Source organism: Bradyrhizobium sp. SUTN9-2 (genome assembly GCF_003122645.1).
GTDB lineage: Bacteria > Pseudomonadota > Alphaproteobacteria > Rhizobiales > Xanthobacteraceae > Bradyrhizobium > Bradyrhizobium yuanmingense.
The window spans coordinates 1637370-1695040 of sequence record NZ_LAXE01000001.1; the positions used below are offsets into that span (position 1 = coordinate 1637370).

Annotated in this window: 49 protein-coding genes and 2 pseudogenes (2 of these 51 cut by a window edge); 32 read left to right on the plus strand and 19 right to left on the minus strand. The window is 64.3% G+C overall.

Translation table 11 applies throughout. From position 1 onward, the window contains the following. Window positions 1–16 carry the 3' end of a homoserine kinase gene (locus XF30_RS07705; protein WP_035997505.1) on the plus strand. It extends 968 nt beyond the left edge of the window, so the window shows 16 of its 984 coding nt (coding positions 969–984); the start codon falls outside the window, past its left edge; the stop codon is at window positions 14–16. Beyond that, window positions 13–477: a ribonuclease HI gene (gene rnhA, locus XF30_RS07710; RefSeq protein ID WP_035997507.1), complete on the plus strand. Its 465-nt coding sequence runs from the start codon at window positions 13–15 to the stop codon at window positions 475–477. The genes XF30_RS07705 and rnhA overlap by 4 nt, the downstream gene beginning before the upstream one ends. A gap of 161 nt (window positions 478–638) precedes the next feature. On the opposite strand, the gene XF30_RS07715 is transcribed toward rnhA, so the two are convergent. The 6 genes from XF30_RS07715 to XF30_RS07740 all read right to left on the minus strand — a co-directional run bounded on the left by XF30_RS07715 (window position 639) and on the right by XF30_RS07740 (window position 8302). Further along, entirely contained in the window at window positions 639–1124 is a 486-nt protein-coding gene (locus XF30_RS07715) for a peroxiredoxin (RefSeq protein WP_028180275.1), read from the minus strand. Window positions 1125–1232: 108 nt separating this feature from the next. After that, entirely contained in the window at window positions 1233–1787 is a 555-nt protein-coding gene (locus tag XF30_RS07720; RefSeq protein WP_036021216.1) for a DUF924 family protein, read from the minus strand. A gap of 15 nt (window positions 1788–1802) precedes the next feature. Next, window positions 1803–3488, minus strand: coding sequence for a long-chain fatty acid--CoA ligase (locus XF30_RS07725; RefSeq protein ID WP_109142349.1), 1686 nt, complete (start codon window positions 3486–3488; stop codon window positions 1803–1805). 190 nt (window positions 3489–3678) lie between these two features. After that, window positions 3679–5184 (minus strand): D-alanyl-D-alanine carboxypeptidase family protein, encoded by a 1506-nt coding sequence (locus tag XF30_RS07730; RefSeq protein ID WP_109142350.1) that lies wholly within the window; start codon window positions 5182–5184, stop codon window positions 3679–3681. Between the two features lie 189 nt (window positions 5185–5373). Continuing rightward, the gene (locus XF30_RS07735) at window positions 5374–7170 is read right to left on the minus strand and encodes a glucan ABC transporter ATP-binding protein/ permease (protein WP_109145616.1); all 1797 of its coding nucleotides are present in this window, start codon (window positions 7168–7170) and stop codon (window positions 5374–5376) included. Window positions 7171–7252: 82 nt separating this feature from the next. Next, a complete protein-coding gene (locus XF30_RS07740) occupies window positions 7253–8302 on the minus strand; it encodes an ABC transporter substrate-binding protein (protein WP_109142351.1) in 1050 nt (349 codons plus the stop codon). 227 nt (window positions 8303–8529) lie between these two features. Here XF30_RS07740 and XF30_RS07745 point away from each other — a divergent pair, with 227 nt between their 5' ends. From XF30_RS07745 to XF30_RS07775, 7 genes are all read left to right on the plus strand, one after another. After that, window positions 8530–8889, plus strand: coding sequence for a hypothetical protein (locus tag XF30_RS07745; RefSeq protein WP_057028252.1), 360 nt, complete (start codon window positions 8530–8532; stop codon window positions 8887–8889). 117 nt (window positions 8890–9006) lie between these two features. Continuing rightward, window positions 9007–9411 (plus strand): phosphoribosyl-ATP diphosphatase, encoded by a 405-nt coding sequence (gene hisE / locus XF30_RS07750; RefSeq protein ID WP_109142352.1) that lies wholly within the window; start codon window positions 9007–9009, stop codon window positions 9409–9411. 46 nt (window positions 9412–9457) lie between these two features. After that, window positions 9458–10060, plus strand: a complete 603-nt coding sequence (locus tag XF30_RS07755; RefSeq protein WP_081492862.1) for a YqaA family protein — start codon at window positions 9458–9460, stop codon at window positions 10058–10060. A 47-nt stretch (window positions 10061–10107) separates the two neighbouring features. Beyond that, a complete protein-coding gene (locus tag XF30_RS07760; RefSeq protein ID WP_035997543.1) occupies window positions 10108–10647 on the plus strand; it encodes a hypothetical protein in 540 nt (179 codons plus the stop codon). A 30-nt stretch (window positions 10648–10677) separates the two neighbouring features. Then, window positions 10678–12078, plus strand: coding sequence for an aspartate ammonia-lyase (locus XF30_RS07765; RefSeq protein WP_035997546.1), 1401 nt, complete (start codon window positions 10678–10680; stop codon window positions 12076–12078). 271 nt (window positions 12079–12349) lie between these two features. Next, on the plus strand, window positions 12350–13318 hold the full coding sequence (locus tag XF30_RS07770; RefSeq protein ID WP_109142353.1) for an NAD(P)H-dependent flavin oxidoreductase: 969 nt from the start codon (window positions 12350–12352) through the stop codon (window positions 13316–13318). A gap of 22 nt (window positions 13319–13340) precedes the next feature. After that, on the plus strand, window positions 13341–14114 hold the full coding sequence (locus tag XF30_RS07775) for a thioesterase family protein (protein ID WP_035997551.1): 774 nt from the start codon (window positions 13341–13343) through the stop codon (window positions 14112–14114). A 372-nt stretch (window positions 14115–14486) separates the two neighbouring features. Here XF30_RS07775 and XF30_RS07780 read toward each other — a convergent pair whose 3' ends face one another. After that, complete coding sequence (locus XF30_RS07780) at window positions 14487–16049, minus strand: AMP-binding protein (RefSeq protein ID WP_109142354.1); 1563 nt, start codon at window positions 16047–16049, stop codon at window positions 14487–14489. A gap of 108 nt (window positions 16050–16157) precedes the next feature. Here XF30_RS07780 and XF30_RS07785 point away from each other — a divergent pair, with 108 nt between their 5' ends. The 4 genes from XF30_RS07785 to XF30_RS07800 all read left to right on the plus strand — a co-directional run bounded on the left by XF30_RS07785 (window position 16158) and on the right by XF30_RS07800 (window position 19123). Beyond that, window positions 16158–17123 carry an NAD(P)H-dependent flavin oxidoreductase gene (locus tag XF30_RS07785; protein ID WP_192893066.1) on the plus strand — a complete coding sequence of 322 codons (966 nt, stop codon included), beginning with the start codon at window positions 16158–16160 and terminating at the stop codon, window positions 17121–17123. A 136-nt stretch (window positions 17124–17259) separates the two neighbouring features. Continuing rightward, on the plus strand, window positions 17260–17508 hold the full coding sequence (locus XF30_RS07790) for a hypothetical protein (RefSeq protein ID WP_035997560.1): 249 nt from the start codon (window positions 17260–17262) through the stop codon (window positions 17506–17508). Between the two features lie 133 nt (window positions 17509–17641). Continuing rightward, the gene (locus tag XF30_RS07795; protein ID WP_192893067.1) at window positions 17642–18355 is read left to right on the plus strand and encodes a hypothetical protein; all 714 of its coding nucleotides are present in this window, start codon (window positions 17642–17644) and stop codon (window positions 18353–18355) included. A gap of 90 nt (window positions 18356–18445) precedes the next feature. After that, window positions 18446–19123, plus strand: a complete 678-nt coding sequence (locus XF30_RS07800; RefSeq protein ID WP_192893068.1) for a hypothetical protein — start codon at window positions 18446–18448, stop codon at window positions 19121–19123. Between the two features lie 43 nt (window positions 19124–19166). Here XF30_RS07800 and XF30_RS07805 read toward each other — a convergent pair whose 3' ends face one another. Beyond that, complete coding sequence (locus XF30_RS07805) at window positions 19167–20723, minus strand: winged helix-turn-helix domain-containing tetratricopeptide repeat protein (protein ID WP_109142357.1); 1557 nt, start codon at window positions 20721–20723, stop codon at window positions 19167–19169. A gap of 369 nt (window positions 20724–21092) precedes the next feature. Here XF30_RS07805 and XF30_RS07810 point away from each other — a divergent pair, with 369 nt between their 5' ends. Then, window positions 21093–22454: a class-II fumarase/aspartase family protein gene (locus XF30_RS07810; RefSeq protein ID WP_109142358.1), complete on the plus strand. Its 1362-nt coding sequence runs from the start codon at window positions 21093–21095 to the stop codon at window positions 22452–22454. A 113-nt stretch (window positions 22455–22567) separates the two neighbouring features. Next, window positions 22568–23827: an aminopeptidase gene (locus XF30_RS07815; protein ID WP_035997576.1), complete on the plus strand. Its 1260-nt coding sequence runs from the start codon at window positions 22568–22570 to the stop codon at window positions 23825–23827. A gap of 88 nt (window positions 23828–23915) precedes the next feature. On the opposite strand, the gene XF30_RS07820 is transcribed toward XF30_RS07815, so the two are convergent. Continuing rightward, complete coding sequence (locus XF30_RS07820) at window positions 23916–24470, minus strand: hypothetical protein (protein ID WP_109142359.1); 555 nt, start codon at window positions 24468–24470, stop codon at window positions 23916–23918. A 237-nt stretch (window positions 24471–24707) separates the two neighbouring features. Between XF30_RS07820 and XF30_RS07825 the strand changes: the two genes are divergently transcribed. Then, window positions 24708–25163 (plus strand): cupin domain-containing protein, encoded by a 456-nt coding sequence (locus XF30_RS07825; RefSeq protein ID WP_192893069.1) that lies wholly within the window; start codon window positions 24708–24710, stop codon window positions 25161–25163. Window positions 25164–25244: 81 nt separating this feature from the next. On the opposite strand, the gene XF30_RS07830 is transcribed toward XF30_RS07825, so the two are convergent. From XF30_RS07830 to XF30_RS07855, 6 genes are all read right to left on the minus strand, one after another. Then, window positions 25245–26297, minus strand: a complete 1053-nt coding sequence (locus tag XF30_RS07830; RefSeq protein ID WP_109142361.1) for an amidohydrolase family protein — start codon at window positions 26295–26297, stop codon at window positions 25245–25247. A gap of 110 nt (window positions 26298–26407) precedes the next feature. Beyond that, a complete protein-coding gene (locus XF30_RS07835) occupies window positions 26408–26929 on the minus strand; it encodes a hypothetical protein (protein ID WP_036021294.1) in 522 nt (173 codons plus the stop codon). Window positions 26930–27000: 71 nt separating this feature from the next. Next, a complete protein-coding gene (locus XF30_RS07840; protein WP_109142362.1) occupies window positions 27001–27945 on the minus strand; it encodes an EamA family transporter in 945 nt (314 codons plus the stop codon). 68 nt (window positions 27946–28013) lie between these two features. Next, window positions 28014–28826 (minus strand): MBL fold metallo-hydrolase, encoded by an 813-nt coding sequence (locus tag XF30_RS07845; RefSeq protein ID WP_109142363.1) that lies wholly within the window; start codon window positions 28824–28826, stop codon window positions 28014–28016. 91 nt (window positions 28827–28917) lie between these two features. Beyond that, complete coding sequence (locus tag XF30_RS07850; protein ID WP_109142364.1) at window positions 28918–30447, minus strand: permease; 1530 nt, start codon at window positions 30445–30447, stop codon at window positions 28918–28920. Beyond that, window positions 30444–31193 (minus strand): ABC transporter ATP-binding protein, encoded by a 750-nt coding sequence (locus tag XF30_RS07855; protein ID WP_109145618.1) that lies wholly within the window; start codon window positions 31191–31193, stop codon window positions 30444–30446. Before XF30_RS07855 ends, XF30_RS07850 begins: the two co-directional genes overlap by 4 nt. Before the next feature lie 274 nt (window positions 31194–31467). On the opposite strand from XF30_RS07855, the gene XF30_RS07860 reads away from it, so the two are divergent. The 6 genes from XF30_RS07860 to XF30_RS07885 all read left to right on the plus strand — a co-directional run bounded on the left by XF30_RS07860 (window position 31468) and on the right by XF30_RS07885 (window position 38262). Then, window positions 31468–32343: a branched-chain amino acid ABC transporter permease gene (locus tag XF30_RS07860; RefSeq protein ID WP_035997599.1), complete on the plus strand. Its 876-nt coding sequence runs from the start codon at window positions 31468–31470 to the stop codon at window positions 32341–32343. Between the two features lie 5 nt (window positions 32344–32348). Beyond that, entirely contained in the window at window positions 32349–33500 is a 1152-nt protein-coding gene (locus XF30_RS07865) for a branched-chain amino acid ABC transporter permease (RefSeq protein ID WP_109142365.1), read from the plus strand. Then, entirely contained in the window at window positions 33497–34255 is a 759-nt protein-coding gene (locus XF30_RS07870; protein WP_035997604.1) for an ABC transporter ATP-binding protein, read from the plus strand. The genes XF30_RS07865 and XF30_RS07870 overlap by 4 nt, the downstream gene beginning before the upstream one ends. 3 nt (window positions 34256–34258) lie before the next feature. Continuing rightward, window positions 34259–35047 carry an ABC transporter ATP-binding protein gene (locus tag XF30_RS07875; RefSeq protein WP_035997607.1) on the plus strand — a complete coding sequence of 263 codons (789 nt, stop codon included), beginning with the start codon at window positions 34259–34261 and terminating at the stop codon, window positions 35045–35047. A 95-nt stretch (window positions 35048–35142) separates the two neighbouring features. Continuing rightward, a complete protein-coding gene (locus tag XF30_RS07880; protein ID WP_109142366.1) occupies window positions 35143–36981 on the plus strand; it encodes an AMP-dependent synthetase/ligase in 1839 nt (612 codons plus the stop codon). Between the two features lie 81 nt (window positions 36982–37062). Further along, window positions 37063–38262 carry an ABC transporter substrate-binding protein gene (locus XF30_RS07885; protein WP_035997612.1) on the plus strand — a complete coding sequence of 400 codons (1200 nt, stop codon included), beginning with the start codon at window positions 37063–37065 and terminating at the stop codon, window positions 38260–38262. Between the two features lie 160 nt (window positions 38263–38422). Here the strand turns inward: XF30_RS07885 and XF30_RS39930 are convergent. Continuing rightward, window positions 38423–39537, minus strand: a pseudogene (locus XF30_RS39930) (lysozyme inhibitor LprI family protein). A 177-nt stretch (window positions 39538–39714) separates the two neighbouring features. Beyond that, window positions 39715–40446 (minus strand): transglutaminase-like cysteine peptidase, encoded by a 732-nt coding sequence (locus XF30_RS07895; RefSeq protein WP_109142367.1) that lies wholly within the window; start codon window positions 40444–40446, stop codon window positions 39715–39717. A gap of 620 nt (window positions 40447–41066) precedes the next feature. Between XF30_RS07895 and XF30_RS07900 the strand changes: the two genes are divergently transcribed. The 3 genes from XF30_RS07900 to XF30_RS07910 all read left to right on the plus strand — a co-directional run bounded on the left by XF30_RS07900 (window position 41067) and on the right by XF30_RS07910 (window position 49684). Beyond that, the gene (locus tag XF30_RS07900) at window positions 41067–46475 is read left to right on the plus strand and encodes a VCBS domain-containing protein (RefSeq protein ID WP_109142368.1); all 5409 of its coding nucleotides are present in this window, start codon (window positions 41067–41069) and stop codon (window positions 46473–46475) included. A 142-nt stretch (window positions 46476–46617) separates the two neighbouring features. Then, entirely contained in the window at window positions 46618–48849 is a 2232-nt protein-coding gene (locus tag XF30_RS07905; RefSeq protein ID WP_109142369.1) for a CHASE2 domain-containing protein, read from the plus strand. Between the two features lie 136 nt (window positions 48850–48985). Further along, window positions 48986–49684 (plus strand): nitroreductase, encoded by a 699-nt coding sequence (locus XF30_RS07910; protein ID WP_035997645.1) that lies wholly within the window; start codon window positions 48986–48988, stop codon window positions 49682–49684. Between the two features lie 87 nt (window positions 49685–49771). Here XF30_RS07910 and XF30_RS07915 read toward each other — a convergent pair whose 3' ends face one another. Together XF30_RS07915 and XF30_RS07920 are read right to left on the minus strand one after the other, a co-directional pair. After that, the gene (locus XF30_RS07915) at window positions 49772–50320 is read right to left on the minus strand and encodes a sigma-70 family RNA polymerase sigma factor (protein ID WP_018316216.1); all 549 of its coding nucleotides are present in this window, start codon (window positions 50318–50320) and stop codon (window positions 49772–49774) included. Further along, window positions 50320–50553, minus strand: coding sequence for a NepR family anti-sigma factor (locus XF30_RS07920; protein WP_025032292.1), 234 nt, complete (start codon window positions 50551–50553; stop codon window positions 50320–50322). The genes XF30_RS07915 and XF30_RS07920 overlap by 1 nt, the downstream gene beginning before the upstream one ends. Window positions 50554–50784: 231 nt before the next feature. Between XF30_RS07920 and XF30_RS07925 the strand changes: the two genes are divergently transcribed. From XF30_RS07925 to XF30_RS07955, 7 genes and pseudogenes are all read left to right on the plus strand, one after another. Beyond that, window positions 50785–51591, plus strand: a complete 807-nt coding sequence (locus tag XF30_RS07925) for a response regulator (RefSeq protein WP_035997648.1) — start codon at window positions 50785–50787, stop codon at window positions 51589–51591. 155 nt (window positions 51592–51746) lie between these two features. Then, a pseudogene (locus XF30_RS07930) lies at window positions 51747–52372 on the plus strand (nuclear transport factor 2 family protein). 237 nt (window positions 52373–52609) lie between these two features. Further along, a complete protein-coding gene (locus tag XF30_RS07935) occupies window positions 52610–53032 on the plus strand; it encodes a hypothetical protein (RefSeq protein ID WP_109142370.1) in 423 nt (140 codons plus the stop codon). Window positions 53033–53140: 108 nt separating this feature from the next. Then, window positions 53141–55018, plus strand: coding sequence for a molecular chaperone HtpG (gene htpG / locus XF30_RS07940; protein WP_057028230.1), 1878 nt, complete (start codon window positions 53141–53143; stop codon window positions 55016–55018). A 167-nt stretch (window positions 55019–55185) separates the two neighbouring features. Further along, the gene (locus tag XF30_RS07945; RefSeq protein WP_035997672.1) at window positions 55186–55464 is read left to right on the plus strand and encodes a DUF3551 domain-containing protein; all 279 of its coding nucleotides are present in this window, start codon (window positions 55186–55188) and stop codon (window positions 55462–55464) included. Between the two features lie 210 nt (window positions 55465–55674). Beyond that, window positions 55675–57480 (plus strand): long-chain-acyl-CoA synthetase, encoded by a 1806-nt coding sequence (locus tag XF30_RS07950; protein ID WP_109142371.1) that lies wholly within the window; start codon window positions 55675–55677, stop codon window positions 57478–57480. Window positions 57481–57623: 143 nt separating this feature from the next. Then, window positions 57624–57671, plus strand: the beginning of a protein-coding gene (locus tag XF30_RS07955; RefSeq protein WP_015688794.1) for an acyl carrier protein. Its footprint extends 198 nt past the window's final position; only the first 48 of its 246 coding nucleotides appear in the window; the start codon lies at window positions 57624–57626; the stop codon falls past the right edge of the window.

The following is a 57671-nucleotide window of genomic DNA, read 5'->3' on the forward strand; positions in this document are numbered from 1 at the left end:
GGGGCTGGTGGCGTGAGCGAGCTACCCAATGTCACGATCTATACCGACGGCGCCTGCTCGGGAAATCCCGGGCCGGGCGGCTGGGGCGCGATCCTGAAGTTCGGCGACAAGGAAAAGGAGCTGAACGGCGGCCAGCCGCACACCACCAACAACCAGATGGAATTGATGGCGGCGATTTCGGCGCTCGAAGCGCTGAAGCGGCCGTGCACGGTCGACCTCTACACCGACAGCCAGTATGTCCGGCAGGGCATCACCGGCTGGATCTTCGGCTGGAAGCGCAACGGCTGGCGCACCGCCGACAAGAAGCCGGTGAAGAATGTCGAGCTATGGCAGCGCCTCGACGCAGCGCTGAAGCAGCACGAGGTCCGCTGGCACTGGGTCAAGGGCCACGCCGGCCACCCCGAGAACGAGCGCGCCGACCAGCTGGCGCGCGACGGCATCGTCATGGCGCGGTTGCAGCAGCGGGTGAGGGAGTAGGGGGCGCCATCGTCGCCTCATTCACCACTGTCATCGCCCGGCTTGACCGGGCGATCCAGTACTCCGATACGTTTCTGATTCAACCGAGAAGCCTCGGCGTACTGGATGCCCCGCCTTCGCGGGGCATGACAGCGTCATGTGTGGCTAAGACCGGTGGCGCCTCACAGCTGCCCGAGCAGCGTATCGCCGCCGGAGACCTCGACCTTGCCGGGCATCGCCTCGAGGTTCAGCTTCTTGACCACGCCGTCCTCGATCAGCATCGAATAGCGCTTGGAGCGGATGCCGAGGCCGTTGGCGGAGGCGTCCAGCTCCATGCCGATCGCCTTGGTGAAGTCGGCATTGCCGTCGGCGAGGAAGACGGCCTCGTCGCGCTGGTCGGTGTCGCGCTTCCAGGCGTTCATGACGAAGGCGTCGTTGACGGAGACGATGGCGATGGTGTCGACACCCTTGTCCTTCATGGCATAGGCGTTGAGGAAGATGCTCGGCAGATGCATCTTGTGGCAGGTGCCGGTATAGGCGCCGGGGACCGCGAACAGCGCCACCTTCTTGCCCTTGAAGATGTCGTCGGTGGTCTTCACCTGCGGGCCTTCCGCCGTCATCACGCGGAATTTCGCCTCGGGCAGCTTGTCGCCAATCTGGATCGCCATCGTCACTCTCCCTGAAAATCGGTCCCGCTTTTTAGACCGGGCGGCGGGCCTGCACAATATTGCCAGTGGCGGAAGCGGCGAGGATGGCGGCCGTTCACCGTGATGTCATCAGCCGGCAAAACCGCCGCCGTCGAGGAAGGCCTGCTCCTCCTCGGTGGTGTCGCGGCCGAGGAGACGGTTGCGGTGGGGAAAGCGGCCGAACCGCGCGATGATATCGGCGTGGTCGCGCGCGTATTTCAGGCTTTCGGTATTGTCGGTGTTTCGAAACAGCGCGACGCAATGCAACTGGTCGGCCAGGTGCTCGGAATGCATGAAGGGCAAATAGAGGAATTCCAGCAGGAGGGGATCGACCCTGCGATCGACGCCGCGCGCGATGGCGCGGCGGGCGACGTCGCGCGCCTGTGCGTCGCTGGCAAAGGCCTGCGGCGTGCCGCGAAACATGTTGCGGGGAAACTGGTCGAGCACGATGACGAGTGCCAGCACGCCGTCGTCGCTTGTCTCCCATGAGGCAAGCTCGCCGGCGGCCGCCTTCTGCCACAGCGAGAGAAAGCGGCGTCGTATCTCCGCATCGAAATCATCGCTGCGCTCGTACCAGCGTTGGCGCCCGGCCTCTCGCCAGAAGGCGAGAACGCCTGATGGCGTGATGTCGCGGGCGTCAGCCATGAACGGAGGCGCGCCTTACGCCGCCTCCGCCTTCTTCTCGTCGCGCAGCTGCCGACGCAGGATCTTGCCGACATTGGTCTTCGGCAGGTCATTGCGGAATTCGACGTGCTTGGGCACCTTGTAGCCGGTGAGCTGGTCGTGACAGAACTTGATCACGGCATCCGCCGTGAGGTTCGGGTCCTTCTTCACCACGAAGGCCTTCACCGCTTCGCCCGACTTGGAATCGGGGATGCCGATCACGGCGCATTCGAGCACGCCTGGATGGCTCGCGATGACTTCCTCGACCTCGTTCGGATAGACGTTGAAGCCGGAGACCAGGATCATGTCCTTCTTGCGGTCGACGATCTTGATATAGCCCTTCTCGTCCATCACGCCGATGTCGCCGGTGCGGAAATAGCCGTCCGCGGTCATCACCTTGGCGGTCTCTTCCGGCCTGTTCCAGTAGCCCGACATCACCTGCGGGCCCTTGGCGCAGATCTCGCCCGCCTGGCCGAGCGGGGCCTCGTTGCCCTCGTCGTCCCGGATCGAGATGTAAGTCGACGGCACGGGGATGCCGATCGAGCCGGCGAACTCGGTCGCCGTGGGCGGATTGCAGGTCAGGACAGGCGACGTCTCCGACAGGCCGTAGCCCTCGGCGATGCTGCAGCCTGTGATGTTCTTCCATTGCTCGGCAACGGGGCGCTGCACCGCCATGCCGCCGCCGTTCGAGATCTTCAGCTTGGAGAAGTCGAGCTTCTTGAAGTCGGGATGGTTCATCAAGGCGTTGTAGAGCGTGTTCACGGCCGGGAAGGTGTTGACCTGGTATTTCGCCAGCTCCTTGATAAAGCCGGGTATGTCGCGCGGGTTCGGGATCAGCAGGTTGCAGCCGCCGGCGCGCACAGCCAGCAGATAACAGGCCGTCAGCGCGAAGATGTGATAGAGCGGCAGCGCGCAGACGATCATGAGCTGCTCGACATGCGGCGGCGAAGCGAGCGCCGGCTGCAGCCAGGCATCGTTCTGCAAGACGTTGGCGACGATGTTGCGATGAAGCAACGTGGCGCCCTTGGAGACGCCGGTGGTGCCGCCGGTATATTGCAGGAAGGCGACGTCACCGGGCGACAGCTTCGGCTTGTTGAACGTCATGCCACGGCCGGCGGACAGCGCGTCGTTGAAGGAGACCGAGCCCGGCAACGACCAGGCCGGTACCATCTTTTTGACCCGGCGGACGACGAGGTTGACGATCACGCCCTTGAAGCCGAGCAGGTCGCCCATGCTGGCAACGATGACGTGCTTCACCTGCGTCCTCGCGATCACCTGCTCGACGGTGTGGGCGAAGTTCTCCAGCACGATGATCGCTTCGGCGCCCGAATCCTTCAGCTGGTGCTCGAGCTCGCGCGGCGTATAGAGCGGGTTGACGTTGACCACCGCGAAACCGGCGCGCAGCACGGCGGCCGTCGCGACCGGGTATTGCAGCACGTTCGGCATCATGATGGCGATACGCGCGCCGCGCTGCAGCCCGCGGCCCTGCAAGTAAGCGGCAAGCGCGACCGACATCTGGTCGAGGTCGCGATAGCTGATCGACTTGTCCATGCAGATGAATGCCTTGCGGTCGGCGAACTTGGTGAAGCTCTCCTCCAGCAGGTCGACCAGCGATGCGTATTGCGTCGGCTCGATATCGGCAGGCACGCCGGGCGGATATTGCTTGAGCCAGATGCGCTCCATGGAAGACTCCCCTCATTGACCAGGGCCCGTTGTTCTCGGGCTTGCCTCGTTGTCGCCAGTATCCAGCTTGCCGGAACGGGTGGCAAGCCGTCGTGGCTTAGGGCAAAGGTCGGGCCGTCGCTACTGGAATCGTCGCAAAACGGTGCTGCCGCAGGTGCGAAGCGGGGCTGCGGTTTAGTGCCGAGCGGCGTTAACTGTTGTTGGCCGGCTTGGCCGCGGCGGGAGGCTTCGTCGCAGCGGGGGTCGTCGCTGCCTTGGGCTTTGCGGGCTTCGCCGCCTGATCGCCGCCGGCCGAAGGCTTCTCGGCGGGCTTCGCCACCGCATCCGGCTTGGTCGCGGCATGCTTGGCGCCAGCCGGCTTGGTTGCGGCCGGTTGGGGCGTGGCCGGCTTGGCCGCCTTGCCATCAGTCGGCTTGGCATCCGGCTTGGCCGCCGCGGTCTTGGTGTCCTTGGGCTTATCGGCCGGCTTGTCGGCGGCGTCTGGCTTCTTGGCGACGCGCGGCTTCTTGGCGCGCGGCTTGGACGCGGCCTGCTGGTCGGCATCGGCTGCCACAGCGGCAATCAGGGCGGTGCCGGTGCGGGTCGGGCCGGTATAGACCAGCACGGGCTCGGTCGGAGCCGCAGCCGAGGCCATCAGCTCGGAAGCTTTCATCAGCGGCGGCTGCAGGCCTGCCGTGAAGAAGGTGAACTGGGCCGCGCCGCCGGTGGCGGAGCCCGATCCGGTCGCGCCGCCACTGGCCGCAATCAGCGCATCGTCGTCGTCGCTGGCCGGCCGCTTGCGGTTGGGTCCGCACATCTCGTCGCGCAGGTTCGGCGGCGTGGCATCGACCGGCACGAGATTGTCGACCGTGCCGAGCGAGGGGCGCAGCCAGGTGAGGTTGTCCGGAGCGAAGCCACGCTCCAGCAGCTGCGCCGCCTTCACCGCGCGTGCCGTGCCGGAGTTTGCACCGAGCACCACCGCGATCAGCCGGCGGCCGTTGCGCGTGGCCGAGGCGACGAGGTTGTAGCCGGAGGCGCAGATGAAGCCGGTCTTGAACCCGTCGGCGCCGGGATAGCGGCCGATCAGCTTGTTGAAATTGCCGGTGACGCGCTTGCCGAAGCGGATCGCCGGGATATGCATGTAGTACTCGTATTCCGGCAGGTCGCGCAGGAAAGACCGCGCCAAGATGCCGAGGTCGCGCGCAGAGGTGATCTGGCCTTCGGCGGGCAGGCCGTTTGGATTGACATAGCTCGTCTGCGCCATGCCGAGCTTCCTCGCGGTGTCGTTCATCACCGCGGAGAAGCCGTCGACCGAGCCGCTGACGCCTTCGGCGAGCACCACGGCCATGTCGTTCGCCGACTTGACCATCATCATCTTCAGCGCGTTGTCGACGGTGACTTGGGTTCCCGGGCGGAACCCCATCTTCGATGGCGATTGCGAGGCCGCGGTCGGCGATACCGTGAGCAGCGTGTCGAGCGTCAGCCTGCCGTCCTTGACCGCCTTCAGCGTCACATAGGCGGTCATGATCTTGGTGACGGAGGCCGGGTACCAGGGAAGGGTCGCGTTTTCGGCCTGCAACACCTTGCCGCTGTCGGCCTCGATCAGCAAGAGCGCTTCGGCGCTCGCCGTGCGCGGCGCGAGCATCGCGGTACAGGCGAGCGTCGCAGCGAACAGGTTGAACAGGGATTTGCGAAGCAGCGGGCGAAGGGCGTGCACTATCCGATTCCGGTCCTTGGAGATCCGCCTGATACGGCCGGTTCTCGTGATCTGATTGTCGGTTCTGAAATCCAGCGCCGCCGCTTGCGGCGTCGCAAACCTATACCGGCTGGTGCGTCGAGCATAGGGGGATCGGCGCGGTATTCCGCAACGAAGTAGGCCGAATTTCGACGGTCCTCTCGGGACTTGCTAGGGGGATTTGACAGCTGTCGCGGCAGCCTCGGCGGCCGTCACGCTGGCCCGTGCGTTCTCCTGCACCATGAACTGGGCCTTGGCCATCTCGGCAAAATGGCCGCCTTTGGCCACGAGTTCATCGAAAGTTCCGGTTTCGATCACCCGTCCATTCTCGAACACCAGGATCCGCGTGGCGTTGCGGATGGTGGAGAGGCGATGGGCGATCACGAAGGTGGTGCGGCCCCTCATCACTTCGTCGAGAGCGGCGTTCACCTTGACCTCGGTGACCGCGTCGAGCGCGGAGGTCGCCTCGTCCAGGATCAGGATCGGCGGGTCCTTCAGCAGGGCGCGGGCGATCGAGAGCCGCTGCCGTTCGCCGCCGGAGAGCATGCGGCCGCGCTCGCCGGCATTGGTCTCGAAACCGCCGCTGCGCTCGATGAATTCCAGCGCCTGCGCGCGCTCCGCCGCCTTGCGCATCTCGGCCTCAGTGGCATCCGGCTTGCCGACGCGCAAGTTCTCCGCGATCGAGCGGTTGAACAGCAGCGCTTCCTGGAACACGACACCGATGTTCCGCCGCAGCGAGGTCAGCGTGACGCCGCGCACGTCCATGCCGTCGATCTTGATGACGCCGGATTGCGGATCGAAGGCGCGGTGCAGGAGCGCAATCGCGGTGGATTTGCCGGCCCCGGTCGGGCCGACCAGCGCAATGGTCTGGCCCGGCAGCGCGGTGAAGGTGAGGTCCTCGATCGCCGGCCGCTTGCCGTCATAGGAGAACGTGACATCGTTGAACTCGACGAGGCCCGACAGCCTGCCGGCATCGATTGCGTCGGGCCGGTCGTGCACCGCGGGCACGGCGTCGAGCACATTGAAGAACTCGCGCAGCCGCGGAGCTTCCATGAACACGTTGTTGATGAAGCTGACCACCTGCTCGAGCTTCTGGATCAGCAGCGTCGCGAAGCTCACGAACATCACGATCTCGCCGACCGAGGTCAGGCCCTGGTCGTGCAACGCGATGCCGAGCGTGAAGATCGCGAGCACCGTGATGGTGGTGGAGGCGCGCGTGATCACAGTGACCAGCGCCCACCACGACAACACCGGCATCTGCGCGGCCAGCAGCTCGTCGGCGACCGAGCGCAGCCCTTTGACCTCGGATTCGACGCGCACGAAGCTCTGCACCAGCGCGACGTTGCCGAGCGCATCAGACGCGCGCGCGGAGAGCTCGCTGTAGTGCTCCTCGACCGCCATCTGCATGCCGAAGGTCCTGCGCACCACGAAGGTGGTCAGCGCCGTGAAGACGATGCAGAGCACGAACAAGAGGATCGCCAGCCGCCAGTTCAGGTAGAGCGACAACGGCAGCAGCACCAGGACCGAAAGGATCGCGGCAAAATGCTCGCGGAAAAAGCCGAGCCACAGCCGCCACAGCGCGTCCGTGCCGTTGAGCATGACCTTCATCAGCCGGCCGGAATGGGTGCCGGAGTGGAAGGTCAAGGGCAGCTGCAGGATGTGCTCGAAATAGTCGGTCAGCACCGCCTGGCGCTGGCGATGCGAGAGCCGGTCGGCCTGCAAGGCCACCAGCGCGCTGCAGACGATGGTGAACAGTCCGAACGCGACCCAGGCGACCAAGAACGGCCAGGCCGAGCTCGAGCCGGCCACGGTCTTGCCCGAGAGCACGTCGACGATCCGGCCGAACAGCACGGGCTCGGCGAACTGCGATCCCGCCAGCAGGAGGTTGGCGACCGCGAGCAGCCAGCCCAGCCGCGCCTCCTTGCCGAGCAACTCGAGAACGCGGGTGTAGAGACGGAGGATGGACATGTGGGCGAGGGACTCGGCGACGAGGGAGCCCACATTCTAAGCAGGGACCGCCGCGAGATACAGCGCAAGCTTTCAGTTTTACTCAGTTGATCAGCCGCTCTGCCCGCGGCGGCAGGAACTGGCCGTCGAAGACGTCGCGAGCCGTCGGCCGTTTGCGGAATTTGAAGTCCCGCGCGATCTGATCAATCGAACGTTCCAGGCGCGCCGGCTCGACGCCGCCGAGGCCGTTGCGCTTGACCTCGTCGGTCAGGATATTGTCGGCAAGGACCGCGTGCAGGCGCTTCAGCTCCAAATTGCGGTCGCCGTCGTCGATGCGGCTCGCGGCCTCCTCCGCCGCACGCGCCGGCTCCCTGGCCGTCGCGGTGATGCCCGCAATCAAGGCGCGGACGAAGCCTTTCACGGCATCCGGCTTCGCTGCGGCGAAGGCGGTGTTGGCGACCACGGCAAAGCCGTAGGCCTCACAGCCGTAGTCCGCATAGCGCAGCACGACGAGATCGGCTTCGGGTACGCCGCGATCGCGCAGGTTCACCGCCGAGAGATAGCTGAACCCGGCGACGGCATCGACCTGTCCTGCGGACAGGATCGGCTCGCGCACCGCGGCACTGATCTTGTGGAATTTGACGTGCGATGCCTTGATGCCGTTCTGCTGCGCCAGCGCCGGCCACAGCCGCATCGACAGATCGCCGTCGGCAACGCCGACGGTCTTGCCGTCGAGGTCGGGCAGGAGACGGATGCCGCGGCTTTTGCGCGCGACGATCGCGTAAGGCGCGCGGTCGAACAGCACGAACACGGCCTTGACCGGCGCCGCGTCGTCCTTGTCACGAAAGCGTATCAGCTCGTTGATGTCGACGAGCGCGAGCTCGCTGTCGCCTTTGGCGAGCCGTGCGAGCGCCTCCGGCGATCCGCTCGCGCTGTTGAAGGACACGTTGAGATGCTCGGCGCCGAACCTGCCGTCCTTCGCCGCAAGGAAGAATGACGCCATGCTCGCATCGATAGGACGGTCGAAGGTGAAACGGATGGCGGTCGAGGGAGTGCCGCTCTCGGCCGCAATGCATTCGCGCACCGTCGATGCGGTGAACGCGATTGCAAGGGCCAACAGGCATTGAAGGGCGATCGTCTTGAATCCGGACATCGGTCGCGCCGGCCCCGCAATGTTATGGTTTCGTGACGCTTGGCAAGCGCCGGCCCGCGACGAACGTGCGCGCGCGAACATGAACGGCGGATGAGCGGGCTTGCGGCATCGTTACGCAACCCCGTTCAGCTTGTGTTGGGGTTGGGGAACCTACTTAGGTGGTGAGTGTTTGACAGACATCAGCCTGTCGTCAGGCACAATCCGAGGTCCCAAGGAGGGTCCAGATCATGTTTGACAGCCTTTCGAAGTTCGTCGGCCGCAAGGCCGTTCTGGCCACGGCCGCCGTGGTGGCCCTGACTGCCGCTGCACCCACCGCCTCTTACGCGGGCGGTCGTCATTGGCATGGCGGTGGCGGCGGCGCCGCTGCTGCCGCGATGTTCGGCCTCGCCGCGACCGGCCTCGCGATCGCAGCCAGCCGCAATGCCTACGCCTATGATCCGGGTCCGGTTTACTATTACGAGGGCGGCCCGGCCTATTACGGCGGCCCCGGCTATGGTTCCTATTATTACGACTCGGGCCGCCGCTACACCTATGGCGGCTACAAGAACCCCTGCGCCCACGGCTATTCCGGCTACAGCTGCTATTGACGGATCGGCCATTCTGATCGACGAACAGGCCGTCGCGCTTGCCGCGGCGGCCTGTTTTTTGCTTACATTGCCGCGTGTTAACACGCCGGCCATTTGTTTCGAGTAGTTTTGCGTACCATGAGTGATTCGCTTGAGCGGCTATATCTGGCTGTGCTCGCGGCCAGAGACCTTGATCCGGCAACATCGCGCACGGCCCGGCTGTTTCAGCGTGGGCCCTCAAAAATGGCAAAGAAGCTCGCCGAAGAGGCCATCGAAGTCGTCATCGATGCGGTCAATGGCGATAGCGAGGCCGTGATCCGGGAAAGCGCCGACCTGCTCTACAATCTCACCGTGCTGTGGGCTTCGGCCGGAGTGCGCCCCGAGGACGTCTGGCGGGAAATGACGCGGCGGGAGGACATGCTCGGAATTGCCGAGAAACTGCCGAAGTCGCCGCCGAAATTGCCCAAAGTCGCGTCACCGCGCATAGTCTCGCGGCGGCCTATTGTCGCGCTCGACGGCCGTGCCGCGCGCAAGCGCCACTAGAAACGTCACAAATCGCTCATAAACTGGCGATGGACAAATCCGTCCCATGGTGCTTCATCGCGGCGCCATGCTGAAACGAATGTACGACTGGTGCATCGACGCCGCCCACAAGCCCTATGCGCTCTGGATCATGGGCATCGTGTCCTTCGCCGAAAGCTCCTTCTTTCCGGTCCCGCCGGATGTGATGCTGATTCCGATGTCCCTGGCGCGGCCGCAGCGCGCCTGGTTCTATGCCGCGATCTGCACCGTGACCTCGGTGCTCGGCGGCGTCGTCGGCTACGCCATCGGTGCGCTGCTGTTCGACTCGGTCGGCCAGTGGCTGATCCAGGTCTACGGCCTCGCCGACAAGGTTGACGCCTTCCGCGCCTCCTATGCGGAATGGGGTGCGGTCATCATCCTGCTCAAAGGACTGACGCCGATCCCCTACAAGCTCGTCACCATCACCTCGGGCTTTGCCGGCTACAACATCCTCCTGTTCGTCCTGTGCTCGATCGTCGCGCGCGGCGGACGCTTCTTCGTCGTCGCGATCCTGCTCAACCGCTACGGTGACTGGATCCGGGTCAGGATCGAGCGGCATCTCGGATTGTGGGTCGCGCTCGGCGCGATCGTGCTGGTGCTCGGCTTCGTTATCGCCATCAAGCTGATCTAGAGCCGCGGCGCTTTGCCGCCGCGCCGGCTTCGGCTACGGTTGTCGTCATGATGGTTCGATCCGGCAATCCGGCGGCACGGCATGGGACGCTGATGTCGACAGCGCTGCTGCTGCTGCTCGCTGCCGGAGGGACGGCCCGGCCGCAATCCGCCCCGCCGGCGCTCGGCCTTCAGCAGCAGGGAGCGCAGGCCGGCCCGTCGCCATCGACGCCCGCTCCCTCGGCGCCGCCGGCGCGCGAGGAGAATCCCGGGCTGATCAACGAAATGGGCAAGCTGTTCGACAAGCTGCCTTCGATCCTGCCGCCGATCAAAAGCCCCAGTGAAACCATGGACGACCTGTCGCGGCTGGCCAAGCCTTCGACCATGGTGTCGGGGCGCGTGATCTGCCCGGTCTCTGCGAACGGCGCGCCCGACTGCAAGCAGGCGGCCGACCAGCTCTGCCAGGGCAAGGGCTACAAGGAAGGCAAGAGCCTGAACGCCGACTCCGCGGAAAAATGCTCGGCCAAGGTCCTGATCCCGGGCCGGCAACGTAAACCGGACGACTGCCGCACCGACACTTTCGTGACCAGCGCGCTGTGCCAGAACTGAAGGCCGGCGCGCGAGAACCAAGGAGCGCCCATGAGCCGCACGGAGCAGGACTTCCTCGGACAGCGTGAGATCGCCGACGACATCTATTACGGCGTCCAGACCATCCGGGGTAAGGAGAACTTCCACATCACCGGCATTCCGATGAACCAGGAGCCTTACTTCGTGAAGGCGCTCGGTTACGTCAAGAAGGCCGCCGCGATGGCCAATCGCGACCTCGGCGCGATCGACGCCAAGGTCGCGGACGCCATCATCCTCGGCTGCGACCGCGTCATCGCGGGCGACATGATGGATCAGTTCGTCACCGATTTCATCCAGGGCGGTGCCGGCACGTCGACCAACATGAACGCCAACGAGGTGATCGCGAACCTCGCGCTGGAATCGCTCGGCTTTGCCAAGGGTGACTACCAGCACGTCAGTCCGAACGATCACGTCAATTACGGCCAGTCCACCAACGACACCTATCCGACCGCCTTTCGGCTGGCCCTGATCCTGCGGCTCGAGAGCTACATGACGGCGTTGCGTCAGCTCCAGGAAGCCTTCTTCGCCAAGGGACGCGAGTTCGAGCGGGTGCTGAAGATGGGCCGCACGCATCTGCAGGACGCGGTGCCGATGTCGCTCGGCGCGGAATTCCGGGGCTGGGGCACCACGATCGGCGAGGAGGTCGACCGCATCTCGGAAGCGCGCGCGCTGCTGCGCGAGATCAATCTCGGCGCCACCGCGATCGGCACCTCCGTCACGGCGGCGGTCGGTTATCCCAAGCTCGCCGTCCGGCACCTCAGCGCGCTCACAGGCGTCGATTTCATCCTCGCCGGCGATCTCGTCGAGGCGACCTCCGACACCGGCGCCTATGTGCAGCTCTCCGGCGTTCTCAAGCGCACGGCCAGCAAGCTGACGAAAATCTGCAACGACATCCGCCTGCTCGCTTCCGGTCCGCGCGCGGGCTTGAACGAGATCAACCTGCCGCAGCTTCAGCCGGGCTCCTCGATCATGCCCGGCAAGGTCAATCCGGTCATTCCCGAAGTCGTCAACCAGACCAGCTTCCTCGTCATCGGCCTCGATACCACGGTGACGCTGGCGGCAAGCGCCGGCCAGCTCCAGCTCAACGTGATGGAGCCGGTGATCTCTTTCGCGCTGTTCTTCTCGATCCGCACCATGGAGCGCGCGGTCAACAGCCTGCGCGAGAATTGCGTCGTCGGCATCACCGCCAACGAGGAGCACACCCGCAACATGGTGCTGAACTCGCTCGGCATCGTCACGGTGCTGAAGCCGCTGCTCGGCTACAAGCAATGCGCCGAGATCGCGCGCGAAGGCTACAAGACCGGCAAGTCGCTGCACCAGATCGTCGTGACCGAACGCAAGCTGCTGACGCAGGAGAAGTGGGACGAGATGTTCTCGTTCGAGCGGCTGATCAACCCGGATTTGATCGGGTAGGCGGTCGCTGTCATTCCGGGCGCGCGAAGCGCGAGCCCGGAATCCATTTCGCCACGCGTGCTGACGCCCGATGGATTCTCTGATGCGCAATCGCGCATCATAGCTCGACGCTCCGCCTCGCCCCGGAATGACGGGTGAAGGAATTCCGCTGCTTGGAATTGCGGCAATGGCCTCCGCTGCGGCGCCAAAACGCAATACTTGACAGTGGAAAGATTGCCTTGTTGGTATGGCTCCCAACTTCAATTTGACCGGCTGAGAGGATCGTACCGCAATGTCCATGCCTGCCTTGTTCAAGGGCCGCCTGTCGATCCCCGTGATCGGCTCGCCGCTCTTCATCATCTCTGTGCCCGATCTCGTGATCGCGCAGTGCAAGGCGGGTGTGGTCGGCTCGTTTCCGGCGCTGAATGCGCGGCCGCCGGAGCTGCTGGACGAATGGCTGGCGCGGATCACCGAAGAGCTCGCGGCCTATGACCGCGCCCATCCCGACAGGCCGTCGGCGCCGTTCGCGGTCAACCAGATCGTGCACAAGTCGAACAACCGGCTCGACCACGACATGCAGCTCTGCGCCAAGTATAAGGTGCCGATGATCATCTCCTCGCTCGGCGCCCGCGAGGAGCTGAACCAGGCCGTGCACGGCTGGGGCGGCATCGTCTTCCACGACGTGATCAACCAGAAATTCGCGCACAAGGCGATCGAGAAGGGCGCCGACGGCCTGATCCTGGTCGCGGCCGGCGCCGGCGGCCATGCCGGCACCATCTCGCCGCTGGCCTTCGTGGCCGAGACACGAAAATGGTTCGACGGTCCGATCGCGCTGTCGGGTGCGATCGGCAACGGCAAGGCGATCCGCGCCGCGCGCATCCTGGGGGCCGACTTCGCCTATATCGGTTCGGCCTTCATTGCGACCAAGGAGGCCAATGCGGTCGAGAAGTACAAGGAGATGATCGCGGGCTCGAGCGCCGACGACATCGTCTATTCCAATCTCTTCACCGGCGTGCACGGCAATTATCTGAAGCCCTCGATCCTGGCGGCGGGTATGGACCCCGAAAATCTGCCGGCGTCCGATCCCTCCAAGATGAACTTCGGCACCGACGCCTCCGGCGAGCGCGCCAAGCCGAAGGCCTGGAAGGAGATCTGGGGAAGCGGCCAGGGCATCGGCAGCATCGACAAGGTCGTGCCGGCGGCCGAGCTGATCGCGCGCTTCAAGAAGGAATACGACGAAGCGATCGATCCGCCGTTGTGATCGCACCCAGATCGAGTGCTGCATGCCCCCCATTTACCGCGTCGACGGCAACGACGTCGTCACCAGCCCCGATGCAGCCGGCCCCTGGGACCGGCGCATGCAGCACGGCTCGGCACCGGCATCGCTGGTGACATGGGCGGCTGAGCGCATCCCTGCGGCGGTGCCGATGGATGTCGCGCGCGTGACCATCGATCTGATGCGCCCGGTACCGGTGGCGCCGCTCACGATCGCCACCGAAATCTTGCGCGAGGGCCGCAAGATCCAGCTCTGCGGGATCAAGCTGCTCGCCGACGGCGTGCAGGTGGTCGGCGCCACCGTGCTCAAGATCAGGCGCCAGGCGCTGACGCTGCCCGACGAGGTCGAGGAACTTCCGGTCACGTTGCCGTCGCCGGAGGATTCATTGGTCGAGGACGGTCACGCCGCCACCAGCCCGTTCGTGCGATCGGTCTCGATGCGCGCCGCGCGCGGCCGCTTCGGCCAGGCCGGCGCCGGCGCGATCTGGTTTCGTGTCGACCATCCGCTGATCGAAGGCGAGGCCGTCTCGCAGGCGATGCGCGCCGTGGTCGCCGCCGACTTCTCCAACGGCACCGCCTCGACGCTCGATTTCCGCGCCTGGACCTACATCAACGCCGACCTCACCGTGAGCTTTGCGCGCCAGCCGGTCGGCGAGTGGATTTTGCTCGACGGCGATTCCTGGATCGGCCCCGACGGCGCGGGCCTTGCGATGTCACGCCTCGCCGACCGCCAGGGCTATTTCGGCCGCGCGGTGCAGAGCCTCGTGATCGAGAAGCGGTGAGAGGCGCTATGTGCGATCAGCCGGGCGATGACACCGATCGTGTGAGAGCTATCGCGCATCGCGGGATTGAACGGCAGGCTTCCGCCGCCGCGGAAGGGATGCAAGGTCGTGTTCGATCAGGGCATCCTGCCAGTTCACACACCGTAGAAGATCTTGATCCCCCACAGCACCACGATGATGGCCGTGATCAACGTGATCGCGGCGACTGCACTTTCCAGGGAAGCGACTCTCATTTCACTCTCCGCTTCCCAGCCCCGTCAGCGGTCTAGTTGATTCCCTGATTCGCCGGCAATTGCGCGGGCATCGCCGTCGCAGACTCCGTTGCGGGCTGTGGTGCCGAAGCAACAACGACACCGTAGAATTCCGGAGTATTTACCCCACCATCCGGTCTCGCCCGCTCCAAAAGCCCGCGCGCAGCACCTTCTTGTCGACCTTGCCGACGCCGGTCATCGGCAATTGCTTGACGAACTGGATCTGCTTGGGCGCATGCGCCGAGCCCTTTCGCGTCTTGACCAGGTTGATCAGCTCGTCCGGATTGGGGTTCGTCCCTTCGCGCGGGACGACGATGGCGGTGACGGCTTCGCCCCATTTCTCGTCGGGAATGCCGACGACCGCGACCATCGCCACGTCCGCGTGCTGCGACAGCACGTCCTCGACCTCGCGGGGGAAGATGTTGAAGCCGCCTGTGACGATCATGTCCTTCTTGCGGTCGAGGATGAACATGTAGCCGCGCTCGTCCTGACGCGCGATGTCGCCGGTGTGGACCCAGCCGTTCTTCAGCGTCTCGGCGGTGATATCGGGCCGCTTCCAGTACTCCGCCATCACATGCGGCGCGCGCACGCAGATCTCGCCGGCCTCGCCCGTCTTCACCTCCTGGTCGTTGTCGTCGAGGATCTTGACTTCGCAGGCCGCGATCGGGAAGCCGCAGGACAGGAACAGCTCCGGCCGCTTGGGATCGTGATCGGCCTTGCGCAGCACCGAGACGGGATAGCATTCGGTCTGTCCGTAGAGCTGCGAGAACACAGGGCCGATGCGTTCGATGCCCTCCAGCAGTCGGCTCGGCGACATCGCGGAGGCGCCATAGAGCACGAGCTCGAGCGAGGAGAGGTCGATCTTGCCGAGCGCGGGCTGATCGAGCAACACATAGATCATGGTCGGAACGAACAGCGTGAAGTTGATGCGCTCGCGTGCGATCGTTGACAGCACGGCTTCGGGATCGAAGCCTTTCAGCATGTGCACGGTGCCGCCGCGCATCAGGGTCGGCAGCACCTTCGTGCCCGCGACATGGCTGATCGGCGCGACCGTGAGGTAGCGCGCAGCCTCGGGGATCTCGAAGTCGGCCAGGATCGCGCCGGCGGCGCCGGCATTTTCGCGGTGATAGCGCAGCGCGCCCTTGGATTTTCCGGTGGTGCCGCCGGTGTAGTTCAGTGTGGCGAGATCGTCGGAGCCGGCGAGGCACTGTGCGCTGGCGTGTCCCGCACTCTCGACCGCCGCCAGCAGATCGACGCCGTAGCCGGCCGGTCCCATGTTGAAGACCGCCTTGAGCCGGCCGGCCTTCGCGGCGAGCTCGCCGCCGCGGTCGCGGAAGGCGGCCGCATCCACCAGCAGCATCTCGGCTTCGGAATCCTCGAGCTGAAACAGCTGGTCCTCCAGCGAGCCCAGAGGGTGGAGCCAGGTGATGCAGAGGCGGGCCAATTGGGCGGCGACGCCGGCGCACCAGCTGTCGGCGCGGTTCGCGGTGAGGAAGGCTACGCGGGCGCCGGGCTCCAAGCCGAGCCGCATGAACACGCCCTGGATCCGTCCGATCAGGTCGATGGCACCCCGATAGCTCAGCGATCCCTCGGGCCAGGCGAAAGCAATGCGGTCGGGATAGCGCGACAGCGCCCGTAGCGTCTGCGCACAAGCCGGGGATGATGCGTGGAGCGGATCAGGCATATGTTTCCTCGTTGCTTTGTCACCGGCTTATGGCGTGCCAATGTTGCTGACGACGCTAGCACAGAGACTGCGGGAGGAAACCACAAAGCCCGCGCGAGGGAGGCATGCATGCCATCAGATCGACTGCAACGCTTCCGCGATCGTCTTGCTCTGCCGCTGATCGCGGCGCCGATGTTTCTGGTATCGGGCGTCGAGCTCATGGTTGCAGCCTGCCGCAACGGGGTGATCGGCAGCTTTCCCACCGCGAATTGCCGTGGCGCGGAACAGCTCGATGAATGGCTGACCGAAATCAAGCTGCGGCTGCGGCAGCATGAAGATCAAACCGGGCGAAAGGCAGCGCCACTTTGCCCGAACTTGATCGTCCACCGCTCCAATGCGCGGCTGGAGCAGGATCTCGCCGTGCTGCTGCGGCACAAGCCGGAGATCGTCATTACGTCGGTCGGCTCGCCGGCGCCAGTCTTGAAGCCGCTGCACGACGCCGGCGCGCTGGTGCTGGCGGACGTGGCCTCGATCCGCCATGCCGAACGCGCCGCGGAAGCGGGGGCGGACGGGCTGGTCCTGCTCACTGCCGGTGCTGGCGGCCAGACCGGCTGGCTCAACCCGTTCGCCTTCGTCCGTGCGGTGCGCGCATTCTACGACGGCATCATCGTGCTCGCGGGCGGAATTAGCGACGGTCGCGCGCTGCGTGCCGCCGAAGTGCTCGGCTGCGATCTCGCCTATATGGGCACGAAGTTCATCGCGACGCGTGAGAGCATGGCGGACGAGCGTCACAAGCAGATGCTGGTCGAGAGCAGCGCCGACGACATCTTGCTCACCACCGCGTTCACGGGCTTGCAGACCAGCATGCTGAGGCCATCGATCGCGGCCGCCGGGCTCGATCCCGACAATCTGCCGGCGCGCGGCGCGATCAATATCACTGAGGATATCGACGTCGCCGCCCGCGACAGCCGCCCCAAGCGCTGGCGCGATATCTGGAGCGGCGGGCATTCGACCTCGGGTGTCACCGATGTGCTCGCGGTCGAGGATCTCGTTGCGCAGACCATCGCCGAATATCGGGAAGCGGGTGGGCGGTAGCGTCGTCGCCTCTCCCACAGGGGATCGGGCAGGGTTAATCCCGCATGCCTCCGGCCCATCCCACTTAACGGCGGATTAACCATCGCCAGCCAAGAATCCCTCTTGTGGCCGCCAATCAGGACGAGAGGGACAGGCGATGGACTTCAATTATCTCAACGGCAAAACGGCTGCGACCCTGGACGAGATCCGCGTCCGCGTCGCCCATGCGCTGGCCCGCCACCCGCTGTGTCGCAACGTCCGGTTTGACATCGTCAGCATCCCCCGGACCCGCCGCGGCGGCAATTGGACGGTGACGCTGCAATCGGTCGAGCCGCGCGCGGTCTGGGAAGCCTCGGAGATCGTCGCCGACATCCAGGATGCCTATGACCTTGCGGCAGCAGCCTGATTTCGTTGGGGGTTTCCGGGCGATGTCGCCTTAGTCCGCGCGATTGCCGCCGCAATAGCACGGTTCAGCCTTAATTATCGCCCAGTTTCCGGGCAGTGATCACGTGGACTTGAAGTCGGACGCGGAGAGACGTTTGTCCAAAGCCATCACCATCGTCGCGCTGACCTGTTTCCTCGTCCTCGGCGCCGCCACCACCGCCATCCTCGGCCGCGACAGCGTTCCCAGCGTCAGCGCCGCGATGATCGCCGAGACGCCCCCAGCCAAGCCGCTCGCAACCAACCGCGCCGCCAAGGCCGACCGTCTGGTTCCGACGCTCGCGCTGGCCTCGGCCGCGATTGAGCCGGTCCAGGTTGCCGCCGACAAGCTGGCGCAGGCACCGGTCCTGACCGAGCCGCTGCGTCAGGCCTTCGCCGCCGCCACCCCCTCCGATTTTCCGATGCCGAAGCCGAGCGCGCACGAGGCGCCCGCCGCGACCGAGGTTCCGGCCGTCGAAGTTCCGGCCAAGCCGAAAGTCGTCGCCAAGCCGCAGCCGCAAAAATCCTACTCGCTGCTGTCCGACGTGCAGATCGCAGGCATCAGGGATCGCCTGAAACTCTCCTCGTCTCAGGAATATTACTGGCCCTCGGTCGAGACCGCGCTGCGCAACGTCGCGCGCAAGATCCAGGCGAACAGGCTGTCGAATCCGAATGCACCGCCCAGCGCACAGATCGATCCGAATTGCGACGAGGTGCAGCAGCTGAAGTCGGCCGCGATGCCGCTGTTGTTCCAGCTTCGCGACGACCAGAAGGAAGAAGTGCGCAAGCTCGCTCGCCTCATCGGGCTTGAGAAGGTCGCGCAGCAGATCTGACGCACGCGGTTCCTCGTCGAGGAGCCGCGGCTTATCAGGAACATCTGGCAATCCCCACGCGTTGCCCGCTCCGAAAGAGGGAGTGGACAAATGCGCGCCTCGACAGCCTATTTTGTCGGTGCCGGAACCATCGTCGCGGCCATCGCCATTGGTCTCGGTGGCGGCATCGTCGCCGGCAACATCATGAATCCGGTTGCGTCAAAACAGGGGCCGGACACCAGCAAGATGGCGCAGCGCGCGGCAAGTCCCACGCCGGTCAGCACCAACGCTCCCTCCGAGCGCGTGAACTATCTCACCGGCTCGCAAGCCTTCGGTGCGATGATCGCCGCGCCCGCACAGGCCGAAGCAAAGTCTGAACCCGCAAAACCCGACACGCCAACCACGCAGGCGAATGTCGCACCGGCGCCGCAACCCTCGCAAGCCGCTGCAGTCGAGCCGCCGAAGCCCGCCGCTGCGCCACAGGCCGCAAGGCCTGCCGAGCAGCAGGCCTCGACCGAGCCGTCGTCCTTACCGAATAACGCCTATGCCAAGGCAAGGGATTCCGATGTGAAGCGCGCCGCGTCCGAACGGCGCCGAGCCGAGCGTCGCGAGCGCTGGGCCGAGCGCCGCTATTATTACGAGTCCCGCGAGCCGCGCGGCCTGCGCGACCGCACCGATTGGGATGACGTCGCGCGCAACATCCGCGAGGATTCCGATGCGCGCGATTACGCGGGGCGGTCGCGCAGCGGCTTCCCGCAGATCAGGCTGTTCGGGCCTGACGACGATTAGCACCTGACACGGGGATCAAGCGGAGCGGTCGCGCCAGCGACCGTCACGTCATTCCGGCGCGCCGCAATCCCTCGAGATAGTGCGTACGATCCTCTTCCCGCAGCATCGGCAGCTCGCGCGTGATCCAGGCCAGCGAGACCTCGGGCTGGGTGCGGCGCAGGCCTTCCAGGGCGGATGCCGCGAGGGCGGGATCGCCGAGCATGCCGGCGGCGGCCGTCAGCACGCGGTGGGCGCCGACGAAATCCCCGCGCTGGCGCATCGATTCCCGAGCCATCTGCACGGCGCCCGCGTAGTCGCGGCCGACGAACCGGGCATAGGCCGCAACCCCGCAATAGATCGCCGCGAGCGGGTCGCGCGGGCTCAGCCGCAGCGCGCGGCGGGCGGCGGCATCGCCGTCCTGCCAACGTCCGGCATAGCACAGCGTCACGCCGTGGAAGGCATGCGCCATCGCGAAATTCGGATTGAGCCGCAAGGCCAGCTCGAATTCAGCCAGCGCGTCGTCGAAGCGGCGGCGGAACAGGTAGGTGTAAGCAAGGCCGTGATGGGCCCAGGCATCCTCGCGGTCGGCCTCCACCGCCGCGAGCGCCGCACGCTCGGCGACCGGCATGGTGGCAGCCATGTCGGCCCAGCCCATATGCGCGCCGAAGATATGGCTGGTGGCGAGCAGGCCGAGCGCCTTGCCATAGGCGGGATCGACCGCGACCGCTTCTTCCAGCAACTTCTGCGCGGCGGCATTGTCCTCGCGGGTGATGCGCCAATAATGCGACAACGCGCGCATCACGAGGTCCCATGCATCCAGGCTGCCCGGCGGCTTCTGCTGGGCCCGGAAGCTTTCGGCAGCATAGAGCTGCGGCTCGATGGCGGCGACGATCGCTTCCGTGATCTCGTCCTGCACGGCGAAGATGTCGGCGAGCTCGCGGTCGTAGCGTTCGGCCCAGAGATGGCTGCCGGTCGAGACGTCGTTGAGCTGGGCCGAGATGCGCACCCGTTCGCCGCTCCGCCGCACGCTGCCCTCGACCACGTAGCGCACCCCGAGCTCCCGCGCGACCTCGTGGATGTGCACGGCGCGGCCCTTGTAGACGAAGGAGGAGTTGCGCGCGATGACGAAGAACCAGCGCAGCTTCGACAGCGCCGTGATGATGTCCTCGCTGATACCGTCGGAGAAATAATCCTGCTGGACCTCGCCGCTCATATTGGTGAAGGGCAGCACAGCGATCGCGGGCCGCTCCGGCAGAGCGAAGGTGGCCTGGGACGGGGCGATCCGGACCGGCTCCGGCGCGACCGCGCCGATTTGCGTCTGGACGTCGCCGACGAAGCGAAAACCCTTGCGGGTGATGGTGCGGATCAGCGACTGGCTCGCGCCATCGTCGCCGATCGCCTTGCGCGCCGCGTTGATCCGGCTGGTCAGGGTGGATTCGGAGACGCTGCGCCCGTGCCAGATCTTGTCGATCAGCTCGTCCTTGCTGACGACCCGGTCGCGGTTCTGCATGAGGTGGACGACGAGGTCGAAAACCTGCGGCTCCACGGCAATGGGAACCTGCTCGCGGCTCAGCTCGCGCCGGTCGGTATCGAGAAGGTGGTCCCGGAACAGAAACTGCACGTCGAAAACTCGGGCCTCATTGCGAAATCGGGCAAACAAACAAAATGAAATTTGGGTCGAAAGATCGTGTGTCTGCCGAAGGGGGCGTTTGGTTCATCGCAATCGCGTGATGGCAGCCATGTGGTTTTCCGAGGGGAATACATCCGCAGCTAGAATGTTGCGGTGTAAATCTGGCGACGAGATCAGGCGCCCCTCCAGCACCGTCATCCTGGAGCGCGGGAGCGTAGCGCAGGCCCTCTCAGCGACAACGGCTTCGCCATTGCGGGGAATGCCGTTTTAGTGTCGCGCACAACGGGGAATGCCCTTTGCCGATCTGCCCTGCGTACGTAAGGTACACCGACAGAAAACACCAACCCAGAAGAAGTGTCCATGCCTGCTTTCCCCGCCGCCACCACTGTGCTCGACTCCCTGCTGTTTCGCGACGCCTTCGGTACGCCTGAGATGCGCGAGGTGTTCTCGGACGTCGCGACGGTCGCACGCTATGCCGAGGTCGAGGTGGCGCTGGCGAAGGCGGAGGCGAAGTGCGGTGTGATCCCACACGAGGCGGCCGCAGCGATCGCGGCGCGGACCGACATCGGCGCGCTCGACTTCGATCTGCTCAGGCAGGAGACCGATGTCGTCGGCTACCCGATCCTGCCTTTGGTGCATCAAATGGTGAAGCAATGCGGCGAGGCGGGCCGCTACGTGCATTGGGGCGCCACCACGCAGGACATTATGGACACCGCCGTGGTGCTGCAACTGCGCGCCGCGCTCGAGATCGTCGAACGTGACATCGCCGAGCTGCGCAAGATCCTCGCCGATCTGTCGAAGCGCCATCGCGACACGGCGATGGCGGGCCGCTCCCATCTGCAACAGGCGCTGCCGGTGACCTTCGGCTACAAGAGCGCGATCTGGCTCGCGATGTTCGACCGCCACGCCGAGCGGCTGGCGCAGCTGAAGCCGCGCGTGCTGGTCGGTCAGTTCGCCGGCGCGGCCGGTACGCTGGCGTCGCTCGGCGACAGGGGGTTCGAGGTGCAGGAGGCGCTCTGCAACGAGCTGAAGCTCGGCGTTCCCGCCTCGACCTGGCACGTAGCGCGCGACGGCTTCGCCGAAGCCGTGAACTTCCTTGCTCTCGTCACCGGCTCTCTCGGCAAGATCGCGCTCGACATCATGATCATGGCCTCGACCGAATTCGCCGAGGTCTACGAGCCCTTCGTCAAGGGGCGCGGCGCCTCCTCGACCATGCCGCAGAAGCGCAACCCGATCTCCTCGGAATTGATGCTTGCGGCCTCCAAGGCGGTGCGCCAGCACGCCGGCCTGATGCTCGATGCCATGGTGCAGGATTTCGAGCGTGCCACCGGCCCCTGGCACGCGGAATGGATGGCGATTCCCGAAAGCTTCGTGCTGGCCGCCGGCGCGCTGCACCAGGCGAAGTTCGCGCTCGCGGGCCTCATCGTAGACGAGGCGAAGATGAACGACAATCTCGCCATCAGCCGCGGCCTGATTGTGGCCGAAGCGGTCATGATGGGCCTCGCCCCGCAGATCGGCCGGCAGGAGGCGCACGACGTCGTCTATGACGCCTGCCGTCAGGCCAACGAGAAGGGAATGACCCTTGCTGACGCGCTATCCGCAGATTCACGGATATCGAGCCACATCGATCGTGCCACAATCGAGGCGCTCACTTCACCGAAAAATTACCTCGGCCTTGCGCCCGCCATGGTCGACCGGGTGCTGGCATCGGCAACGCGTTGAAAACCAAAATGCGTGAAACTGCGTATCTTTCCAAGGGCGCAAGACGCTCGCATACTTGTGCCCCGCGATGCTAGACTTAAATTGAGTGAGCGACTTTCGGCAGAGGGCCCGGCATGACTGATCAACGCAATCCTTCCACTCCCATCGATCCGGCGAAGCTCGACCGACTGGCCGAGGTGGCGGTGAAAGTGGGCCTGGGCTTGCGGCCGGGACAGGATCTGCTTCTGACGGCGCCCGCGATCGCGCTGCCGCTGGTGCGGCGGATCGCCGTGCATGCCTACAAGGCCGGCGCCGGCCTCGTGACGCCGATCCTGTCGGACGAGGAGATGACGCTGGCGCGCTACCGCCACGGCCACGACAACAGTTTCGATCGTGCCGCCGGCTGGCTCTACGAGGGCATGGCCAAGGCGTTCTCCGACAACACTGCACGGCTTGCCATCGTCGGCGACAACCCGATGTTGCTGTCCGGCGAGGATCCTTCCAAGGTGGCGCGCGCCAGCAAGGCCAATTCGATGGCCTATCAGCCTGCGCTGGAGAAGATCGTCAATTTCGACACCAACTGGAATATCATCGCCTATCCGAGCGCGTCCTGGGCGAAGCTGGTGTTCCCGAACGATCCCGAGGACGTTGCGGTCGGCAAGCTCGCAGACGCGATTTTCGCCGCGTCCCGTGTCGATCGCGAGGACGCGATTAGCAATTGGGCGAGCCACAATGCGGTGCTGCGCGAGCGCACCAACTGGCTCAACGGCCAGCGTTTCCGTGCGCTTCAGTACTCGGGTCCCGGCACCGATCTCACCATCGGCCTTGCCGACGGCCACGAATGGGAAGGCGGCGCCTCGCTGTCCAAGAACGGCATCAGCTGCAACGCAAATATCCCGACCGAAGAGGTCTTCACCACGCCGCATTGCCGCCGCGTCTACGGCCACGTCGTGAGCTCGAAGCCGCTGTCCTATCAGGGCACGCTGATCGACAACATCGCGGTGCGGTTCGAGGACGGCAAGATCGTCGACGCCAAGGCCTCGCGCGGCGCCGAGGTGCTGAACAAGGTGCTCGATACCGACGAGGGCGCGCGGCGCCTCGGCGAGGTGGCCTTGGTGCCGCATTCCTCGCCGATCTCGCAGAGCGGGCTGTTGTTCTACAACACGCTGTTCGACGAGAACGCGGCCTCGCACATCGCGCTCGGCCAGTGCTATTCGAAATGCTTCGTCAACGGTGCCCAGCTCACGCCGCAGCAGATCGCGGCGCAAGGCGGCAACCAGAGCCTGATCCATATTGATTGGATGATCGGCTCGGCCGAGACCGACATCGACGGCATCTTGGCCGACGGCAGCAAGGTGCCCGTCTTCCGCAAGGGCGAATGGGCGAAGTCGTAATCTAGATTTTGGTCCAATAGGCAGTCCAGGACGTGGTCAACCTCTCCCCGCTGGGGAGAGGTGAACGTCCTCGCGTCAGTCTTCCCCCTCACGCCGCCGCGTTGCGCAGGGTCGGGCTGTTGTCGATGCTGAAGCGGTTGAACAGCGTCGTGAAGGGGCTGCCGTCGGTGGCCCGCACGATCGCGTCGGACGCCGCCACCGCCTCGTAGAGCGCGCCAATCGGATCGTCCGCGTCCGCCAGCGCGAGCGCGCCGCGGATCTGTTCGCGGGCCTCGCTGACGTCATCCTCGTCTTGGAGCCTTGCCTCCAGCGCATCCGCCGCGCGGCGCATCTCTGCAAGGTCGCCGCCCCCGGAGAATTTGAGGATGTCGCGCCAGTAGGGACGGGCAACGACAAGCTGGATCAATGCATCGAAACTTTCCGCGATGATGCCCGCGCGGCCCTCTGACGAGACATAGAGCACATTCTGCGACGGCAGCAGCACGAACGCGCTGCCGGAGCTGTCACTGCCGATGTGCCGCGGGCTTTCGACGCCGTCGATGGTGAACCAGGGCTCCTCGTCCGGTTCGAAGGAGACGTCGAGACTGCGGAGCCTGGCGACGACCTCGCTGTTGGCTGTCAGAATCTCCGGCGTGAGGGGCATCGGTGCGGCTCCTTCCCAAGACTTCGCGCACTTTGTCGCACCCCGGACAAGCTAGGTTCATGTGTGCGAATTCGCAGAGGAAATCGTGACGTTAACCGTATCGCACCCGCAACTCTGGGCTGATTGTCGAGTGCCATGTAAGAAAGAATTAAAAGCAGCCTACTAGCGTCCCAACTTCTTTCGAAGCAATCCGGGCCGAGACCCGGCCATTCATATTTAAATCTTCTGGGGAAGCAGATGTCGCGCACATTGATTGAAATCGGTAGTTGCAATGTGGACCTCGAGCTGCGGCCGATCGAGCCGTCCTGGATCATCGAGGGCAATCCGGTATCCCGCTCCCGCGTCTTGTCGACCAGCGCCGACGGCACCGCGCAGACGATCATCTGGCACTGCACCGAAGGCCGCTTCAACTGGTACTACGACATCGACGAGACGATCATGATCATGGAAGGATCGATCGTGCTCGAGAGCGACGGCATGCCGCCCAAGCGCTACGGCCCCGGCGACGTCATTTTCTTCCGCGACGGCGCGCATGCCAAATGGCATGTCGAAGGCCACGTCAAGAAGATCGCCTTCTGCCGCAAGACCAATCCGGTGGTGATCGGTTTCCTGATCCGCGTCATCAACAAGCTGAAGAAGATGTTCGCCTCCACCGGCGAGCGCCGTCCGGCCTCGCTGATGGGCGCCGGCTAAGCGGACACCAGGGTTTCAAGGACGCTTCCCAGCGGCCACGACGAAGAGGGGTCGGGATCAAGGTCCCGGCCCCTCTTTTCATCATGACGGCAGCTCGAGCCGGTAGACGTCGATCGCGGTCTGCGAGAACAACGCCGTCTTGTCGGCCTCGCTCAGCTTTGAGGTGATACGCTTGAAGGCATTGAAGATCACCTGGTAGCTGCACTGGCCCTTGTCCGGGGGGAAATTGCTTTCGAACATCGCGCGCTTCGGGCCGAACGCCTCGATGCAGGTCTCGACATAGGGCCGCCAGGCCGCGGCAAGCTCCTCGGATGTCGGCGGCCTCTCGCGCAAATGGAAGTCGTAGCCAAGCAGGCACATCGCGAGACCACCGAGCTTCACCACCACATTTTCGCATGTCGCGATCTCCCGGATCGAGGCGCGCCATTGCGCAAACACCTCCTCGCGCCGGCCCGCGAAGCGGCCGGTTCCGACCGGGCCGCCGCAATGGTCGAGCACAATCCTGGTGTCGGGGAAGGCGCGCGCCAGTGCCGTGAGCTCACCGATTTGCGGGTGGAACAGCCAGGCATCGAAGCTGAGTTTGAGAGGCGCGAGGCAGGCAAAGCCTTTGCGGAAGGTCGGGTCCTGCAACAATCCCTTCGGCCTGTTCGCATACATGCCGGCGACGACAGGATCTTCATCCCAGGCCGAGGAATGCCTGATGCCGCGAAAGCGGCCGTTGCCTGCGGCGATCTCGGCTTCCAGCACGCCCTTTGCAGCGTCGCCGAGCAGCAGATTGGCATGGCTGACGATGCCGGCGCAGATCGCGGCCTTGCCGTAGCCGCCGCTCGCACTCATGGCGGCGACGCCGTTGGCAAACTCGACCTCGCCAACGGGCCGGAACGCCTCGGGCCCATGCGCGCGGTACATCGAACGGCAGTCGACATAGACGGTGGCGATGACGTTGTGACCGGAGGCGATGTCGGCGGCCATCTCCTCGATCAGATAGCGGTGCCCGCGATTCCACAGATGATGATGGGGATCGACGATCGGCCGCAAGGGATCGATGATCTCCTCCCGATGCAGTGCCAGCCAGTCCTCACGCGGATCGACGAACAGCCCGCTCGTGTTGGCGGGTACACCGCTTGCTGCCATCGGCCTTCGCTCCCTGATGTTTTGTGTCGGGAGCCTAGCACCTCATTTCCGCATGCAGCAGCGCGCCTTGCGCAACCGCACCCATCATCACGAGCAATGCGGTATGCTCGTCAGCCCGTCCGCCGTCTTGCTCTTACTTCGACCATCAGCCGCCAGTCCACTGCCGTGGCCGGCTTGACCTCCCCACGCCAACGGAAGGAGTCCCCGGTAATCTCAGTAAAGCTCCAGCGCGTCAGCTCGCCGGATTCGGTCGTGCCTTCCTGCACGATGTCCTCGCCGCGGGGACGGCCGATCTGCTGCCGGAACACGCGGCGGCCCGGATCGAACCAGGAAATCCGCCACGCATCCATGGCCGGATCGTAGACGCGCAGCGTGGTGCCGTACCAATTGCCGGCGATCGGAAAGGCTGCGCTGCCCGCTGGCCGGGGAATGATCCAGACGTCCTGCACCGCACGGCCTTCCAGCACCCAGCCGAAATGGATTTCGCCCGGCGCGGTGTGGCTTCTGCCGTCCGGTCCAAAGGCGGTGATCTCGGCGTCCCAGTCGCCGACGAAACGGCCGTAGAGCTGAAGCGCGGCCGCGTGCTCGGGATGCGGTGCGCTGGCGTGAAGAAGTCTCGCAAAGTCGTTCATGTTGCTCTCCTGCTGCGGAGGATTCAGCACGGATGAGCCGCGGGCGACTTGGAGAAAATTGCCGTCGGTCGTCAGGTCTTGCGCAGCGACAGATGTCTCATGGGACGATCGGCCTCCGCCTGCGTCGACCGATTGCTCGAGCTCTCAGCACGCCAGATGGCGACAACGGCGACAATGACGAGACTCGCGCCCACGAGCATCATGCGAGAGAACGGCTCTCCGAGCGCGAGGGTGCCGAGCAGCACCGCGATGACCGGATTGACGAATGTGTAGGTCGAGACCAGGGAGGTCGAGACATTCTCGAGCAGCCAATTGTAGGCGGCGAAGCCGATGACGCTGCCGGAGACGATCAGCCAAAGAGCTGCTGCAACGGACGTCATCGAGACCTCGCTCGGTCTAAAGCTCTCCAGTTCGCCCGTCAGCCAGCTGATCGCGAACAACACGGCGCCCCCGATCGACAGTTGCATGCCAGACAGCGCGATCGCGGATGCTTGATGCGACATGCTGCGCGACAGCACGGTGCCGATCGACCACGACAGCGCCGCCGCGAGCAGCCAGACGATCGGAAGCATGCTGATGCCGGCCTGCTCGGCATTTTGCCATGCCACGAGCCCGACGCCCACGAAGCCGGGGATGAGCGCGAGCAGCGCGATCGGCCGCGGGCGCTGATCGCCCGGAAAGAGCGTGTCCGCCAGAAGGATCCAGAACGGAATCGTGGCGAGCACGATGGCGGCCACGCCGGACGGAACCGATTGTTGTGCGAAGGCGAGAACGCCGTGGCAGCCGACGAAGAAAAGCAGCCCGCAAAGGCCTGCCTGCAACCATGTCCGGCCCGTGGTATTCGCGACATGCCTGCCGCTGAAGGCGAGCAAGATCATGCCGCCGCATAACGATCGAACGGCCATCAGCAGAAACGGCGGTATCGATTGCAAGCCCAGCGTGATGGCGAAATAGGTGGAACCCCACAGGAGATAGATGGCCGCAAACGAGCCGATGACCAGGAACCGTCTGCTCATGATTGCTCCGACTGAGGTGGGTCTTGGAGCAACCAAGTCGTTGACGGGTGATGCGTTCCGATTCTGAGTCAGACCCCGTCGAGGATGATCACCGTCGGCTTCGTCGGCAGCGTATCCCGTGACATCCGGAAGGAGCGCTCGACGCGCCGGTCGATCTCGAACTGCTGGCCGATCCGGCGCATGAAGTCGTCGAGCGGGGTGGCGAAGCGGTGCATCGGCAGTACCACCGAGGCGCGCAGCCGCTTGGTGATCTCGGAGATGCCGTCGAGCGTCATGGTATAAGTGCCGTCGATCGGCACCATCACGATGTCGAGCCGTCCGATCTGGGCGAAATGGCTGTCGTCGAGCTTGTGATGGAGGTGGCCGAGATGGCCGATGCAGAGGCCGGCTGCCTCGAAGATGAAGATGGAATTGCCGTCGCGGATCATGTCGCTGCCGGCATCGTCGCCGTAATAGCGGCGGATGTCGGTGGTGACGTTGCGGATGAAGGTGTCGCTGATGCGCTGCGACACGATCGCCGGCTTGCCGTCCTCGCTCCAGCCATGCAGCACGTGGGGAATGCGCTTGTCCGGAAAGAGAGTGTAATGGGTGCTGTGCGCCCGGTTCATGGTGACGACATCGGGCAGTCGCCCGACCTGGTAGGCGCCGCTATAGTCGGTCGCGATGCGCAAGCCGGCGGGCGTGTCGATGAAATAGGTGGAATGGCCGGCATAGGTGATCTCGACCTCGGGCGCAGCTGCAGCCTGCCTGAAGACGACCGGCATGATCCGCGGCGCCGCGTTGGCCATCGCCAGGCATTCGCTGCGCAGTGGTTGCTGGGCCAGGGCAGGGGTCAGGAATGCGCTGAACAGCGCGATAGCCGCCAAAACCAGTCGTCGCATGGATCCGTCCCCGATGACTTCACGGCGAAGTCTAGCGTGCAATGCGGAGCATCGCCAATGGGGTGCGATCAACAGCGCGTCAGTGTCGCACCTATAGCTCGCGCTTCGGGCTGAACTTCCAGGTGACCGCGACGAGGCTAGCGGTGATTAGGCCGCTGATGAGGCCGGCCAGGGGAAGGGCGAGCAGCAGTGCGGCGGTGGCGGCCCAGCCGATCGATGAGAAGGCCTCGGCGAAGGTTGCAAGCCGCGAAGACGTCTGACGGCGCCGGAATTGGCTGCGCCTTGCCTGCACCCGGAACCAGAGCTGGATCGCGGTCGCCGAGGCCGCGCTGATGATGATCGCACCCGCGCTGATTGCGGCTTGGGATGGCGAGGCAAAGGCCAGCGCCGCGAGCAGCGGAGCGAAGATTGCGGCAATCGCGATCAGCACCACCTCGATCTTGGCACGGATGATGCCGGACGGCATCAAGGGCGCGGTCGCGACCAAGTCGGGCGCGTCCTCGCCCGAGATCGTCAGCCAGGCGAGCCCGCCGGCGAGCTGTCCGGCCGCCATCACGATGACGGGTGTGATCAGTGTCAGCGCCGCGGAGCTGTCGGCGAAATTACGCCAGAGCAGCAGCGCCGGCGGCACCAGATAGAGCAGCTGCATCAAGGTCTGCGAGATCAGCCATGGATCGCGCCACAGCAGCATGAATTCCTTGCGACGCAGCGCCTGCTGGCGCGATCCGCCGCGGAACGGGCGCTCCTTGGCACGGACGCGGCCGGACGTGGCGTAGGCCGCCGCATCGATCGCGGTGTCGGCAAAGCGGTGCGAGAAGATCGCCATCACGCCGCCGAGCATGACCAGAGCGAGCGCGAGAAGCAGCGCCAGCGCCTCGCTGTCGCCCATCGCTGCCCGCGCCGGCCACCACCAGATGCTGTCGACGTCGGGGGCGTAGGCGGCACCGCTGCCCGAGGTCAGGATGGTGAAGCGCGACAGCGTGCCGTAGGACATGATCGCGGCGACCTGAAGCGCGATCACGAAACCCGCACCGATGATGGCGGCGAGGATCTGTGCGATCAGGCGCGTCCGCGCCGGGCCGATCAACCGGAACAGGAGAATGGTGACGGCGATCGCGATCGCCGCCGCGGACAGGCCCATCGCAATGACGACGCCGAAGGCCGCCAGCCAGCGTGCGCCGCCGCCGATCACCAGCACGTCGATGAAGGGTGTCGAGAACAGCAGCGCCAGCACGGTGACGGTCAGCGCGATCGCGGCGATGCGGACCGAGAACAGATTGGCGAGCCGCGCCGGCGAGGACATGATCAGGTCGAGATCGGCGCGGGCGTAGAATACCCGCGTCACGGATTCGATCGCCTGCGACAGCATCAAGGTCCAGGCGAGAAAGATCGTCGCCGAAATCACGATCAGAGAGGATTTGTCGAGCGGCAACTGCAGGTCGGCGAAACGGCCGATCACCGCCCAGGCCGGCAGGTGGAGCAGCGCGGCGAAGCACATGAGGCCGATCATTGCCGCGCGCGCCCGTTTGCGCCGCCCGCCCGTCATCATGGCGAGCCATTCGCGCCAGGCGAGCCGCAGCTCGTGGCGGGCAAACCAGGACAGCGCGGTGGCCGAGCTCATGCCGCTTCCTGAAGCGTCACCAGCGCGATGAAGAGGTCTTCCAGGCTGGTGTCGGCATGGCCGTTCTGGTGGCGCAGCTCGGTGAGCGTGCCTTCCGCGACCAGGCGGCCGGAGGCGATCACGCCGATGCGGTCGGCCATGCGCTCGGCGACTTCGAGGATATGCGTGGTCATGATGACGGTGCAGCCGGCGCGGACACGCGCGCTGAGCAGGCCCTTCACATGGCGGGCGGAAACCGCATCGAGCCCCGTCAAGGGTTCATCGAGAATGATGAGGCGGGGATCGTGCACCAGCGCCCCTGCGAGAGCGACCTTCTGGCGCATGCCCTTGGAAAAGCCCTCGCAGCGCTCGTGGCGGTGCGCCTCGAGGCCGAGCGAATCGAGCAGTTCCTCGGCGGCCGGTTGCGAGATCGACGGCACGATGCCCCAGAGGCCGGCGACGAATTCGAGATATTCGAGCGGGGTGAGCTTGTCGTAGATCATGGGCTCGTCGGAGACCCAGGCCATCACCTGCTTGGCGGCGACGGGGTCTTGGAGCGCATCGATGCCGAAGATCGAAACGGCGCCGGCATCGGGCCTGAGCAGGCCCGCAACCATGCGTAAAGTGGTGGTCTTGCCGGCGCCATTGGGGCCGACCAGGGCGTAGAATTCGCCGGCGTGAATGGTGAGATCGAGGCTGTCGACCGCCAGACGGTCAAAACGCTTCGTTAACCCTCGGACTTCCAAGGCCGAGTTGTCCGGCTTCATGACGGCCACACCATCCGGTTTGCATCGCCCGCGACCATGACCCGAAGATGTTTCGGCACCGTGAATCGCACTGCCGCAAATTCCGCCAACCGGATTGGACTAAAGACAAGGTATCTCGACAAGTCACCGTTTGTTGACAGCGCGCGGGCGTTCAGGCTGAATTGATTCCGGACAAATGGCGCTAACGCGGCGAAACGACTGCGTAGCGACTGGACACAAGATGCGGCAAGGCGGCCTCGAAGATCGCCGGTTGCATCGGGGAGGACGCGCGTCAATGCTGGATTTCGTTCAGCAGCTGGTCAGCGGTGTTGCGCTCGGCTGCGTCTACGGCCTGATCGCGCTCGGCTTCGTGCTCGTCTACAAGGCCACCGAAGTCGTCAATTTCGCCCAGGGCGATCTGATGATGCTGGGCGGTTTCTTCGCCTTCACCTTCATCGGCATGATGGGCCTGAACTACTGGATCGGCTTCGCCGGTGCGGTCGCCGCCATGGCGCTGTTCGGCATGCTGGCCGAGCGCGTGGTGGTGCGGCCGATCCTCGGCTATCCGCAATTCTCCATCATCATGGTCACAATCGGTCTCGGCTATTTCCTGCGTTCGGTCGCCGGCATGATCTGGGGCACCGACGACCTGAAGATCGAGACGCCTTTCAGCCAGGGCGTGCTGCGCATGGGCTCGCTGGTGCTCGCCTACGACAAGCTCTCGGTGATCGCGGCGACGATGATCCTGTGCACGCTGCTCTGGCTGTTCTTCAACAAGACCACGCTCGGTACCGCGATGCGCGCCAGCTCCGAAAATATGCTGGCAGCCTATTACATGGGCATTCCGGTCAAGCGCGTGGTGTCGGTCGTCTGGGCGATCAGCGCTGCGGTCGCGACCTGTGCCGGCGTGCTGCTGGCGCCGATCACCTTCATCCACTCCAATGTCGGCCTCGTGCTCGGCCTGAAGGCGTTTCCCGCCGCCGTGCTCGGCGGCTTCGGCTCGATCCCGGGCGCGGTGGTCGGCGGCGTCCTGATCGGCGTGATCGAGAGCATGGCCGGCTTTTACCTGCCCGAGGGCTGGAAGGACGCCGCGCCTTACATCGTGCTGCTCACCGTGCTGCTGCTGAAGCCCGAGGGCCTGTTCGGCCTCCACGTCCGCAAGAAGGTCTGAACGCCATGCGCTTCCTGTTCAAGACCGACTACGAGGACGACATCAAGCTGTTCCCGCATTCGGGCTACGTCGTCACCTACGGCGTCCTGCTCGCGCTGCTGCTGATCGCGCCTCACGTGCTCTCCAGCTATCTGATGAGCCAGCTCGTCTTCGTCTGCATCTATGCGATCGTCGGCGTGGCGCTGCTGATTCTGACCGGCTTCACCGGCCAGGCCTCGCTTGGGCACGCGGCGTTCCTCGCGATCGGCGCCTACACGGCGGCGTACTTGCAGAAGTACAACGTGCCGTTCCCCGTCTACTTCCTCGCGGCTGGGCTGTTGACCGGCATCATCGGCGCGATCGTCGGCTTTCCGGCGCTGCGCCTCACCGGCATCTATCTCGTCATCGCCACCATCTCGTTTGCCCTGATCGTGGAGGAGATCCTGGCGCGATGGGAAAGCGTTACCCACGGTAACGAGGGCATGCGGGTCAAGACGCTGTCGCTGCTCGGCGTCGCCGTGCCGCGCGACAGCCCGACCTTCTATTACCTCTGCCTTGCCGTGCTGGTGCTGACCATCGTCGGCACGCTCAATCTACTACGTTCGCCGACGGGCCGCGCCTTCGTCGCGATCCGCGATTCCGAGACGGCGGCGCGCAGCATGGGCGTCAATGTCGCGCTCTACAAGGTGAAGTCGTTCGCGATCTCGGCCGCGATCACCGGCTTTGCCGGCGTCCTGTTCGCGCACAAGCTCTCCTTCATCTCGCCGGAGATGTTCACGCTTCAGCTCTCGATCGAGTTCATCATCGTGATCCTGATCGGCGGCACCTTCAGCCTGCACGGCGCCGTGCTCGGCGCGATCTTCATCGTGATGATCGACCCGTTCCTCACCTATCTCAAGGACGACATGCCCGGCATCATCGCTGGCATTGCCGCGACATTCGGCGCCGGCACGGCGACTGCGGGCAATATCCAGGCGAAGGTCGCGGCCTTCGCCTCGCTCAACGGCCTGAAGGGCGCGATCTACGGCATCATCATCGTGCTGTTCGTGCTGTTCGAGCCGCTCGGGCTCTACGGCCGCTGGCTCAAGATCAAGCTCTTCTTCCAGCTGTTCCCGCTCTACAAGCGCGCCACCTTCAAGCGGCAGAAGATCTACGTGAAGTCGGAGCGCAATCGATGAGCTATTTCCGCGCCGAGAACCTGTCGCTGCATTTCGGCGGCCTCAAGGCGGTCGATGCGGTCTCGTTCGCGGTGGAGAAGGGCGAGATCCTCTCGATCATCGGGCCGAACGGAGCCGGCAAGAGCTCGATCTTCAACCTGATCTCGCGGATCTACCGGCCGACCTCGGGCCGTATCTTCTTCGAGGACCAGGACATCACCGAGCAGCCGCCCTACGACATCGCCAAGCTCGGCATCGCCCGTACCTTCCAGAACATCGAGCTGTTCGAGAACGCGACCGTGCTGTCGAACCTTCTGGTCGGCCGCCACCGCCATTCGACCACGCAGCTGTGGCAGGAGCTCTTGTTCCTGCCGAGCGTGCGGGCCAACGAAAAGGTTCACCGCCGCCGGGTCGAGCAGGTCATCGAATTCCTCGACCTCGAACCCTATCGCGACAAGCTGATCTCGGGCCTGCCTTACGGCGTGCGCAAGGTGATCGAGCTGGCGCGCGCGCTCTGCTCGGAGCCGAAGCTGATCCTGCTGGACGAGCCGTCCTCGGGTCTCAACGTGGAGGAGACCGGCGACATGTCGTTCTGGATTCGGGACATGAGGACCGAGCTCGGTATCACCGTGCTGATGGTCGAGCACGACATGTCGCTGGTCAACCGGGTCTCCGATCGCGTCATCGCACTGAACTACGGAAGGGTGCTGGCGATGGGCTCGCCCGCTGAAGTGCAGCAGCACCCCGACGTCGTCGCCGCGTATCTGGGAGCCTGACCGATGGATGCCGCTGCGCCCCAGGATATCATCCTCAAGCTCTCCAACATCGAGAGCTATTACGGGCCGATCATGGCGATCCGCGGCATCTCGCTGGAGGTGCCGCGCGGGCGCATCGTCACGCTGCTCGGGGCCAACGGGGCCGGCAAGACCACGGTGCTGAAGACCATCTCCGGCATCCTCGATCCGCAGAAGGGCGCGATCGAGTTCATGGGCAAGCCGATCCAGCGCATGGAGGCCGACCGCATCGTGCGGCTCGGCCTCAGCCACGTGCCCGAGGGGCGCGAGGTGTTCCCGTTCCTCTCGGTGCGCGAGAACCTGATGATGGGTGCCTATCCGCGCAAGGACCGGGACGGCGTCGCGGAGGACATGGAGCGCGTCTACGGCTATTTCCCGCGCCTGAAGGAGCGCATCAACCAGCCGGCGGGCCAGCTCTCCGGCGGCGAGCAGCAGATGCTCGCGATCGGGCGCGCGCTGATGAACCGGCCGACGCTGCTCTTGCTCGACGAGCCCTCGCTCGGCCTGTCGCCACTGCTGGTGAAGGAGATATTCACCATCATCCGCCGGGTCAACGAGGAGCAGGGCATGTCGATCCTGCTGGTCGAGCAGAACGCCAAGGTGGCGCTGGAAACCGCCCATTACGGCTATGTGCTGGAGATCGGCCGTATCGTGATGAACGATACCTGCGACCGCTTGATGCATTCCCAGGACATCCAGGAATTCTACCTTGGCGCCAAGGAAGCCGGCGCGCGCGGCGAGCGGCGCTGGAAAAAGAAGAAGACGTGGCGGTGAGGACGAGCTGGCAGTAAGATGAGCTTGCCCAACGTTGAGCAAAGACCGGCCGGCAAGGCAGGCAGCGGAGGGAAGGCGACAAGGAGGAGAGGTGCATGGCCCGACCGGCGGTGCTGACGGTCGCTGATACGATCGCGAAGAGCTTCTTGCGCGCCGCCGAGACGCGGGGCGACAGGCCGGCGATCCGCGAGAAGAAGTTCGGCATCTGGCAGCCGACGAGCTGGCTAGAATGGCTGGAGATCTCCAAAGAGATCGCCTACGCGCTCCGCGCCGTCGGCTTCATGCCCGGCGAGGTCGCCTCCATCATCGCCAATGCCGTGCCCGAATGGGTTTATGCCGACATGGGCATATTGTGCGCCGGCGGCGTCTCCAGCGGAATCTATCCGACCGATTCTTCGTCCCAGGTCGAGTATCTCGTCAACGACTCCGCCACGAAGGTGATCTTCGCCGAGGACGAGGAGCAGCTCGACAAGATTCTCACCTGCCGCGCGCGATGCCCCAGCTTGCAGAAGATCATCGTGTTCGACATGGAGGGCCTCAGCGGTTTCTCCGACGACATGGTGATGTCGCTGGACGAGTTTCGCGCGCTCGGCCGCAACCACATGGTCGGCCGCGAAGCGCTGTGGCAGGAGATGATCGACAGCCGCAGCGCCGGCGATCTCGCGGTCCTCGTCTATACGTCCGGCACGACCGGCCCGCCGAAAGGCGCGATGCACGCCAATCGCAGCGTCACCCACCAGATGCGACACGCCAACGACTTCATACCTGCGCGAGAGGACGAGAACCGGCTGGTCTTCCTGCCGCTCTGCCACGTCGCAGAGCGTATCGGCGGCTATTACATCTCGGTCGCGCTCGGCTCGGTGATGAATTTTGCCGAGAGCCCGGAAACCGTGCCTGACAATCTGCGCGAGGTGCAGCCGACCGCCTTTCTGGCCGTGCCGCGCGTCTGGGAGAAGTTCTATTCCGCCATCACCATCGCGCTGAAGGATGCAACGCCGCTGCAGCAATGGGTCTATCGCCGCGCCATCGGCATCGGCTACCGCATGGTCGATTGCCGGCTCGAGGGCAGGGCGCCGCCGCTATCGCTGCGCATCGCCAACCGCATCGCCTACCTGGTCGCGTTCCGCAACATCCGCCGCATGATCGGACTCGACCGCTGCCGCATCGCGTTCACCGGCGCAGCCCCGATCGCACCGGAGCTGATCCGCTGGTATCTGGCGCTCGGCATCGACATGCACGAGGTCTACGGTCAGACCGAGAATTGCGGGGTCGCAACCATGATGCCCGCGGACAAGATCAAGCTCGGCTCGGTCGGCACTGCGGTGCCCTGGGGCGAGGTCGCGCTGTCGCCCGCCGGCGAGATCCTGATCAAGGGCGACTTCCTGTTCATGGGCTATTTGAACCAGCCGGAGAAGACCGCAGAGACGATCGATTCCCGCGGCTGGCTGCACACCGGTGACGTCGGCACCATCGACAATGAGGGCTTCGTGCGCATCACCGACCGGATGAAGGACATCATCATCACCTCGGGCGGCAAGAACATCACGCCGTCCGAGATCGAGAACCAGCTCAAGTTCTCGCCCTACATCTCCGACGCGGTCGTGATCGGCGACAAGCGGCCCTATCTCACCTGCCTCGTGATGATCGACCAGGAGAATGTTGAGAAGTTCGCCCAGGATCACGACATCCCCTTCACCAATTATGCCAGCCTGTGCCGGGCGAGGGAGATCCAGGACCTGATCGGGCGCGAGATCGAGCATGTCAACGGCAATTTTGCCCGCGTCGAGACCATCAAGAGGTTCTACCTGATCGAGCGCCAGCTCACGCCCGAGGACGAGGAGCTGACGCCGACCATGAAGCTGAAGCGCGGCTTCGTGAACAAGCGCTACGCCGCCGAGATCGAGGCGATGTATCGCGAGCGTGCGGTGGCGTGACGAGTCGGTCCATTTCGAGAAAGCGAAGGAGCTGTGGCCCCGCCCTTCGTGCAATACGGGCCTTTAGGAGAGGAGACGTCAATGTCGAAATCGTTCAGCGCATTCGGCCTTGCTGTGGGTGCCGTGGTGCTCACCTGTCTGCCGGCCGCAGCGCAAACCAAGGTCACCAACGAGGGCATCTCGGCAACCGAGATCGTCATCGGCACTCACCAGGACCTGTCAGGCCCGATCAAGGGGTGGGGCGTTCCGGTCGCGAACGGCATGAAGATGGCGGCCGAGGAGATCAATGCGGCCGGCGGAATTCACGGCCGCAAGATCCGGCTGGTCGTCGAGGACAGCGGCTACGATCCGAAGAAGGCCGTGCTGGCGTCGCAAAAGCTGATCGAGCGCGACAAGATCTTCGCGATGGTGGGGCCGATGGGATCACCGACGGTGCTCGCCGCGCAAGACATCCTGTTCGATGCCGGTGTCCTGCAGCTGTTCCCGCTGACGGCGGCCGAATTCACCTTCAAGTTCGATCCGGCCAAGCCGCAGGAGCGTCTGAAGTTCAACAATTTGCTGCCTTATGTCGAGAGCACGCGGGCTGCGGTGAAATACATGATCGAGTGGAAGGGCTTCAAGAAGCCCTGCATCATGCATCAGGACGACGAGTACGGTAAGAACGTGCTCGATGGCTTCAATCAGCAGCTCACTGCCATGAAGGCGCAGCCGGCCTCGATCACGAGCTACAAGCGCGGCGCCTCCGATTTCAGCGCGCAGATCGCCAAGATGAAGTCAGATGGCTGCGACCTCGTCGTGCTCGGCACCGTGCTGCGCGAGACCATCGGGGCGATGACCGAAGCCAAGAAGCTCGGCTGGGACGTCACCTTCCTCGGGGCCACCCCCACGAACGTGATGGAGGTTCCTGCGCTGGGCAAGGACGCCGTCGAGGGTCTCTATGCTGCCAGCGGCTTCGAGATTCCTTATGAGGACACCGCCAAGGGCAAGGTGAAGGATTGGCTCGTCAACTACAAGAAGATGTTCAACGCCGACGCCAACACGCAAGCCATCATCGGCTACAATGCCATGATGACTTTTGCGTTCTATGCCAACAAGGCCGGCAAGGATCTCACCGGGCAGAAGATGCTCGATGCGCTCGAGTCGGGCGAGAAATTCCTCGACATCTTCAACTCGCCGCCCACCAAGTTCTCCAAGACCGACCACCTCGCCAACACCATCACCCAGGTGCAGCAGGTCAAGGGCGGCCGCTGGGTGCTGGTGAAGGACAATCTGATGTTCTGATGCTCTTCGCCTCTCCCCGCGCGCGGGGAGAGGCCGGAATTTGCGCAAGCAAATTCCGGGTGAGGGGGACTCTCCGCGAGTCCGTCTCTCACCGTCTTTGCCGAAGCAGCCCCTCACCCCGACCCTCTCCCCGTAAGAACGGGGAGAGGGAGAAGGGCCCCTACGATCCTCCGCCCGCGGTGCCCGAATTCACCGGGGCGAGCTCGTCTTCCCGGCAGCGCCAGCCGTCGGCGGCTTTGACGAAGGCGAAGGTTCGCTGGACCCTCAGCCGGCGCGTGACGTTGAAGACGTCTGCTGGGCGCGTCTTGTTGCCGGCTCCCTGCTGCGGCCGACCCGTCGTGGCGTCCCAGCAGGTGCCGGTGCAGATGGAGGCGATCCTGCTGCACACGGTGAAGGGAGCGAGCACGGCCATTTCGATTTCGCCCGTGACCTGTGCCTCCTGGTCGGTCACCTGGCTGTCGAGCGCATAGACGCGGTTGATGCGCAGGAAGTTGCCGCAGGAATTGGCCGCATGAATCCGCGCGGCGCAGAAATCGACGGCGTCGGCGTCGGGAATGCGGGCCGCGACCTGCCGGCCGAACACTTTTTTGGGATCGCCCTTCGCGGCGCGGATTTCATCTGTCTTGCGCTTCAAATGGTCGGCGAGACAGTCCTCCGCGGATTCCAGCTCCTGCAGCGGCACGTTCTCCTTGCCGACCAGATTGCATTTGCGGTCGCGCTCGCGCGTCCACCGTCCATATTCGGCGAAGGCAAAGCGTGCCGCAGTCGGGTCCAATTGCCGATCAGGCCGAGCACCTGGCCGTTGAGCTCGGTTTCGGCAAGCGTCAGCGAGGGGTCTGCGCAGATCACCGCGCCCGCAGCAGTGTTGGCCGCAAGGCAGTCGAAATCCGGATCGCGAACGATCGCGGCGCGCTCCTCGGTGACCTTGAGCAGGCACGCCTTGACCGTCTCGAATTGGTCGGGGCGGATCGCGGTCTGGCCGACGATGCCGCAGCTGAGGTTGCGTTGGCGGACCCAGATCGCATTCTCCTCGATAGCGGGCAGGCGATCCGGCAGGCGGGCGAGCCGCTCCTCGATCGCGATGCTCAGCTTCTCGGCGGCGGCGGCAAGCGCGGCATCACCGCAGAACAATTGGTTGCCGGGGTCGCGAATCGGCTGGCAGTTGTTCCTGGCAAACAGCGGCAGCCTGTCGGCGATCGCGCGGTCGGATTGCGCGGACGCGGGCACCGCCGGCAATGCCAGCAGCGCAAGCACAGACAGCACGATGAATCGCATTCCAAGTCGCCCCCGCACGGAAGGCGCCATGCTAGCGTCTGGTCTTGCGCGGTGAAATGGGTTTGTGGGGACGAGCAGTGGAAGGTCTGTAGCCCGGATGGAGCGCAAGCTTAATCCGGGGCCGGTGCGAGTGGTAAGAGTCCCGGATTTTGCTGCGCTCTATCCAGCTACGAACAATCAACGTGCCTCGGCGGCCGCCATCGAGACCTGCACCGGCTCGTCGACATATTTCAGCACGGCCGACTGGTGGAGCACGAACAGTGGCTGATAGCTCCGCGTCGCGTCATCCTTGACCATCGCCATGCGGCGATTGTCCAGCATCAGCCATTGCCCGTCGAGCTTTGCCGCGGCAATTGCGTGCGCCTCGCCGGCCCTGACGTCTCGCACCACAACGATGCGGAGGTCCTCAGAGGCAATTCCCGCCAGCCGCAACGCGGCCAGCTTGGCGATGGCATAGTCCTCGCAATCGCCGGTCCCGCGCGCGAAGGTCGAAAGCGGCGAGCTCCAGACGTCGTCGGTGCCATCATTGGCGGCATGGATGGCGAGATTGATGGCGCGGTTGACCTCGCCGAGCCGCGCGCGACCGTCGCGGGCGCGGGCGTGGTCGACTATGGCGAGCAGCTCGAGCGCTGCCGGTGAAGCGCAATTGTCCCGGTCGCCGTCACACAGCGCGAGCTGCACCATGTCGTCGTCGAGCTTGTCCTTCAGCACGAACCATCTCTGCTGCAGGCTACCGGACGAGATGGCGAAGGCGAACACGCCGAACGGTTCGGCGGATTTGCGCACTAGGACGCCGGCGCCGGGCGACAGCAGCGTGCCGGCGCGAAGCTCGGCGGCCGATCCGAGCAGGATCAAGCCGCACATGACAAGGATTGCGCGCCAGGCGCGCGAGCGAGCAGCGGTCTCCATCTGACATCCCCTTCCCAGGCTTCACGAGATCCCCCTCGATCTCGACGTGCCGGGCTTTGTTGCTTTCGCGGAGATAGTGCGAGACGGGCCGTTTTGTTCTGCTTAACGCGCCCGGCAGGGGTTCCAAAACCGGGTGACAGGCTGAAATGGGCCTACCGAAATTGCGTAAAATTTTACGATTCGCCGGCTAGGAGGTGTCGCGTTGCCGCGAAATGGAGCCAATTGCAGACACAGGTTGTGGCAGTGCCGAATCTGGGTCCTATGGCTAACAACCCCCATTTCATGGGGTTCTGTTAGATAGGTCACAGATTTAACTCCGTATTTGCCGCAGGATGCTGCGGGAGCTCGCGAAGGAAAGATGATGAAAGTATCTGCTTCGTAACTATACAGCAGGTTACTTTGGATGACTGGAAATGCGTGGAAACAGGCTGAATTCGACATACGAATATTTGAGGAATTACTTTCACTCCTCTGTCGCGGCGCCACGCCGTGGGGCCTTCCGGGGCCAAGTGATGCGAAATCACACAAGCAATAGATGGTATCGCTAAGGACTTGCTAATGCTATGCAAGCTTAGGCGGTCGATACTTACTTAAATTTTAACCCTTTATACGGTGCCCGGTTGAATTACGCTGGCCAATTTGACGGCGCGATTTCTTTGGACGGCCAGGGTTCCCGCTCGCCCGTCGGGGCAAATATCGATTCTTTTACCGCAAAGGCGAACGGTCACGCGCCCGACGGCGCGTTCGTCGTTCCCGACCCCAATCTGATCTTCAACGGTGAGTTCAAGCGTGCCGGGCTCGACCTTGTGCTGTCCCACGACGGTCATGAGTTCGTCGTTCACGATTATTTCAGGGGCGACAAGCGCGCCGCGCTCGCTTCGCCCGACGGTGCCCACCTCAGCGGCGACGTCGTCAACGCCCTCACCGGCCATGTCCAGGTTGCCCAGGCCGCGCCCGGTGCCGGTGCGGGCCAGGTCATCGGTCACGTCACCAAGCTCGTGGGAAGCGCGACCGCGATCCGCAACGGCGTCTCGGTCATCCTGAACAATGGCGACAACGTCGAGAAGGGCGACGTGGTCTCGACCGGGGCCGACTCGACGCTCGGCATCACCTTCATTGACGGCACCGTGTTCGGCCTGTCCTCCAACGCGCGGATGGTGCTGAACGAGATGGTCTACGACCCCAACGGGTCGAACAATTCCTCGCTGCTCAGCCTGGTCGCGGGCACCATCACCTTCGTCGCCGGCGAAACCGCCAAGCGCGGCGACATGAAGGTCGACACGCCGGTCGCCACCATGGGCATCCGCGGCACGGCGGTGCTGACCCAGATCAACTTCGTCGTTCCCGCCGGCGGCGGCGATCCGCAGCCGCAGGCGAGCTTCCAGGTGCTGGTCGAGCCGAACGGCACGACCGGCTCCTACATCCTGTTCGACAAGGTCACGCTGCTGCCGATCGCGACGGTCAACCAGGCCGGCCAGATGATCCAGATCAGCGGCGGCAACGTCTCGATCACCAATGCACTGATGTCGCCGGAGGTGCAGAAGCTGATCACGGACGTGTTCACGCTGAAGTTTACCGACAACAACACCAACACCAAGCTGACCACGAACTACACCGATACGATCACGCCGTTCGGCTATGAGGTGTTACTCAAATCGTCGTCCGGCCCTAGCGCCACCGCAACATTCGTCAATCTCAATCCGCAGGGATCGGAGACGCCCACCACCTCCACGCCGCTCATCGTACGCATTCCCGGCCAGCCGATCGCGCAGAGCTTCGACGCGAGCGGCAACGTGAAGACGGCGTTCGCGTTGACGGAGCGTGCGGACACGACCGGCGACACGCGCGCCGACACGATTTCCGGCGTGATCAGGTTCGTCGATCAGAACCTCGGCGACCGGCCGACGGTGAGCATCAGCCTCGCCGAGGCGCCGAACTACGTCTACAAAACCGCGGGCCAGAACGACGTCACCGGCTCCCTCTCGGAGCTCCAGAAGCAGGGCATCGCGGCGACGCAGATCCAGATCAGCGTCGTCCCCGACCCCGCCAACAACAACAACGGCTCGGCGGTCTGGACCTACACGATCCCCGACCACGTTTTCGACTTCCTCGCGGCCGGCGAAACCCTGACGCTGACCTACATGGTCCGCGTCGACACCAATTTCACGGTGAACCCCGAGTCCAGGTTCATCCCGATCACCATCACGATCACGGGAACGAACGACAAGCCTACCGTTGCGACGTCAGGCGGCACCGTCGTCGAACAGGTCGGGACCGGCAACGAGGCGCTGGACATCATCACGGGCACGGTCACCTTCACCGACGTCGATCTGACGGACCGGCCGATCGTGAGCGCGGCGCTCTCGTCCGTCGAGCCGTTCAAATATCTCGATGCCGAAGGCAACGATATCACCGCATCCCTGACGCCGGAGCAACTCGCGGCGATCGCTGCCGTCAAAGTGCCGCTGACCGTGGTTCAGGGTGCCGGAAACAGCAACAACGGCACGGCCACCTGGACCTACAGCGTTCCCGACCATCTCTTCGACTTCCTGGCCGAGGACGAGAAGCTGATCCTCAACTATGTGGTGCAGGTCGATGACGGGCACGGCGGCGTCGTCAGCACGCCGATCACCGTGTCCATCGACGGTGCGGACGTCAATGTCGAGGGCACCAACGACGTGCCGACGATCGTCGAGGACTCGACGACGCCCACCGGAGAAGTGACAGAGGATACGGCGGCAACCCTGACGGCGAACGGCACCGTCGCCTTCAACGACCCCGATCTCACGGATACGCACACTGCCAGTTACGTCCTGAAGTCGACGACGTCGAACGCGCATCTGCCCGGCTTCGGCAACGGCACCTCGCCTATCGGGACCTTCGCGCTGACCGCGGTGAGCGAGAGTCCGGGTGTCAGCACGCGCGGATCAGTGGGCTGGACCTTCACGCTCAACGACAACGATCCGGTGCTGCAGTCGCTGGCCGAAGGCCAGACCATCACCCAAGTCTACACCGTGACCGTCGACGACCATCACGGTGGCACCGTCACCCGGGACGTCACGGTCACCATCACCGGCACCAATGACACGCCGACCATCACGAGTGATGCAGACGCTGCAAAGGGCAGCGTCACCGAGGATGCCTGCGCGACGCTGTCGATCGAGGGCACGCTCGCGATTCAGGATCTCGATCTGATCGACACCCACACCGCGCAGGCCGCATTCAAGTCGGCGACGTCGAACGCGCATCTGCCGGGCTTCGATGGTAATGCGCCGCTCGGCACCTTCACGATCGATTGCGAGGTCGCGGAGTTCAACACCGATACCGACAACAGCGCGACGCTGGGCTGGCACTTCAGCCTCGACAACGACAATGCGGTGCTGCAATCGCTGGCGCATGGCCAGACCATCACCCAGGTCTACACCGTCACCTTTACTGACGATCACGGTGCGCAGGTCTCCCAGGACGTCACTGTCACGATCAACGGCGCCAACGACGCGCCGACGATCACGAGCGATCCCGAGGCGGCAACGGGTGCGGTTACCGAGGATGACGGCGCCTCGCTGACGACCAGCGGTACGCTGGCGATCCAGGACGTTGACCTGATCGACACCCATACGGCGCAGGTGCAGTTCAAGTCATCGTCCGTCAGTTCGGCTCTGCCGGGATTCGAGGACGACAGCACGAATATCGGCACCTTCTCCATCGGCGCGGTGTCCGAATCCAACGCCGACACCAGCACCGGCGCGACGCTCGACTGGCACTTCACGCTCGACAACAACGATCCCGTGCTGCAGTCGCTGGCGGAAGGGCAGACCATAACTCAGGTCTACACCGTCACCTTCAAGGACAATCACAACGCGACTGTCACGCAAGACGTCACCGTCACCATCACCGGCACCAACGATGCGCCGACCGTCTCCTATGTGACGTCCGACTACATGAACTTCGACGGTGCGACCATCGCGGTCGGCGACGTACCGACGATCGCCACCGACGACGTGACGCTGGACGGCTGGGTGAACTGGAACGGAGACGCTGCCTCCGCCAGCCAGGTCTTGTTCTACAATGGCAATACCTCGACCACCGGTTTCGGCCTCATGGGCACTGTCATCAGCGGCAAGCTGGAGATCGCGATTCTCGAGGGCGGCGTCGAGATCCAGGATACCGGCTTCGCGCTTACTGCGGGGCAATGGCATAACCTCGCCTTGACGCGTGACGACGGCATCTTCACGCTTTATGTCGATGGCAACGCCGTCTATTCCCACAGTGGCGGCGTCAACGCGATCGCTGGCGCTCAGGAGCCGTCCTACATGATGATCGGAGCGGCGAGCGGCAGGTACGCTCCGGGCTTCGGTACGCAAGGCTTCACCGGCTCGATCGCCGATGTCAGCGTCTGGACCACCGCACTCACGCAGGCGCAAATCCAGTCGTACGACTTCACCGCGCTCACCGGCAACGAGGCCAATCTGGCCGCCTATTATACGCTTGGCGACGGCAGCGGGAGCACGGCCTCCAACACGGTCAACCCAACCAAGAGCCTCGCCATTGAAGGTGATGCGGATTGGGCCAGCGGGACCTCCGGGCCGGGCGGCGCATTTGCCGATCTGACGGAGACCAATGGCGGCCAGCTCTCGCATGGCGTGCTGGCGGTCTCCGACGTCGACGCGACCGATCACGTCACGGTATCGGTCGATGCGGTGCAGGTTAAGCTCGACAACGTGTTGCAAACGGGCAGCGTCGGCGGGCTGTCGCATGCCGATCTCCTGAACTATCTGACCGTGCCGTCCGGCGACATTCTCAACGGCACGGCGACCCACGCCCAGTTTACCTGGCAATTCAACTCGGCCGGCCAGGCCTTCGACTTCCTCGCCGCCGGTCAGACGCTATCGCTGCAATACACCATCGTTCCGTCGGATGCTCAGGGCTTTGGCACTAGCGCGGTCGTGACCATCAACATCACCGGCACGAACGACGCACCGACGCTGTCCGATCTCCACATCGGCCCGCTCACGGACACCGCTGACGACGACACCTTCTCCAATCTCACCGGGCAACTGGCGGGGACCGACGCCGACAGCGGTGAGACGGCGACGCTGACCTATGCCGTCCTCAATTCAGATCACCAGGCGGCCACGACGGTCGCGGGACTCTACGGCTCGCTGACGGTCAATTCCAACGGCAGCTATAGCTACGTTCCGAATGATGCTGCGATCAATGCGTTGGCGGACGGATCGTATGTCGATACGTTCACGGTCCAGACCACGGATATCCATGGTGCGACCGACACGGCAACGCTCAAGGTGAACGTGACCGGTGCGGACGACGGTGCGGGCCCGGTCATCAACACCGAGAGCTTCCAGGTCGAGCACATCACCGAGAACAGCAACGAGATCATTACCGACCTCGTCGTCATGGACGCCGATCCCGGCGCTGCGACGGACACTTTCACGGTCACGCTGTCGACCGCGAATCCGGACGTCAGCCTCGCAAGTGTTTATCCGACGACCGGCACGCTCGAGCAGATCAACACCGCCCTCGCGCAAGGCGCGGGCATCGTCTACGAGCCGACCGGCGCTGATCCCGAGGCGGGACTGCCAGCCACCGATCAGATCACGCTGACCGTTGCCGATTCGGCGGGCCGCTCGGACACGGTGAACTTCATCTTCGTCGAAGGAGCCGAGAGCCAGGGCATGACCCTGCAAGGTACCGCCGGCAAGGACGTCATTTTCGCGACCGAGTCGAGTGATACGCTGATCGGCGGCAGTGCCAAGGATCAGTTCGTATTCGCACCGGCCTCGTCGCAGGATTCGGTTCAGCACACCGTGAATGATTTCGAGTACGGCCTCGACAAGCTCGACCTGCGGCAGTTCAGCGGCATCAGCTCCTTGAACGACCTTGCCCCGACCGCCGCGCAGGATGGCGGCACGTTGCTTACGCTGGATAGCCACGAGACGATCCTGCTCAAGGGTGTCGCCGTCGCGAATCTCCAGTCCAGCGATTTCATCTTCGGCACTCACGTCGGCTAGTGGAAGCAGGCGGCGCTTCCGGTTTGCACCTCGACCGCGGCAAAAAATCCATAATCCTCAGCACTCGGGGAATAGCCAATCGCACGCCGACGCTTCATGATCGGTGCGCCCGGCATGATCTGGGTCAGGAAGTCTGACTGGCATGAAGCGTTTCAAAATCCTGCGGCGGTGGTTTGCGCGGAAGTTCGGCCTTGCGCGGCTGATCTGCCTTGCGCTGCTGGTCTTGTTCGCGGGCGCGCGCCTGTGGGATCCGCCGCCGATCCAGGAATTGCGGCTGCGCACCTTCGACATGTTTCAATTGATCGATCCGCGCGAGAAGGCGGCGCGGCCGGTCGTCATCGTCGATATCGACGACAAGAGCCTCGCCAGGCTCGGCCAGTGGCCCTGGCCGCGCACGCGCATCGCCGACATGGTCCAGAACCTCACCAACAACGGCGCGGTGGCGATCGGCTTCGACATGGTCTTCTCCGAAGCCGACCGGCTCAACCCGGATCAGATCGCGAGCCAGATGCGCTATCTCGACGACGCGACCCGCGCCAAGCTGCGTGAGCTGCCGAGCAACGATCAGATCCTCGCCGACGCGATCAAGCGCTCGCTCGTCGTGCTGGGCGAGACCGGGCTTCCGGAGGTCTTGTCCGAGCTCGACAAGTCGCTGCCGTTCACGGGGGTGGCCACGGTGGGGGAGGACGGGGCCGAGCGTTTCCTGTTCGAATTTCCCGGCTTGCTCCGCAACGTGCCGGTCATCGAGAGGGCCGCGGCCGGCCGCGGCCTGTTCTCGATCCGGACCGAGCGTGACGGATTGATCCGCCGCGTGCCGATGATCATGCGCGCCCAGGGCAACATCATGCCCTCACTCAGCCTCGAGATCCTGCGCGTCGTCACGGGCACGCCGACCCTGCTGGTCCGTACCGATAAGACGGGCATCAAGTCGATCCGCCTCAAGGGTTTGGAGGTTCCGACCGACAAGAACGGTCAGCTCTGGGTGCACTATGCCCGCCGGGATCCTTCGATCTACGTCTCCGCGGTCGACGTGCTCGACAATGCGGTGCCGCCCACGAGGTTTGCCGGCAAGCTGGTGCTGGTCGGCACTTCCGCGGGCGGCTTGAACGACATCAAGACCACGCCGGTGTCCCGGGCCATGCCGGGTGTCGAGATCCATGCCCAGGTGCTGGAGGGCGTGCTGAGCCGCGCGGTGATCTCGCAGCCGAACTATGCCCTGGGCGTCGAGCTGATCGCGGCGCTGATCATCGGCCTGCTCGTCATCATCTTCACGCCGAATCTCGGCCCCGTCCGCCTCGTGCTGGTGGGCGCGGCCTTCGCGGCCATCCTGATCGGCGTGTCCTGGTTCTCCTACACGCAGCACCGCTATCTCATCGACTTCACCTATCCGCTGCTGTCGACGACCGCAGTCTACCTGACGCTGATCTTTGCGAGCTTCGTGCGCGAGCAGCGTCAGCGCGTGCAGATCCGCGGGCAATTCGCGCAATACATGTCGCCTGTGCTGGTCGAGCAGCTGGCGCAGTCGCCGGAAAAGCTCGTGCTCGGCGGCGAGGAACGCGAGATGACGATCATGTTCTCCGACGTGCGCGGCTTCACCACGATCTCCGAGAGCTACAAGCACGATCCGCAGGGGCTGATCGAGCTGATGAACCGCTTCCTGACGCCGCTGACCGACGTCATCATCGACCGCAAGGGCTATATCGACAAGTACATGGGCGACGCCATCATGGCGTTCTGGAACGCGCCGCTCGACGACGCCGAGCACGAGATCAACGCCTGCGAAGCCGCGATCCAGATGCTCGAGCAGATCGACGAGGTCAACAAGGAGCGCGAGCAGGAGGCCGCCGACGGCGGTCACGTCTATATCCCGCTCAATGTTGGCATCGGTCTCAACACCGGCATCGGCGTGGTCGGCAACATGGGGTCCGACCTGAAGAAGAACTATTCGGTGCTCGGCGACAGCGTGAACCTGGCCTCGCGCCTCGAGGGCCAGTCGAAGGCATACGGATTTCCGATCATCGTGGGCTCGCGCACGGCACTCGCCGCCAAGGAGAAATTCGCGATCCTCGAGCTCGACTTCATCATGGTTAAGGGCAAGACCGAGCCGGAAGTGATCTACGCCATCGCCGGCCGCGAGGACGTGATGCATTCGGCCGCGTTCCAGCGCCTGCGCAACATCACCATCGAGATGCTCGGCTGCTACCGCAGCCGCGACTGGCAGGGCGCCCTGGATGCCATCGAGCGCGGCCGCAAGAGCGAGGACGCCGACACGCTGGAGAAGCTGTTCAGGCTTTACGAGGCGCGGATCAAGGATTTCCAGATCGATCCGCCGCCGGAGGGCTGGACCGGCGCCTATGCCCTGCTGACCAAGTAGTCGTCACGGTCACCGCTCGTGCAGGGTGGGCAAAACATAGCATGCCTACCATATGCAGGTGCATCGAGGTAAGTATGGTGGTGGGACGGCGCTTGGCGCCTCTGCCCAACCAAAAGAAAAAAGGGCGAGCTGAGTGATGGACGCACAAGTGAGACAGAACGACCGCATCGGGGTGCTCGAGGAGCTCCTCAACGAGCGCTACTCCGTTCGCGCATTTCTCCCCAAGGAGGTCGATCGCGCCACCATCGAGCATGTGCTGGCGACCGCGCAGCGCACGGCGTCCTGGTGCAACAGCCAGCCCTGGCAGGTCATCATCGCCAGCGGCGAGGCCAAGGAGCGCTTTCGCAAGGCGATCTACGCGGAGGCCTCGAAGGGCCTCGGCGATGACTACGACTTCACGCCACCGCGCGAATATGTCGGGGTCTATCTCGATCGCCGCCGCGAGAGCGGCTTCCAGCTCTACAACACGCTCGGCATCGCCCGCGGCGACAAGGCGGCCTATGCCAAGCAGGCGCTGGAGAACTACAATTTCTTCGGCGCACCGCATGTCGCCATCATCCACACCAACGAGCCGCTCGGCATCTACGGTGCGATCGATTGCGGCGCCTATGTCTCCAACTTCGTGCTGGCGGCGCAGGCGCTCGGGCTCGGCACCATTCCGCAGGCCGCGCTGGCGCGGCATTCCGGCCTGATCCGCCGCCACTTCGATCTGCCCGATGACCGCCGTGTCGTCTGCGGCATCTCGTTCGGCTATGCGGACCATGCGCACAAGGTCAACAGCTACCGCACCTCGCGGGCGAGCGTGGCCGAGACCGCAACATTCGTGGATGTGTGATCGCGACGTGAGCCGGACGCATCGCGTGCGAAGACAGCCGTGGAAGCGGCCGTCTTCGTCTCGTTCCGGTGCGATTGACGGCGGCGGTCAGCCGCCGCTGCCGCCGATCACGGCCCGCACGGTCTCGTCAGGCCCAAAATCCTCGGCGCCGTCGACATAGAGCAGCGCGGCGAGCTTCGAGCGGGCGCGGTTCACGCGGCTCTTGATGGTGCCGACTGCGCAGCCGCAGATCGAGGCCGCGTCCTCATAGGAGAAGCCGGACGCGCCGACCAGGATCAAGGCTTCACGCTGATCCTGCGGAAGCTTGTCGAGCGCGGTGCGAAACTCCTCGAATTCGAGGTGCGCATTCTGCGAGGGCTGGGTCTTCAGCGTCTTGGCGTAATTACCCTCGGCATCTTCGACCTCGCGCCGCCGCTTGCGATAGTCCGACCGGAACAAATTGCGCAGGATCGTGAATAGCCAGGCCGGCAGGTTGGAGCCGGGCTGGAACGAGTCGATGTTGGCGAGCGCACGCAGCAGCGTCTCCTGGACCAAATCGTCGGCGCGGTCCGCATTGCCGCTGAGCGAGATGGCGAAGGCGCGCAGACTGGGCACGGCCGCCAAGATGTCGTTACGCAGGGAGTCCGTGAGAGGCATTAATCCCTCCCATTGTTGTTGTCGTTGGATCCGCCCTCATTTTCTACGTGGGGTGACGCTCCCGGCGCATCAAGCTTCTTGATCAGTTCTGCGAACCGATCCGGAACCCCCTGTCGCACGACATCGTCGTACATGGCGCGCAACTGGTGCCCGATCCGGGATTGAATCTCCGGAGTCAGGCCTCCCTTGCCGGGGGTCGTGCTTCTGCTGGCTTGAGACTTGAGATCTTTCATGACCTGTTCCACGTTTCCCCGAGTTAAGTGACTGTAAAATCGAGAAGTTTTCTCAACCGGGAGCCGTTCCCTGGATAGGCACAATTCCAGCTACGCCAAAAAGTTCCCAGCTTGGCGGAACTTTTGTTGTCGTGAGGCGTAGACAGCCCAGCAGGGGAACCTGGGCCCCCCGCGTAATGCCTGACCTCAGGATTGGACCTCAAGGTTGGCCCGAAGACGAATGGAGTGGGGATGTCCCGTTCACAGGTAGTTGCTGAACACTTGCCGTTGTTGCGCAGGTACGCGCGGGCTCTGACAGGCAGCCAGGCCTCCGGTGACGCCTATGTCGCCGCCATGTTGGAAGCCATGCTGGGCGATCCGTCGGTGCTCGACGAGAACCATGGGCCCCGGGCCGGCCTGTTCCGGCTCTTCACCCAGATCTGGAATTCAGTCTCGATCAACGACGATGCCGAGGTGACGACCTTGCCGATGCCGCCGGAACGGCGGCTGTCGAACATCACCCCGCTGCCGCGCCAAGCCTTCCTGCTGCTCTCGCTCGAGGGCTTTTCGGAAGAGGAAGTCGCGTTCATTCTCGGCACCGATGTTGCCGAGACGCGCCGTCTTGCGGACGCAGCCGGACGCGAGATGGCCGCCGAGATCGCCACCGACGTGCTGATCATCGAGGACGAGACCTTCATCGCCATGGACCTCGAGAGCCTGGTGAAGAATCTCGGCCACAACGTCGTCGGCGTCGCGCGCACCCATGCCGATGCGGTGGCGCTGGCCAAGAACAAGCGGCCCGGCCTGATCCTTGCCGATATCCAGCTTGCCGACGGCTCGTCCGGCCTGGACGCCGTCAACGAGCTCCTGCGCACCTTCGAGGTGCCGGTGGTGTTCATCACCGCCTATCCGGAGCGCTTCCTCACCGGCGAGCGTCCCGAGCCGGCGTTCCTGATCTCAAAGCCGTTCCAGCCCGCGATGGTATCGGCGGTGGCGAGCCAGGCCCTGTTCTTCCAGCGTAACTCGCGCAATCGCACGCCCAAAGCGCCTGCGGCGTAACAAGGCGCCTGCGGCCGTCCCAATAGCGAAGTCCGGCGTGCCCAAGGCACGCCGGATTTTTTTCATGCCGCCGGCCCGCTTGACGGACGCTGAATTCGCCGCCCATAGCTCATGTAGCAGCTGCGCGTGCGACCACGCCAATCGGAGACGTGTCCATGGACCAGCAACTCCTCGATCGTCTCGCCATCCGCGATCTCGTCGAGAACTGGGCGGTGTGGCGCGATGCCGGCGACTGGGAGCGCTTTGCCACGTTTGGCACGAAGAAGGCTGGATGTCCGCGACCTGGTTTCAGGGGCCGGCCCGGGATTTCATGCGGGTCAGCCAGGAGGGTTTTGCCAGGGGCGTGCGCATCCTGCATTTCCTCGGCGGCACCAGCATCGATCTTGCGGGTGCGCGAGCGATCGCGCAGACCAAGATGACCATCTCGCAGCGCGGCCTCGTGCACGACGTGCTCTGCGACGTCGTCTGCACCGGACGCTTCTACGATTTCCTGGAGAAGCGGGACGACCCATCAGGTATCGGCAAATGGGGCATCGTCCGCCGCCAGCCCATCTACGAGAAGGACCGCATCGACCCGGTCGATCCCGCCGCGACGCTTCGGCTCGACCAGGATGCGCTGGCTGCACTCCCCGAGGGCTACCGCCACCTCGCCTACATGCAGGAGCTGATCGGCTACAAGGTGAAGCGCGACATGCCGGGCCTGATCGGCCCCGAGGTCGAGAAGCTCTATGGCGAGGGCCGGGAGTGGCTGGCAGGAAAGGCGAAAGTAGGCCCCAGATAAAAGTAAGGCGCGACTGGCATCACCACAGTCGCGCCCTACGTCGCCGGCTTATGGGGCAGGGGGGAATAGCCGGCTGCTGAGACGACTCCTGTGCGCGAAAGTCGTTCCAAGGCGCGCGAAATATTTTGCCGTCTGCTGCATTTTTCGCACACGGTTAAGTGATCGTAGCTGTCGAGAACCCCCGATCCTGCGGCGGCGTTGTTCCCGTGCCCGCCATGGGGCGAGGGATCGGCAGCCATGTCACAGATTCAAAAGGTTTTTTTGAGCGCAATTGCGGTCGTCGCCACCCTCGGTGCCGTGCAACTGGCCTCCGGCCACGATCTTGCGGACCGCTGGCAGGCGGTCGCCGACATCCCCAGCCATAGCTCCACAGCCGCGGTGGGCCATAACGTCAACCGCGTCGCCAAGACAGACCGGCTCGCCGAGATCAAGCCGGCAGCCGTTCCCACCCGTACCGTCTCGATGCGGCTGAACGACCTCGCCGATACGTCGGTGCTGCTGCGGGTCCCCGCCGTGATCGAGACCGGCAATGCCAAGACGCCGGTGCTGCTCCAGAACCAGAAGAAGCCTCGCAACAAGCCGACGATCGCCTGTGAGCCGATGGTCAGCTCCCTGACCGAGGTCGCAAGGCTGCTCCAGCCCGGCCGCTGCGTGACCTGACCCCCTCTCCGCGAGGGGGGTGGCGGACCCAGACTTCACGTCCTCTTGATCCGCCATTGCCTCGCGCTATATCCGGGTTCCCTCCCTTTTGTTTGACCGGGTAAGCGCATGACGACGTCAGATACGGCTGTGCATACGCAGCCTTTCCAGGCCGAAGTTTCCGAACTGCTGCACCTGATGGTGCACTCCGTCTATTCGGAAACCGACATCTTCCTCCGCGAGCTCATTTCCAACGCCTCCGATGCCTGCGACAAGCTGCGCTACGAGGCCATCGCCAGTCCCGCCCTGCTGGGCGAAGGCGACGCACTCAAGATCCGCATCATCCCGAACAAGACGGCCAAGACGCTCACGATCGCCGACAACGGCATCGGCATGGAGCGGCAGGAGCTGATCGACCATCTCGGCACCATCGCCCGCTCCGGCACCAAGGCGTTCGTATCCAAATTGAAAGAGGCCAAGGATGGGCTCGGCCTGATCGGCCAGTTCGGCGTCGGTTTCTATTCCGCCTTCATGGTCGCCGAGAAGATCGTCGTGATCAGCCGCCGCGCCGGCGAGAGCGATGTGTGGACCTGGACGTCCTCCGGCGGCTCCGGCTTCGAGATCGCCCGTGCCAGCGACGAGGAAGCGGCGCGCCTGACGCGCGGCACCGAGATCGTCCTGCACCTGAAGGACGATTCCAAGAAATATCTCGAGACCTACGAGATCGAGCGTATCGTCACCGCCTATTCCGACAACATCCTGTTTCCGATCGAGCTCGTGCCCGAAGACGGCGAGCCGCGACAGATCAATTCGGCGAGCGCGTTGTGGCAGCGCTCCAAATCCGAGCTCACGGCTGACGATTACAAGAAGGCCTATCAGCAGATCGCCTCTGCCTTCGACGATCCCGCGATGACGCTGCACTACCGCGCGGAAGGACGTTACTCCTACGCCGTGCTGCTGTTCGCGCCCTCGACCAAGCCGTTCGACCTGTTCGAGCCGAACCGCAAGGGCCGCGTGAAGCTCTACGTCCGGCGCGTCTTCATCACCGACGATGCCGACCTCTTGCCGGGGTACCTGCGCTTCATCCGCGGCGTGGTCGACAGCGAGGATCTTCCGCTCAACATTTCGCGCGAGATGCTCCAGAACAATCCGCAGCTGGCGCAGATCCGCAAGGCGGTGGCGACGCGTGTGGTGTCCGAGCTCGAAAGCCTTGCCGACAAGGACCCCGAGAATTTTGCCAAGATCTGGGACGCCTTCGGCGCGGTGCTGAAGGAAGGCATCTACGAGGATTTCGAGCGGCGCGAAAAGCTGCTCGCACTGTCGCGCTTCACCACCACGTCGGGCGAGAAGCGGTCGCTGAAGCAGGTCATCGCCGATTTCAAACCGAACCAGACCGAGATCTATTATCTCGTCGGCGACAGCATTGAGCGGCTGAAGTCCAATCCGCGGCTGGAAGCTGCGACCGCGCGCGGCATCGAGGTGCTGCTGCTGTCGGATCCCGTCGACGCGTTCTGGACCTCGATGCCCTCGGATTTCGAAGGCAAGCCGCTGAAGTCGCTGAGCCAGGGCGATCTCAATCTCGATTTGATTCCGCGTATCGACGATAAGGACGAGGCGAAGAAGGACGAGCCGGCTGCGGACGAAGCAGCCACCATCGCGGTGATCAAGGCCGCGCTGGGCGAGCGCGTCAGCGACGTCAAGGTCTCGACGCGCCTGACCAGCTCGGCCTCCTGCCTCGTCGCCGACAGCCAGGGTCCGAGCCGCGAGCTCGAGCGCATCTTGTCGCAGCAGAACCGCGGCATGAAGACCAAGCCGATCCTCGAGATCAATTTGCGCCATCCGCTGGTCACCGCGGTCACCAAGGCGCAGGCTGGCTCGACAGTCGTCGACGATATCAGCCTGCTTCTGCTCGAGCAGGCGCAGATCCTGGACGGCGAATTGCCGGAAGACCCGGCGGCGTTCGCGGCACGGCTGAATCGGCTGGTGTTGCAGGGGCTCGGCGGCTAGCGCTGCCTCGCAGCATCATTCGGACCGCCAGGTTGTCAGATCGCTGATCGCGCAACGCCTCTGGCGCTGCGCGTCCCACTCACCTTGACGTCATCAGGTCTCAGGAACAGTCGCGGACGGCGAGATGTTGTGTCATATGAAGCGACGTCACCAATTCGAGGTTTCCCATGCGCTTGTCATTCCTCACTCTTACCGCGGTCTTTACGCTGCTGGGCGCAGCGGATGCCAGCGCGCAGCGATACGATCCGGCCTATCCCGTCTGCATGCACCGCTACGTCGGTGGCGGCCCTGGTGGCGGAGGCAGTGACTATTTCGACTGCTCGTTCACCTCGTTGGAGCAGTGCCGCGCCACGGCGTCAGGCCTTGCCGCGACCTGCGACCTCAATCCCTATTACGCCTTCAACGAATCGCCGCCGCCGCGCCGGCGTCCCAAGAAGGTGCACTGAGGCGAACGGGACCAAGGCCGGAATTCTGCATTCATCGCTCTTTCGACCTGGTCACACCCGTCGGCGCGCTGCCGGCGGGTGCGACCTTGGCTGCGCGCTGCCGACAGTTAATCGCGCCCTAACCGGGTTTTACCTTGTCTCTTAACGCCTGGGTCAGGGCGCGCGGGCTAAACTGCCGGAAACCGCAGACCGCCCGAAAGAGTAAACAATATGACCACCGGCGTCATCGAGAAGCCGAAAGCCGCGCGCGCACCGTCGGCTTCCAAGATCTGGTTGAGGGCGATCGAGCTCACCGCGCGGATCGAAACGCTGCCGGGCCGCCTGTTCGCCGACGTCGTCGACGATTGGGCGCAGCGCCAGCCTAACCGCGTTGCTCTGGTGGCGGACGAGGCAAGCCTCGATTACGAAGGCCTCTCGAAGAGGATCAATCGCTACGCCCGCTGGGCGCGCTCGCTCGGCCTGTCCAAGGGCGATACCGTTGCGCTGATCATGCCGAACGGCATCGATTATATCGCGGCCTGGCTGGGCATCAGCCGCGTCGGCGGCGTGGTCGCACTGATCAACACCAAGCTCGTCGGGCAATCGCTCGCGCACTGCCTTGGTGTCGCGAAGCCGATGCATGTCATCGTTGCGCATGAGCTAGCGGGGATGCTGGACAGCGCGGCACCTCATCTGAAGACGGCGGCAAAAGTCTGGACGCATGGCGATAGCCGCAGCGAACGTGCGATCGACGTCGCGCTTGCCGTTCTCGACGACGGCCCGCTATCGCCGGAGGAGCATGGCGAGGTCACCATCGACGACCGTGCGCTGCTGATCTACACCTCCGGCACCACCGGCCTGCCGAAAGCGGCCAGCATCAGCCACCGCCGCATCCTGAATTGGGGGTTTTGGTTCGCTGGCCTCACCGGCGCGACGCCGCAGGATCGGCTCTACGATTGTCTGCCGCTGTTCCATTCGGTCGGCGGCATCGTCGCGCCGTGCAGCATTCTGGCCGCCGGCGGTTCGGTAGTGATCGCCGAGAAATTCTCGGCCTCGCATTTCTGGTCCGACATCGTCCGGCACGACTGCACGCTGTTTCAATATATCGGCGAGCTCTGCCGTTACCTGCTCAAGGCCGCGCCCTCGGAATACGAGAATCGGCATCGCCTGCGGCTCGCCTGCGGCAACGGGCTGCGCGGCGATATCTGGGAGGATTTCCAGGCGCGCTTCGCCATTCCGCGCATCCTCGAATTCTACGCCGCGACCGAAGGCAATTTCTCGCTGTTCAACGTCGAGGGCCAGCCGGGTGCGATCGGCCGCGTCCCGGCGCTGCTCGCGCACCGCTTTCCTGCCAGGCTCGTCAAGCTTGACCCCGATAGCGGCGCCCCGCTGCGCAATGAAGAGGGCTTCTGCATCGCCTGCAGCCGCGGCGAGGCCGGCGAAGCGATCGGCCGCATCGGCACCGCGGACGAGGGCGGTGGGCGCTTCGAGGGCTACACCGATGCCGGTGAGACCGAGAAAAAAGTCTTGCGTGACGTCTTCGTCAAGGGCGATGCCTGGTTCCGCACCGGCGATCTGATGCGGATGGACGACAAGGGATTTTTCCATTTCGTCGACCGTATCGGCGACACGTTCCGCTGGAAGGGCGAGAATGTCGCGACCTCCGAGGTGAACGATGCCGTGCGCGATTTCATTGGCGTCGTCGATGCCGCCACCTATGGCGTCAGCATTCCCGGCGCCGACGGCCGGGCCGGGATGAGCGCGATCGTCGTGAACGAGGGCTTTGACATCAGCGCGCTGCCCGCCCATCTCGCGCAACGCCTGCCGGTCTACGCCCGCCCGCTCTTCATTCGTATCTCGCGCGAGCTCGACGCCACCGAGACCTTCAAGCAGAAGAAGGGCGAGCTCGCCCGCGAGGGATTTGACCCGGCCGCGGTCGCCGATCCGCTGTTCATGCTCGACCCGATATCCGGCCTCTACGTCGCGCTGGACGCGGAGACATATGCGGCCATCTCGGGCGGTACGATCAGGCTGTAGGGCAACCAAAATCGAGAGATAGGTCCAATTTTATCTGAATTGTCCAAGAAGCCATTTACTTCTGTCGGGTAAACAGACCGCGATGGGGAGGCGGTCAGCAAGAGCCGCCGCAACAACGAGATCGATAACAAAGCGAGCCAGCCATGTCGGTAAGGTCAAAGGTCATTGAAGCGATTCAGCAGATCGCCAAG

What these genes read in the sequence shown, in the direction of transcription:
- XF30_RS07715 (WP_028180275.1), bottom strand. Translation starts at nt 1,124, where the DNA reads ATGGCGATCCAGATTGGCGACAAGCTGCCCGAGGCGAAATTCCGCGTG.
- XF30_RS07720 (WP_036021216.1), bottom strand. Translation starts at nt 1,787, where the DNA reads ATGGCTGACGCCCGCGACATCACGCCATCAGGCGTTCTCGCCTTCTGG.
- XF30_RS07725 (WP_109142349.1), bottom strand. Translation starts at nt 3,488, where the DNA reads ATGGAGCGCATCTGGCTCAAGCAATATCCGCCCGGCGTGCCTGCCGAT.
- XF30_RS07735 (WP_109145616.1), bottom strand. Translation starts at nt 7,170, where the DNA reads ATGTCCATCCTCCGTCTCTACACCCGCGTTCTCGAGTTGCTCGGCAAG.
- XF30_RS07740 (WP_109142351.1), bottom strand. Translation starts at nt 8,302, where the DNA reads ATGTCCGGATTCAAGACGATCGCCCTTCAATGCCTGTTGGCCCTTGCA.
- XF30_RS07745 (WP_057028252.1), top strand. Translation starts at nt 8,530, where the DNA reads ATGTTTGACAGCCTTTCGAAGTTCGTCGGCCGCAAGGCCGTTCTGGCC.
- hisE (WP_109142352.1), top strand. Translation starts at nt 9,007, where the DNA reads ATGAGTGATTCGCTTGAGCGGCTATATCTGGCTGTGCTCGCGGCCAGA.
- XF30_RS07755 (WP_081492862.1), top strand. Translation starts at nt 9,458, where the DNA reads ATGGTGCTTCATCGCGGCGCCATGCTGAAACGAATGTACGACTGGTGC.
- XF30_RS07760 (WP_035997543.1), top strand. Translation starts at nt 10,108, where the DNA reads ATGATGGTTCGATCCGGCAATCCGGCGGCACGGCATGGGACGCTGATG.
- XF30_RS07765 (WP_035997546.1), top strand. Translation starts at nt 10,678, where the DNA reads ATGAGCCGCACGGAGCAGGACTTCCTCGGACAGCGTGAGATCGCCGAC.
- XF30_RS07770 (WP_109142353.1), top strand. Translation starts at nt 12,350, where the DNA reads ATGTCCATGCCTGCCTTGTTCAAGGGCCGCCTGTCGATCCCCGTGATC.
- XF30_RS07775 (WP_035997551.1), top strand. Translation starts at nt 13,341, where the DNA reads ATGCCCCCCATTTACCGCGTCGACGGCAACGACGTCGTCACCAGCCCC.
- XF30_RS07780 (WP_109142354.1), bottom strand. Translation starts at nt 16,049, where the DNA reads ATGCCTGATCCGCTCCACGCATCATCCCCGGCTTGTGCGCAGACGCTA.
- XF30_RS07785 (WP_192893066.1), top strand. Translation starts at nt 16,158, where the DNA reads ATGCCATCAGATCGACTGCAACGCTTCCGCGATCGTCTTGCTCTGCCG.
- XF30_RS07790 (WP_035997560.1), top strand. Translation starts at nt 17,260, where the DNA reads ATGGACTTCAATTATCTCAACGGCAAAACGGCTGCGACCCTGGACGAG.
- XF30_RS07800 (WP_192893068.1), top strand. Translation starts at nt 18,446, where the DNA reads ATGCGCGCCTCGACAGCCTATTTTGTCGGTGCCGGAACCATCGTCGCG.
- XF30_RS07810 (WP_109142358.1), top strand. Translation starts at nt 21,093, where the DNA reads ATGCCTGCTTTCCCCGCCGCCACCACTGTGCTCGACTCCCTGCTGTTT.
- XF30_RS07815 (WP_035997576.1), top strand. Translation starts at nt 22,568, where the DNA reads ATGACTGATCAACGCAATCCTTCCACTCCCATCGATCCGGCGAAGCTC.
- XF30_RS07820 (WP_109142359.1), bottom strand. Translation starts at nt 24,470, where the DNA reads ATGCCCCTCACGCCGGAGATTCTGACAGCCAACAGCGAGGTCGTCGCC.
- XF30_RS07825 (WP_192893069.1), top strand. Translation starts at nt 24,708, where the DNA reads ATGTCGCGCACATTGATTGAAATCGGTAGTTGCAATGTGGACCTCGAG.
- XF30_RS07830 (WP_109142361.1), bottom strand. Translation starts at nt 26,297, where the DNA reads ATGGCAGCAAGCGGTGTACCCGCCAACACGAGCGGGCTGTTCGTCGAT.
- XF30_RS07835 (WP_036021294.1), bottom strand. Translation starts at nt 26,929, where the DNA reads ATGAACGACTTTGCGAGACTTCTTCACGCCAGCGCACCGCATCCCGAG.
- XF30_RS07840 (WP_109142362.1), bottom strand. Translation starts at nt 27,945, where the DNA reads ATGAGCAGACGGTTCCTGGTCATCGGCTCGTTTGCGGCCATCTATCTC.
- XF30_RS07845 (WP_109142363.1), bottom strand. Translation starts at nt 28,826, where the DNA reads ATGCGACGACTGGTTTTGGCGGCTATCGCGCTGTTCAGCGCATTCCTG.
- XF30_RS07850 (WP_109142364.1), bottom strand. Translation starts at nt 30,447, where the DNA reads ATGAGCTCGGCCACCGCGCTGTCCTGGTTTGCCCGCCACGAGCTGCGG.
- XF30_RS07855 (WP_109145618.1), bottom strand. Translation starts at nt 31,193, where the DNA reads ATGAAGCCGGACAACTCGGCCTTGGAAGTCCGAGGGTTAACGAAGCGT.
- XF30_RS07860 (WP_035997599.1), top strand. Translation starts at nt 31,468, where the DNA reads ATGCTGGATTTCGTTCAGCAGCTGGTCAGCGGTGTTGCGCTCGGCTGC.
- XF30_RS07865 (WP_109142365.1), top strand. Translation starts at nt 32,349, where the DNA reads ATGCGCTTCCTGTTCAAGACCGACTACGAGGACGACATCAAGCTGTTC.
- XF30_RS07870 (WP_035997604.1), top strand. Translation starts at nt 33,497, where the DNA reads ATGAGCTATTTCCGCGCCGAGAACCTGTCGCTGCATTTCGGCGGCCTC.
- XF30_RS07875 (WP_035997607.1), top strand. Translation starts at nt 34,259, where the DNA reads ATGGATGCCGCTGCGCCCCAGGATATCATCCTCAAGCTCTCCAACATC.
- XF30_RS07880 (WP_109142366.1), top strand. Translation starts at nt 35,143, where the DNA reads ATGGCCCGACCGGCGGTGCTGACGGTCGCTGATACGATCGCGAAGAGC.
- XF30_RS07885 (WP_035997612.1), top strand. Translation starts at nt 37,063, where the DNA reads ATGTCGAAATCGTTCAGCGCATTCGGCCTTGCTGTGGGTGCCGTGGTG.
- XF30_RS07895 (WP_109142367.1), bottom strand. Translation starts at nt 40,446, where the DNA reads ATGGAGACCGCTGCTCGCTCGCGCGCCTGGCGCGCAATCCTTGTCATG.
- XF30_RS07905 (WP_109142369.1), top strand. Translation starts at nt 46,618, where the DNA reads ATGAAGCGTTTCAAAATCCTGCGGCGGTGGTTTGCGCGGAAGTTCGGC.
- XF30_RS07910 (WP_035997645.1), top strand. Translation starts at nt 48,986, where the DNA reads ATGGACGCACAAGTGAGACAGAACGACCGCATCGGGGTGCTCGAGGAG.
- XF30_RS07915 (WP_018316216.1), bottom strand. Translation starts at nt 50,320, where the DNA reads ATGCCTCTCACGGACTCCCTGCGTAACGACATCTTGGCGGCCGTGCCC.
- XF30_RS07920 (WP_025032292.1), bottom strand. Translation starts at nt 50,553, where the DNA reads ATGAAAGATCTCAAGTCTCAAGCCAGCAGAAGCACGACCCCCGGCAAG.
- XF30_RS07925 (WP_035997648.1), top strand. Translation starts at nt 50,785, where the DNA reads ATGTCCCGTTCACAGGTAGTTGCTGAACACTTGCCGTTGTTGCGCAGG.
- XF30_RS07935 (WP_109142370.1), top strand. Translation starts at nt 52,610, where the DNA reads ATGTCACAGATTCAAAAGGTTTTTTTGAGCGCAATTGCGGTCGTCGCC.
- htpG (WP_057028230.1), top strand. Translation starts at nt 53,141, where the DNA reads ATGACGACGTCAGATACGGCTGTGCATACGCAGCCTTTCCAGGCCGAA.
- XF30_RS07945 (WP_035997672.1), top strand. Translation starts at nt 55,186, where the DNA reads ATGCGCTTGTCATTCCTCACTCTTACCGCGGTCTTTACGCTGCTGGGC.
- XF30_RS07950 (WP_109142371.1), top strand. Translation starts at nt 55,675, where the DNA reads ATGACCACCGGCGTCATCGAGAAGCCGAAAGCCGCGCGCGCACCGTCG.